Source organism: Chachezhania sediminis, from assembly GCF_009765275.1.
Classification (GTDB): Bacteria; Pseudomonadota; Alphaproteobacteria; order Rhodobacterales; family Rhodobacteraceae; genus Chachezhania; species Chachezhania sediminis.
In genome coordinates, this window is sequence record NZ_VOPH01000015.1 from 1 (window position 1) to 55074 (window position 55074).

Here is a 55074-nt window from a genome sequence, read left to right on the forward strand (position 1 = left end):
GACAACGTCGGCTTCACGGTCGAGCTGATCGCGCCGATCGCCATGGAAGACGGCCTGCGCTTCGCCATCCGCGAAGGCGGCCGCACCGTCGGCGCAGGCGTCGTCGCAAAGATCATCGAGTAAGTCGAAAGGCTCTGCCTTTCGACTGGCGGGCAGCAGTCGGTTTCCTGAAAGGAAATCGACGAGAGCCCGCACCCTGAAAGCCGGGCACTGACGAACGATACCGACGTGAGGCGGGGTTCACCCCGCCACGACCGATAGAAAAGGGCCGGACATCCGGCCCTTTTTTCACATTCGCGCATTGGAAGGAGGATCCCGTGCCCGCCGATTTCCCGTCCCCCGACACGGTCCATCCGATTCCCCTGCCGGACGGGACTGTCCATCAAGGCACCGTCTTCCTGAAGGCCGCGATCCGCCATTCCCGGATCGAGGTCGGCGACTATTCCTATGCCAGCGCCTTCGACGCGACGCCCGAGACCGACTGGGCGGCGAAGCTGGCGCCCTATCTCTACGACTTTTCGGCCGAACGGCTGGTGATCGGCAGGTTCTGCCAGATCGCGGACGGGGCCTTGTTCATCACCGCGTCGGCCAATCATCGCTACGACGGGTTTTCCAGTTTCCCCTTCGCCGTCTTCACCGGGGTCGATCCCGAAGGCCCCCGGCCGCCGTCGCTGCCGGGGCCCGGGGCGGATACCGTGATCGGCCACGATGTCTGGATCGGGCAGGGCGCGCGGATCCTGCCGGGGGTGGTGATCGGGTCGGGCTGTATCATCGGGGCCGGTGCGGTGGTGGCGGGACACGTCCCGCCCTACGCCATTGTCACCGGCAATCCCGGCAAGGTCCTGCGGCGGCGGTTCGACGAGGCAACCATCACAAGGCTGCTGGAGATCGCCTGGTGGGACTGGCCCATCGAGGCGATCCAAGGGGCCGAGGCCGCGATCTGCGGGGGGGATCTGGCGCGGCTGGAGGCCGTGGCGCGGGAGGTTTCTTCGCGCGGGTAACGGTGCGTTGGGACCACGCACCCAGCCGGTCGCGACCGTGTGGCCGGTGTGGGGACGGCGGGGTGAATCCCGCCCGGCCCTACGGCGTCGGCAATTCCTCGGGCACGCGGCCGACATAGCGGTCGGCCTCGGCTGTCAGGTCGTTCAGCGCATCCTGAAGCTTTTGCCGGTAGACCTCGATATCCTCTGCGCTGGCGCGGCGGGGGACGGTTTCGGTCCATTCCCGGCACATCATGACGCCGCGGCTGAAGGGCAGAGGCAGGAACATCTTGTCCCAGCTGCCGGCGACGAAAACCTTGCGGGCGGAAAAGGCCACCATGAAGACCCGCGATCCGGTGGTGCGGGCCCAGATGATCGGCACCGTCGACGATACCCGCGCCGGTCCGCGCGGCCCATCGCAGGCGATGCCGATGGAACAGCCTTCGCGCATTTTCTCGATCACCGTGCGGGTCAGCGCGACATGGCGCTTGTGAGAGCTCATCGAGATGTTTTCCATCCCCAGCTTCGCCTGCACGTTGCCGGCCAGTCGTCCGGCCCGGGCGTCGGCGGTCAGGGTGCACATCCGGTGGCGCGACAGGTCGCACAGCCACGGCGCGGCCATGATCCGCTGGTGCCACAGGACGCCGATGATCGGCTCTCCGTTCTCGCCCGCGCGGTCCATCTCTTCATAGCCCACGCGCTCCCATCGGGATGTCGCCTGGGCCAGGCGCAGATATCCCGCGACCAGCCATTCGACGGCATTGTTCAGGGCGGCACTGTTTGCGATCTTCTTGCGCAGGCTCATCGGACGGCTCCGGGATCTTGTCTGCCTGTCATAGACGATGGGGCAGGCAGTGCAATCGGTTCCGGCCTTCGGGCCGGGCCGTGCGAATCGCCGCCACCCCAATGGGACGGGTTGAGGAATGTATATACACTTGCTATCATGACGTCATGACGCATCGGGTGGAGCCATGGCAAAGAGCAAGGGTGCAGAAGCGAAGGCGGACAAGGCCAGGGACAAGGACTGCGGGGACGGTCGCAAGAACACGTCGCTGCGGCTGGAGGGGAAGACGCTGAAGGCCCTGAAGATCCGCGCCATCGAGGAAAACAGCTCGGTCCAGAAGATCGTCGAGGCGTTGATCGACGATTATCTCTCAAGAACGAAGAAACAGGACAAATGACCTCCGACAACAGTGACATCATGATCCTCGCAGGTGCGGTCACGGCCGAGGCGATGGGCGACAGGCTGGGCAAGCTGGTGCTGGACACGCCCGAAGCGGGCGAGACCGCGGGTTTCGTGCTGCTGGACACCTTCGACCAGGCGGTGCGCAAGGCGGGATCGGTCCTGATCGAAACCGGCGGCCAGTTGCAGCTGATGCAACCGGGCGGCGTGGTGCGGACGCAGGCGGCGAAACGGTCGGGCAATTTCGTGGCGGATTTCGCCGATGGCCCGGTCAAGGACGCGCTGTCGGGCCTGGAGCCGCTGCGCAGCCTGCTGGTCGTGGGGCGGGGAGAGCTTCGCCAATCCGCTGCCGTCGCCAAGGACGACGAAGACAAGACCCACGCCCGCGTGCGCTTTTCGACGCTGGTGCCGGACGGGGCAGGCAAGAAGGTGACGCTGGTCTCTCTCCAGCCCCTGCGCGGCTACGAGAAGTCTTTCGAGGCTTTGGGCAGCCGGGTTCAGGATGTCTCCAAGGGGCCGGAGATGGAGGTAAGGGACCTTTATGCGCGCCTCTTCCCGGATACCCTGGATTACGATCCCAAGCCCGATGTCGGCATGACGGGCGGGGAAACGGCCTTTCAGGCGGCGACCGACATCATGCGCGCCTACCTGGCAGTGGCACGGCGGAACGAGGACGGCACGATTGCCGACCACGATACCGAATTCCTGCACGACTATCGCGTGGCGCTGCGCAAGATCCGGTCGGTGATCAGCCTGTTCAGGGGCGTCTTTTCCGACGCGGAAACGGCCCGGTTGAAGACCGTCTTTTCCGACCTGATGGCGCCGACGGGGCGGCTGCGGGACCTGGATGTCTACCTGCTGGAAAAGGACACCTATTTCGACCTGCTGCCCGAAACTTTGCACGACGGGCTGACCGCCATGTTCGCCCAGTTCGCCAAAGAACGGAACGCGGTGCAGAAGCAGGTCGCCCGGCGCCTGCGCAGCGCGACCTATGCCCGCCAGATGGCGGCGCTTCAGGCGGAATTCGATGGCGCGACCGGGCTGGAGCCGGGCCCCGCGGCCGACCGTCTGGCGCATGACTATGCCTGCGAACTGATCTGGAAGCGCTATCGCAAGGTGTGCAAGATCGCCCGCGCCATCGACGACACGACCCCGGACGAGGACGTGCACGAGCTGCGGATCCACTGCAAGAAACTGCGCTACCTGATGGAGTTCTTCGCACCGCTCTTCCCGGCCGCCGACATCAAGGCGCTGATCAAGCCCCTGAAGGTGCTGCAGGACAACCTTGGCCTTTTCAACGACTATTCGGTTCAGCAGGCGTCGCTTCAGGACTTCCTGGACAGCCGCAGTGGCGTGCGGAAACAGGACGTGACCATCGCCAAGTCCATCGGCGCCCTGATCGCCATCCTGCACCGACGGCAGCTGGAAGAACGGGCCAGGGTTGTTTCAAGTTTCGCCCACTTCGACAGCGAAGACGTACAGCTCGCGTTCCGGGCCATGTTCAAGGAATCGGAGGTCTGACCATGCGGATCATAGCCTGTTACAGCAACAAGGGCGGCGTGGGCAAAACCGCGACCTCGGTCAATCTGGCCTATGCGGCGGCCGCGGCCGGTCTGAAGACGCTGATCTGCGACCTGGATCCGCAGGGCGCATCCAGCTTCTATTTCCGGGTGAAGCCGTCGAAGAAGCTGGTGGAAGACAAGTTCTTCAAAGACGAACAGAAGTTCATCAAGGCGATCCGCGGGTCGGATTTCGACAATCTGGACGTCCTGCCGGCCAACATGACCTTCCGCGATTTCGACATCTTCCTGAGCCGGATGAAGAACAGCCAGTCGCGGCTGAAGAAAGCGCTGAAGGCGGTCGACAACGATTACGACCTGATCGTGCTGGACTGTTCGCCCAATATCTCGGCCCTGTCGGAAAGCGTGTTCAAGGCGGCGGAACTGATCGTGGTGCCGGTGATCCCCACGACCCTGTCGGAACGGACGCTGGAACAGTTGCTGGACTTCTTCAAGGACCACGGACTGGACCGAAGGAAACTGGCGCCGTTCTTTTCCATGGTCCAGTCGTCGAAGAAGCTGCATACGGAAACGATGGAGCGGCTGCGCGCCGAATACGGCAAGCTGTTCCTGGACACTGCATTGCCCTTTTCGGCCGATGTCGAGAAGATGGGCGTACACCGGGCGCCGGTCGGAACCTTTGCCGCGACGCGCCCGGCGGGCAAGGCCTATGCCGGGCTGTGGCAGGATCTGCAGGACCGGCTGGGACTGAAGGCGGGCAAATGATGGCGGATGCGACGGAAATCGAACGCAAGTTCCTGGTTTCGAGGCGGCCGTCACTGGACGGTGTGCGCCGGGCCGAGGTTCGGCAGGGTTATCTGACTCATCCCGACGATTCGGTCGAATTGCGGGTGCGCCAGATCAACGATCGTTACTTCCTGACGCTGAAATCGGGCGAGGGGCTGACCCGCGGCGAACGCGAAATGCCGATCAGCCGGGCGCAGTTCGACACCTTGTGGCCCGCGACCGAAGGGCGGCGGGTGGAAAAGGAACGCTGGACGGGGGATCTGGAGGCAGGCCGGGTGTTCGAACTGGATATCTTCACCGGCACCCTGGCGCCCCTGATGCTGGTCGAGGTCGAATTCGATACGGAAGAGGCTGCGAACGGGTTCCAGCCGCCCGACTGGTTCGGCCCCGACGTGACCCGGGACAAGCGGTTCAAGAACAAGGCGCTGGCGCAGGCGGTGAACAGTTTCCTTCAAGATTGAGTTCCGATGCCGACGAAACAATATGGCGTGCTGCCTTACGTGAAACGCGGAAGCAGACCGCAGCTTGTCCTGATCACCAGCCGGACCTCAGGAGCGTGGATCTTCCCGAAGGGCAAACGCATCCCCGGCAAGGGCCGGCGCGGCTCGGCCCTGCAGGAAGCGTTCGAGGAGGCGGGTCTGGTCGGTCGGCTGGACAAACGTATTGCCTTCCGCAGGGTCATCCTGCGATCCGGCGGTAAGATCGATCTGACGCTTTATGTCCTGCGGGTGGACAAGGTATTGAAGCGCTGGCCGGAACAGAAGCAGCGGGACCGCATCCTTGTCTCGCCCGAGCGGGCTGAAAAGCTGGTCGATTGCCCGCAGTTGCGCCGCTGCGTGAAGGAATGGCGGCGGGTCGCCTGAGGACGCCGGACCCGCGCGCCGCCCTGCAAGTGAGAGGAGGTGAGGCGATGAGCCTCGATCTCGTGTTGATTGCCCCCGGGCCGGCCAAGCGCCGGTGGGAAGGGGCCGAAGAGGACCGGCCGCTGAAGACCCGGGGTAAACGCTGGATGCAGCGCCTGGGCGTGTGGATGGCCGAACAGGGCCTGCGGCCTGCGGTGACGGTGGCCGACCGGACCTTGCTGGCCTGCGTGTCGGCTGAAAAGGCGCTGAAGGCCGCGGGGCTTTCGGCCCAGGATATCCAGGACGGCGAAGACGTGGCGCAGACAGCCCTGTCCGCGCTGCGCCGCCTGCGGGAAACGGGCGCCGGTTGCGGCGGCCTTCTGGTCGTGGCCCCGGGCGAACGTCTGGCGCCGCTGTGCAGCCTGACCGACCTGAACTGGACGCCGGACCAGTTCCCGCCCGGATCGCTGTGTCACCTGTCCCTGCCGGTGGGTGCGCCCCTGCGGCCCGGCATCGCGAAGCGGGTTGCCAGCGTCCAGGCAGGCACCCTGCCGGAAGACTTTCCCTTTCCCGGTCCCGGTGGCCCCGAACGGCGCCCTCGCCCGGCCTATTACTATACCCAGTCTGCCGTCCTGCCCTATCGCCGCGGTCGGAACGGGGCAGAGGTGCTGCTGATTTCCTCCAGCAGCGGCGATCACTGGCTGGTGCCGAAGGGCATCCATGAACCGGGCATGACCGCCCAGGCCTCGGCCGCGGTCGAGGCCGAGGAAGAGGCCGGCGTTCGCGGCACCGTGGGCGAGGCATCGATCGGGCGTTACGAGGTCCAGAAATGGGGCGGGCGGTGCAGCGTGACCGTCTACCCGATGAAGGTTACCCGTGTGCTGAAAGCCCCGGACTGGGAAGAGCACAACCGGGACCGCCGCTGGGTTCCGGCAAAGAAGGCCGCGAAGATGCTGGACCAGCCGGAACTGCGCTCCATCGTGAACCGCTTCGTCGCCGGCCTGTGACGGGGCGCCCGGGCGAACGCCATCGACTTTCGCCGCGCGCTGCTGTTCAAGGTCATCGGCATGTTTCACCGACGCGAGGCCCCCGGATGTTCCTGACGCTTCACCCGTTCGTTCCCGGGGGCCGGGCATGACCGCGCCCTGCGGCCGGGCGCTGATGCTGCAGGGCACCGGGTCCAACGTGGGAAAGTCCATGCTGGTTGCAGGCCTGATCCGCGCGGCGCGCCTTCGCGGGCTGAATGTGGCACCGTTCAAGCCGCAGAACATGTCGAACAACGCGGCCGTAACCGACGATGGCGGAGAGATCGGCCGCGCCCAGGCGCTGCAGGCCCGGGCGGCCGGACTGGCGCCGCACACGGATATGAACCCGATCCTGCTGAAGCCCGAAACCGATACTGGCGCGCAACTGGTGGTGCAGGGCAAACGCCGGGCGCTGCTGGGGGCGCGGGACTATTTCAGCGCGAAACGCGACCTGATGGCGCCGGTGCTCGACAGTTTTGGCCGGCTGCGCGCCGCCCACGACCTGGTGATCGTCGAAGGCGCCGGCAGCCCGGCAGAGGTCAACCTGCGTGCCAACGACATCGCCAACATGGGCTTTGCCTGTGCTGCCGACGTGCCGGTGGTGCTGGTGGGCGATATCGACCGGGGGGGCGTGATCGCGCAGATCGTGGGCACGCAGGCGGTGCTGGACGACCGGGACCGGGCGCAGATCGCGGGCTTCCTGGTGAACAAGTTCCGGGGCGACCCACGGCTTTTTGACGACGGCTATGCCTATACGGTCGACCGCACCGGCTGGCCCGGGTTCGGCGTGCTGCCCTGGTTTCCCGACGCCTGGAAGCTGCCGGCCGAGGATGCGCTGGACCTGAAGGCCCGCGAATCCGAGGGGACCTTCCGCGTCGTCTGCCTTGGCCTGTCGCGGATCGCGAATTTCGACGACCTGGACCCGCTGGCGCAGGAACCCGGCGTGTCGCTGCGGATCCTGCGGGCGGGCGAAGTCCTGCCCGGCGATACCGACCTGGTGATCCTGCCGGGCAGCAAGTCCACGCGGGGCGACCTGGATTTCCTGCGGGCGCAGGGCTGGGATGTCGACCTTGCCGCGCATCGCCGGCGGGGCGGCCGGATCCTGGGGATCTGCGGCGGCTACCAGATGCTGGGCCACGCGGTCCATGATCCGGACGGGATCGAGGGCGCACCGGGGTCCACGCCAGGCCTGGGCCTCTTGGACGTGGCGACCGACATGGTCCCGGAAAAGCGCCTGGCCCTGACCGCGGCGCGGCATGTCGCGACCGACACGCCGGTGAACGGGTATGAGATCCATATCGGCCGGACCTCCGGCGCGGACACGGGCAGGCCCTTCGCGATGGTCGGCGACCGGCCCGAAGGGGCGATCAGCGCCGACGGGCGCGTGATGGGGTCCTACCTGCATGGCCTCTTTTCAGACAACGCGTTTCGGGGGGCCTTCCTGCAGATGGTGGGCGCGGAGCCCGAAGGCCGCGACTATGACGCCGGGGTCGAGGCGACGCTGGACGCGCTGGCCGCCCATGTCGAGGCGCATCTGGACGTGGACGGCCTGCTGGCCGCCGCGCGCTGAAAATGCGCCGTGGAACGAAAGTTCCCGCCCGGCGGTCTGCCGGGCAGTGACAGCCCAGCCCCCTTGGGCCGGCCGCCACCTTTCATGCTGCTTCTGCAACGGGCCGATTGAACCGTTTCGCTGTTCGGGCGACGACCTGTTGCGGACCGTCGCCTAAAGGGCCCGGACGTTCAGGCGCAGGATCCGCATCACCCGAAGGAAGGCCTCCAGGTCTTCGGGGTCCACGCCGCGGATCAGGTCGCGTTCCCGTTCCAGTGCCACGGCCAGGATGCGGTCGTGGATCGACAGACCGGTCGGGGTGATGGCCAGCATCCTTCGGCGGCCGTCATTCTCGGCCGGTTCGGTGGTGGCATATCCCAGCTGTTCCAGCTGGCGCAGCGCGCGGCTGACCGCGCCCTTGTCCATCGACAGATGTTCCGCGATGTTCACGGCCGACAGACCGGTATCCGCGGCCAGGGTGGACAGCACTCGCCATTCCGTCACACCGATCCCGAAATCCCGCAGGTACACGGCCGAAGCGCCGGCGGTCAGGGCGCTGTTCACGGCCGTCAGGTAATAGGGGATATAGCTTTCCGTATCGATCACCGGCCGGCCGTCCACCACTTTGGTGGAGGTCGACAGCCTGGCATCGGGACACAGATGGGGCGGGGCTTTGCGGCGGGGCGGCGACTGTTCGTTCATCGCCGACCCGGGTCATTTCGGGCCGCGCGGGGGGCCAAGTGGGGTCGGGCCAATGTCCTGTCTCCTGATGTCAGGACATCATCCATCACACGGGCCTAATATGGAAGCCCGACATAGTTGCGCGCCAGCGTCGCCTGCGCATCGTCGTTTTCCGCCAGGAAGGCCATTTCGGCCACCTGCATTTTCAGGTCGAACGGCCCCTGGTCCGGAAAACGGTGCAGAAGCGAGGTCATCCACCAGCTGAACCGCTGTGTCTTCCAGACCCGCGCCAGCGCCTTTTCGGAATAGGCTTCGAGCCCGGCGCCGTCCTTTTCCAGATAGTGCGACAGCAGCCCGTGATAGAGATAGTACACATCCGACGCGGCCGAGTTCAGCCCCTTGGCCCCGGTCGGCGGCACGATATGGGCGGCGTCGCCACACAGGAACAGGCTCCCCCAGCGCATCGGTTCCGACACGAAGGACCGAAGCGGCGCGATGGATTTCTCGATCGACGGGCCGGTGACCAGGTTCGCCGCGTGTTCCGACGGGATCCGCCGCTTCAGTTCCGCCCAGAAGGCATCGTCGGACCAGTCCTCGGCCTTGTCGGTCAGCGGGCACTGGACGTAATAGCGGCTAAGGGTGTGGCTGCGCATGGAGCACAGCGCAAAGCCCCGTTCGGAATTGGAATAGATCAGTTCGTCGTGCACCGGGGGGGTTTCCGACAGGATGCCCAGCCAGCCGAAGGGATAGACCTTCTCGAACTCGGTCCGGACGTTGTCGGGGATGGTTTTGCGGCTGACCCCGTGAAAGCCGTCGCAGCCGGCCACGAAATCGCAGTCGATCCGCTTCTCCTGCCCTTCGTGGCGGAAGAGGACATAAGGTTTGCCGGTCTCCAGATCGCAGAGCGTCACGTCCTCGACCTGGAACAGTGTCGTGGCTCCGGCAGCGGCGCGGGCATCGTAGAGATCGCGCGTGACCTCCGTCTGGCCATAGACCATCACGGGCCGCCCGGCATGGCGGGTGAAATCGATATGGACCTGGTGTTCGCCGAAGGCCATCACGGTGCCGTCGTGACGGATGCCTTCCTTTTCCATCCGGTCGGCCACCCCGGCCTCTGCCATCAGATCGACGAAGCCTTCTTCCAGCACGCCGGCCCGGATCCGGCCCAGGACATAGTCGCGGGTCTGGCGTTCCAGAACCACCGCGTCGATCCCCTGCCTGTGCAGCAATTGCCCCAGCAGAAGGCCCGACGGACCGCCTCCGATGATTGCGACCTGCGTCCGCATGTTAGGTTCTCCTCCCGTTATCCTTCGGCGTGGATGCGCCTTTGAAGGATCGTCATTTTGGTTGAGGTGTCAACTAATTTCACGCACGCAATCCGTCAAGACGATTCCCTACGGGATGAAAATTGTGGGCGGCACCCTGCCGGGCCCGGGGCCCGGCAGGGTGCCGTACGGGGTCAGCCCAGCCAGACGGGGTTGGTCCAGGCGCGCTTGCCGGCGCGGTCCATAACGGTGACGCGGACCCAGGGGGAAGCGGCAAAACGGTCCAGCGGCACGCGGGTGCGGGTCATGCTGTCGCCATGCACTGCGGTCGAGGCGCTGCCCTTGCCCTGTACGATCACGGTGGCGACAGCGCTGGTTTCCACCACGACATGACGGTCTTCCCAGACCACGTTGTGGATCAGCGGGCCGGTGCTGGAATAGTGGTGCCCGGCCTTCAGGGCCTCGACCAGCGCGTCGGGATCGTTCTCTTCCGCCTTCACCATTACCCAGCCGCCGAAATGGTCGGGCTCGGTAAAATGGGCGTCGTCGGTGGCGCAGAGGTCCAGCTTGCGGCCTTCGGTCAGAAGCTGGTCCAGCGTGTAGAACCCGTGCGGCCGGTCGCAGGCTATGGCGCAGCCGTGATTGTAGATCTCGACGGCATGGGCGGCTTCGATGGTGCGGGCGTCCTCGGTCGTCAGACCCGACCATTCCGGGTGGGCGATGGCGACGAAGGCCCCCGCGTCACGCGCGCGGCGGGCGATTTCCGCACCGGTTTCCTGGCCGTCGACGGGCCGGAAATGGGGGGAATTGCCGGGGGCGAAGTCCTCGGGCAGGCCCACGGCCAGGATGTGCCACAATTCGCCGTTCTCCATCGCGCCGGAATGCAGTTCCGCGCCGGGGATGGTGGTGAAGCGGTTGTTGCGAAAGGCCTTGGTGTCGGTGATCGGATAGTCGAACAGGCCCACGAAGTGATCGGTCAGGGACAGGAAGTCGTATCCTTCCGCCTCGTACCGGCGGCAGACCTCTGCCGGGTCCAGCGCCCCGTCGGAGCGGTTGGAATGGGTGTGCAGGTTCCCGCGCCAGAACCGCCCGGGGGCGGCAAACATCTTGTCGGTCATGGTTCGGTCTCCTTCAGGTCTGTCAGGCGGCGCTATGCCCACCGATGGTGACAGTTCGGTGACGCATGCGGCGCTAACCGCATGATTAAGGAAGTCCCGGCCATATTCGCCAGAAGAGACTGCATTTTCCCGGCGACGCACCCGGCGTGACGTCGCGACGTGCCGACGGGCGCGGTGTCGAACGGGCAGGGGATCTGCCGTGGCGGGGCGGGCGGCGCCAGCCTATCGTTCCATCGTTCCATCGTCGCGGGCCAGGGGGCGGGGCCTGCCGCCGGGTGCCGTGCCGGACGGGTCGCCAGCGAAGATCGGTCGCGCGGATCCGGGCTGGGACCGGTTTCTGTCGCTGCGTGTGATTCTGTTCCTGGACGCTTCGGACGTCCGGGCCTGCATCCGCCTTTTCCTGACATATGTCCGCACTGACGCCGGGATCACGGCTCTGGACACTTGCCGTTTCGCTAAACGTGTGGAATAGCCTTTCGCAGGGCGGAATGAAGGGGTGCCTGACAAAGGACAGGATTTTTCGTGCAGACCGGCTTTGCGGGTTTGCGCTTGTCCGTGGAACCCGGCTAGAAAACCGTCAGAGGACCAGGAGGCGGTGTCAAGTGCTAAGGCGCTGCCGGATGCAAGGAGAACTGTCGGCATGACCGAAGCCATCGGATACGAACGCGTGGGCGACATCGCCGTGCTTGCGGCGCAGAACCCGCCGGTCAACGCGCTGGGCCACGCCGTGCGGCAGGGGCTGGTCGACGGGATCGCCAAGGCCACGGCCGACGGCGCCAAGGCGGTGCTGATCTATGGCGAGGGCAGCACGTTTTTCGCCGGTGCCGATATCCGCGAATTCGGCCAGACCCCCAAGGAACCGCACCTGCCTGACGTCTGCAACGCGATTGAGGCCGCGCCGATGATCGTGGTCTCGGCGCTCCATGGGACCGCGCTGGGCGGCGGGATGGAGATCGCGCTGTCCACGCATTACCGCATCGCCGTACCGAAGGCGCGGATGGGCCTTCCGGAAGTGAACCTGGGCCTGATCCCCGGCGCCACCGGCACCCAGCGCTTGCCGCGCCTGATCGGCGTGGAAAAGGCCATCGACATCGTCACCTCGGGCCGGCAGCTGGGTGCCAGGGACCTGCTGGCCATGGGCGTGATCGACAAGATCGCCGACGGTTCCCCGCGCGAGATCGGTCTGGCCTATGCGCAGGAATTGCTGGACGCCGCCGCGCCGCGCCGCCCGGTCAGCGAGATGCCGGCGCCCGAGCCCATCGATTTCGACGCCGCCTATGAAGCGACCCTGAAGAAGGGACGGGGCCTGCTGGCCCCCGCCTACGGCGTCCGCGCCGTGCAGGCAGCCTGTGAAAAACCTTTTGCCGAAGGCGTGGCCTACGAACGGTCCCTGTTCCGCGAACTGATGGAAACCGACCAGCGGCAGGGCATGATCCATGCCTTCTTTTCGGAACGGCAGGTGTCCAAACTGCCGGAACTGAAGGGGGTCGATCCGCGTCCGCTGGCCGCCATCGGCGTGATCGGCGGCGGCACCATGGGGGCGGGCATCGCCACCGCGGCGCTGCTGTCGGGGCTGAACGTGGTGCTGGTGGAGATGTCGCCCGAGGCAGCAGCGGCCGCCAAGGACCGCGTGTCCGGCAACCTTTCCGGCGCACTGAAGCGCGGCCGGATCGACCAGGCGAAGTTCGAGCACCTGACCGAAACCGCCCTGACGCCGACCACCGATTTCGGCGATCTGAAGGACGTCGACCTGGTGGTCGAAGCCGTGTTCGAAAACATGGACGTCAAGAAAGAGGTCTTTGGCAAGCTGGACGCGGTCTGCAAGCCGGGTGCGGTTCTGGCGTCGAACACGTCGTACCTCGACATCGACGAGATCGCGGCCTCGACCAGCCGGCCGGCGGACGTGATCGGGCTGCACTTCTTCTCGCCCGCGCATGTGATGAAGCTCTTGGAGGTCGTGGTCGCGGACAAGACCGCGCCCGACGTCATGGCGACGGGGTTCGACCTGGGCAAGAAGCTGGGCAAGGTGTCGGTCCGTGCGGGCGTCTGCGACGGCTTCATCGGCAACCGGATCCTGTCGAAGTACCGCACTGCGGCGGATCACATGATCCTGGACGGGGCCTCGCCCTATGCCATCGATAAGGCGATCACCGATTTCGGCTTTGCCATGGGCCCCTTCGCGGTGGCCGACCTGGCCGGGCTCGACATCGGTTACATGACCCGCAAGCGGCTGGCGCCGACCCGCGATCCGCGCGAACGGGTGTCGACCTATGCCGACAAGCTGGTCGAGGCCGGGCACAAGGGCCAGAAGACCGGCAAGGGCTATTACGACTATGCCGCCGGGTCCCGCGCCGCGGCACCGAACCCCGAGGTGATGGAGCTGATCGAGGCCGAACGGGCCGAGCTTGGCATCACGCCCAGGGACTTCACCGAAGCAGAGATCGTGCGTCGCTACATGGCCGCGATGGTCAACGAAGGCGCCAAGGTGGTGGGTGAAGGCATCGCGCGCCGCCCGCTGGACGTCGATATGACGTTCCTTTTCGGCTACGGCTTCCCGCGTTATCGCGGCGGGCCGCTGAAATGGGCCGACATGGAAGGCCTGCCGGCGCTGCTGGCGGATATCAAGGAATACGCGAAGGAAGATCCGTACTTCTGGCAACCCGCGCCCCTGCTGGAGCAGCTGGTGGCCGAGGGCCGGACCTTCGACGACCTGAACAAGGAAGCGGCCTGAGCCGCAACATGAGGGGGGAGAACAACCCATGGACCTGAACTACACGCCCGAGGAGCAGGCCTTCCGCGAGGAGGTCCGGACCTTCCTGGCCGAAAAGCTGCCGAAGGACCTGGCCGACAAGATGAAGACCAAGTCGGAGCTGTCGAAGGAAGATTACCTTCGCTGGCACAAGATCCTGTACGAACAGGGCTGGATCGCGCCGAACTGGCCGAAGGAATACGGCGGGGCCGAATGGAACGCCGTCCAGCGCCACATCTTCGAGGAAGAATGCGCCTTCGCCAACACGCCGCGGGTCCTGCCCTTCGGCCTGGCGATGCTGGGCCCGGTGCTGCAGGCCTTCGGGAACCAGGAGCAGAAGGATTACTACCTGCCCCGCATCCTGTCGGGCGAGGACTGGTGGTGCCAGGGCTATTCGGAACCCGGCGCGGGGTCCGACCTGGCCAGCCTGAAGACCCGCGCGGTGCGTGAAGGCGACCACTATATCGTCAACGGTCAGAAGACCTGGACGACGCTGGGCCAGCACGCCGACTGGATCTTCTGCCTGGTCCGCACCGATCCGAACGTGAAGCAGCAGGAAGGCATCAGCTTTCTTCTGATCGACATGAAGACGCCCGGCATCACCGTGCGCCCGATCATCCTGCTGGAAGGCACCCACGAGGTGAACGAGGTCTTCTTCGACAACGTCAAGGTTCCGGTCGAAAACCTGGTGGGCGAGGAAAACAAGGGCTGGACCTACGCCAAGTACCTGCTGACCCATGAACGCACCAATATCGCGGGCGTTGGCGCATCGAAGGCGGCGCTGGATTCGGTCAAGCGCATGGCCCGGGCCGAGATGTCGGGCGGCCGCCCGCTGATCGAGAACCCGGCCTTCGCCGCCCGCCTGGCCGAGGTCGAGGCCGACCTGATGGCGATGGAAACCGCGAACCTGCGGATCGTGTCGCAGGCCGCCGTGGGCCATGCTCCGGGGATCGAAGCGTCGATGCTGAAGGTCAAGGGCACCATCATCCGGCAGGAAATCAACGACTTGGCCCGCCGCGCCGTGGGCCCCTACGCGATGCCGTTCCAGTCCGAAGCCGTCGAGGGCGACAACCAGCCCATCGGCCCGGACTACGCGGCCCCGCAGGCCAGCCGGTACTTCAACAACCGCAAGCTTTCGATCTTTGGCGGATCGAACGAAGTGCAGCGCGGCATCATCGCCAAGACCCAGATCGGAGTGTAAGCCATGAATTTCGAGCTGACCGAAGAGCGGCAGATGCTGCAGGACACCCTGCGTCGTTTCCTGGCGGACCGTTACGGGCTGGAAACGCGCAACAAGATCATCGACAGCGAAGAGGGCCTGTCGCCCGAGATCTGGGCCGAACTGGCCGAACTGGGCGTCATCGGCGCGCTGTTCACGGAAGAGGACGGCGGCTTTGGCGGCAAGGGCTTCGACATCACCACGGTGTTCGAGGAACTGGGCCGCGCAGGCGTCGTCGAACCCTTTCTGGACACGGCCATCCTGGGCGGCGGCCTGATTGCCGCGCTGGGGTCGGACACCCAGAAGGAACTGCTGGAAGAGGTCATCGGCGGAGCGCTGCACCTTGCCTTCGCCCATGGCGAGCCGCGCAGTCGCTATGAGCTGAACCAGGTGGAAACCACCGCGAAGGTTTCGGGGGACGAGATCGTTCTGTCCGGCCGCAAGGCCGTGGTCGTGAACGCCGAAGCGGCGGGCTACCTGGTCGTCTCGGCCCGTGAAAGCGGCGGTCTGATGGACGAGGACGGGATTTCCCTGTTCCTGGTGCCCGCGGACACTGCCGGCCTGACCATGGTCGGCTATCCGCTGATGCAGGGCGGCCGCGCGGCCGAAGTGACGCTGGACGACGTGAAGGTCCCGTCCTCGGCCCGTCTGGGCGAGGCCGGCAAGGCCTATCCCGCGATCGTCACGGCGGCGGCGCGCGCCAATACGGCGCTGTCGGCGGAAATCCTGGGCTCCATGGAAACCGCGACCGGGCTGACCAAGGAATACCTGGTCACCCGCCAGCAGTTCGGCCGTCCGATCGGCACCTTCCAGGCGCTGGCACACCGCATGTCCGACATGCTGATCGAGCTGGAGATGGCGCGGTCCGCCGTCATCAACATCGCCGGCCGGCTGGAGTCCGACACCGCCGAGCGCGACCGTTACGTCGCCGCGACACGGAACTACCTTGGCCGGGCCGGGCGCCTGATCGCGGAAGAAGCGATCCAGATGCACGGCGGCATCGCCATGACGAAGGAATACGAACTGGCGCATTTCGCCAAGCGTATCGTCATGTCCGACCACCGGCTGGGCGACACCGACTGGCATCTGGAGCGGTTCATTGCCCTCAGCGCCGCAGCCTGAGACGGGTCCTGACGCCGGCCTGATTATCGGAGAGACGGGCGCGCAAAGCCTTGTCGGGTACGTGGTTGATATCAGCCACCCCGACGGGCGCGCCCGGACCCATCTGGACATCGGCCCGCAGCACCTCAACCGCCACGGGGTGCTGCATGGCGGGATCATCGCGATGATCCTCGACAATGTGTGCGGCGTCGCCGGTTCGTTGTCGGTCGATGCGTCGGGCAAGGCGCCTTTCCTCAGCCTGTCGATGACCACCCAGTTCCTGGCCCCGGCCCTGCCGGGCCGGGTCACGGCCATGGGCACCATCGCCGGCGGCGGCCGCAGCACGCTGTTCATCGAGGGCGAGCTGAGGGATGCCGAGGGCAAGCTGCTGGCGACCTCGTCGGGCGTCTACAAGCGTGTCTCGCAGGAGAAACTGAAGAAATGACCGAAGCCACACCCGAACTGGCGCGCGTGGACGACCTGGGCGACCGGCTGGTTGTCGTCAACATGAACACCACCAAGCGCGGCGCCCTGTCGCCCGCGCTTTATGCGGCGATCAACGAGGCGATGGCAAAGGCCGCGGATCCCCGGATTCGCGCCGTGATCCTGACGGCCGAAGGCGGGTTCTTTTGTGCGGGCGGGGACTTGTCGGTCCTGATCGACCGCCGGAAGATGCCGGAGGACGCCCGCCGCGCCAAGGTGGACGAACTGCACGGCCTGGTCCGCGCGATCCGCGCCTGCCCGGTGCCGGTGATCGCCGCGGTCGAAGGCGGCGCCGCCGGGGCCGGGGCCTCGCTGGCACTGGCCTGCGACCTGATCGTAGCGGCCGAGGGCGTGAAGTTCACCGCCGCCTACGTGAAGGCGGGTCTCGTGCCCGATGGCGGTCTGACCAGTGCGCTTTCGCGGATGCTGCCGCGCCAGCTGGCAATGGAGATGTGCCTGCTGGCCCGCCCCGTCATCGCCGAACGGATGGAAAGCCTGGGCGTCGTCAATGCCGTGGTCCCGGCCGGAGAGGCCGACGCGGCCGCGCACCGGCTTGCGGATGCTCTGGCCAAAGGCCCCAGAGAGGCGCAGGGTGTGATCCGGCGTCTTGTGGCCCAGGCTTACGAAAACACCGAGGCCGAGCAGCTTGACGCCGAACGCGACGCCATGGCCAGGGCGGCTGGGGGCACGGAATCGGGAGAGGGCATCGCCGCCTTCCTGGAGAAACGCGCGCCGAAATTCGGCTAGGCCCGTCACGGGGCTTGCGGGGGGGGAATACATGATGGAACGTTGGGACAATCTCCTGACGCAGTCGGTCGGGCGCGTGCCGGACCGGACGGCGCTGATCGACGGCTCCGGGGGCCTTTTCAGCTACCTCGCGCTGGAACGCGCGACCGAGGAGATGCGCGCTGTCCTGCTGGAAGCGGGTGTGAACCCCGGCGACCGGGTGTTGATCCTGCTGGAAAACTGCGCCGCCGCCGTCGCCTCGATCTTCGCCTGTTCGCGGATCGGCGCCTGGGCGGTGCCGGTGAATGCCCGACAGACCGCGCCCGAGATCGACCGGGTCCTGACCCATGCGAGACCAAGGGCGGTGCTGGCGACCACGGCCGCGTCGCCCGATGCCGCGCGGCACGCCCGCCGGCTGGAGGCCGCCGAGATCTTCGGTGCCTTCGGGTCCATGCACCTGGCCATGCCCTTCCCCAGCGCACCCGAAGCCGACGACCGAGTCGCCGCGCTGCTCTACACCACCGGCACGACGGGCGAGCCCAAGGGCGTGATGATCTCGCACGCCAACCTTCTTTACGGTGCGCGCCAGGCCGAGGTGTTTCGCGGTCTGAAACCGGGCAAGATCCTCTATGGTGTGGCGCCGTTTACCCATGTCATGGGCCTGACCTCGATCATGTCGGCCACGATCTGCGCCGGGGCCACGGCCCGTCTGGAAACGCGGTTCTCGGTCGAAAAGCTCTATACCGAACTGCAGCGCGACATGACCCACCTGCCGGCGGTGCCGCAGATGCACGCGCTGCTGATGGGCCATGTCCGGGCACTGGGCCACGACCGGCTGGACAGCCCGACGCTGGAATACGTGTCGTCGGGCGGCGCGCCGCTGGACCCCGAATGGAAGCGCCGGGCCGAAGCGTTCTATGGCCTGCCGCTCCAGAACGGCTATGGTTTGACCGAGACCTGTTCGGCCGTGACCGTCACCTGGAACAAGCTGGGCAGCCCCGACGTATCCGTCGGGCTGGAATTGCCCGAGACCCGGATCCGCATCGACGAAGCCGCGCCCGGCGGCGGCGAAGGGACGGGCGAGGTGCTGGCGAAGGGTCCGCAGATCATGCTGGGCTATTACCGCAATCCGGAGGCCACGGCAGCCGTTCTGGACGCTGACGGCTGGCTGCGCACCGGCGATCTGGGCGCCTTCGACGAAGGCCGGAACCTTCACATCAAGGGCCGCCTGAAGGAGCTGATCATTCACGGCGGCTTCAACGTCTATCCGCCGGAAGTGGAAGCGGCGCTGAACGAACATCCGCAGGTGATCCAGTGCGCGGTCGTCGGCATGATGATCGACGGGGACGAGAAGGTGGTGGCCTTCGTCCAGGCCGCGGCCGGCAATCTTCCGACCGAGGACGACCTTCGGGCCTTCGCCGCCGGCCGGCTGGCCGGCTACAAGCGCCCGTCGCGGATCGTGATCACGCAGGACCTGCCCGCTGCACCGTCGGGCAAGATCCTGAAGGCGCGGTTGCTGGAAACCTTCGCGGACGCCCTGGCCTGACCCGGTGCGGCGGGGTGAACCCCGCCCTGCGCGATCCCGGCGTCTTGCCCGGATTTCGCCGCCGCGTGCGCCGCGGCGCCGGACGGCCTCCGGCGGGAGTATTTTTGAAAAGAAGAAGCAGGGAACCTGTGCCGGGCGAAGTCCCCTGACTTCTTTGATCTTCAAATACCTCAGGGGTCCGGGGACAGCGTCCCCGGTCTGTCTCGGATGCCGGGCGCCCGGCCGGGCGTGTTATCGGTCGCCCTGGGAGTTGCCGTTCTCCTCCTCCTCGACCATGGTGCGGACGGCGCCGGTCACGGCCTTTTTCTGCTCTTCCGTCAGCGTGTTGGGATCGACTCCGTCGGCCAGGCGCACCGTCACCTCGCGGTGGGCGAAGTGGATGCCTTCGCGGTTGAAGAGCTCGCGGATGTCTTCGTAGACCTTCTTCCTCACCAGCCACTGGTCGCCCGGCTTGGTCATGAACTTCACCCGGATGATCATCGCGCTGTCCTGCATCTCGATCACGCCCTGGGATTTCAGCGGCTCGATGAAGTTGTGGCCGATCACCGGGTCGTCCAGCAGTTCCTGCCCCAGTTTCTTGATCAGCTTGCGGACCTTTTCGACATCCGTGTCATAGGTTACCCGCAGGGGTAGCTTCATGATCACCCAGTCGCGGGAATAGTTGGTCAGGACCTTGATCTCGCCGAAGGGCACGGTGTTCAGTGCGCCGCGATGATGGCGAAGCTGCATCGACCGGACCGAGATCTTTTCGACCGTTCCCTTCACGTCGCCGAGGTCGATGTACTCGCCCTTGCGGAACGCGTCGTCGATCAGGAAGAACGCGCCTGAGAAGATGTCGCGGATCAGGGTCTGGGCTCCGAAGCCTACGGCGATGCCGACGACGCCTGCACCGGCGAAGAGCGGCGAGACGTTCACGCCAAGCTCCATCAGCACGATCAGGGTGATGGTGGCGAAGACGACCGACAGGATCACGCCCCGGAACAGCGGCAGCAGCGTGGCCAGGCGGCTGGCCCCCGTACCGCCGCCCTCGTTGCCGGTTTCCGCCTCTTCCGGCTGGTCGCCGACTTCCTCGGCGATGCGATGATCGATCCAGATACGGGCCGCATTGTAGCAGACGTAGCCGATGAAGACGACCACGGCGATGTCGCTGATCGTGTCGATGATGGATTCCGAGATCAGCGTGCTGTGGGCTTCCCAGATCTGCAGGCTGGCCAGTGCGCCGGCGGCAATGGCCAGGATCCCGGCCGACCGCTTGGCCAGGGCCTTGAAGGTGGTCAGCCCGTGGTGGGCCATGCGCATCGGGTCATCGGCGGTATCGGCGGGGTCGGGATCATCCCCGGGATCTTCGCCGGGATGGTCCCCGGGATCGGCTGACGGGTCGTGAAAGGGGGCCGCGGCCGGCCGGGGTGGGGCCGGCTGTTCGAAATAGCGTTCTATCAGGAAATTGGCGGCGCCGTAGACGACGATGATCGCCATGAAGATCAGGTAGGCCGCAACGACCATAGGCACCGGGACCGGACGGGCCATGACCAGGTCGATGATCAGATTGATCCAGCCGAAGATCACGAAGACGATCAGGAACGGTGCCCAGAGCGTCGACAGCAGGCGGATCGGCCAGGCAACCTGCGTGACCGGGTTGCCGTCGCGGATCGCGTTCGACACTGCAGGCGCGTTGACCGCGATCATCGCGATGTTGGCAACGGTGCCGAAGAAGGCCAGCGTCCCGTGCAGCACGGCATAGACGTTGTAGTTCAGGCCGAAATCCTTGATCCAGGTGCTGAAGACGATGGTTGCCACGTCAAAGGTCAAGAGGATCCAAAGCCAGCGGTAAAGCCGTCGCGCGTCCCGGTCGGAAAACGAGGGCAGCCGGTACTGGGACAGGTAGGGCGACAGTACCATGCGCCAGAAGTCCGACCCCGTGCGCATCGCCGCATAGGCCACCAGGATCGAGGTCACGGTGAACTGGATCGAGATGTCGCTGATCCGCCCGTAAAGCGCTATGGCCGAAACATAGGCCACCACGATGGTGATCGCCGTGACCGAAAGCCCGCCCAGGAAGCGCAGGAGCAGGAAGGGCATCTTTTCCAGATAGCCCATGGGTTCGGCGACGATCCTCGGGATCAGCACGCGGCCCAGCACGCGGCGCGCGTAGAAATGGCGGGTCAGCAACTGGGCCACCAGCAGGAACGCCAACGTCGTCAGAAGAACCCGGACATAGGTGAAGATCTCTCCGGTCGGGCTGGTCTTGCGCAGGATATAGGTGACCTCGTTCAGGGAATTCGGCAGTGAGGTCAGGCGCTCCTTCAGCGCGTCCTCGAAATGCTGCATCATGCCCTGCATCTTCATCAGCTCGGACGCGTCCTCCATCGCGTCGCCGTCGGCCGTGCCGTCCCGGCTCTGCGTCTGAGGGGCCACGGCCGAGATCAGGCGGCCGCTTTCGTCCACGACGATGACACTCACCCCCGATTGCGCCGCCTGCCTGATCGCATCGGCCAGGGCATCGGGTCCGGTCGCGGGGCCGTCCTGTTTCGACGTGCCGGTCAGGCCGGGAAGGCCCGGCAGGTGCTGGGCCTGTGCCGCGGGGGCCAGCCAGGAGGTCCCGGCCAGGGCCAGGGCCGTCAGGATGGCCATTTGTCCGATCAGAACGCGCAACCTTTGAAGCATCGCGACTGTGCCCTTCCTGTCCCTTTTCCCGGTTCCGTCCGGTGCTGGCACGGTAGGAACTGCGCCGGCTTGCTGCAACCGGTCGGTGGCACTGCCATGGGGGGACAAGCGGAAGCGATGCGCGGAGAGGGGCAGGATTGCCTCAGTTCCATGCGCTGATCCGGCGTGAACCCGGCCTCGCCTTGACAGGAACCGGTCCGGGGCAGAGGTTGCGAGACAGGGCTGGGCCGATTGCCAGGGGCCGATGGCAGATGAAGGGGCGACCCGGAGGAGAAGTGCGTTGAACCCGGTGCTACATCGTGCGCGTAGCTCTTGCGGGTGTCCGGTGGCAACCGGTGATACGGACGCTGGCCGATGCGTGCGGATCGCGATTTGGTTTCGAATGAAGGCAAGGCAATCATGAGTGTTCCGGTCCGAAAGCCGGCCGAACCCGGTCCCCGGGTTGCCATGACCGCCCCGGCGACCGTTTCGCGCCGGGGGCCTCGGGTCATGCTGTACAGTCACGACACTTTCGGCCTGGGGCACCTGCGCCGGTCGCGGGCGCTGGCGCAGGCGATCACTGCGGCGGACGACAAGGCTTCGGCCCTGATCCTGACCGGATCGCCGGTCGCCGGTCGCTTTGCCTTTTCCGAACGGGTGGACCATATCCGCCTGCCCGGCGTGACCAAGCGCAGCGACGGCAGCTACGAATCCCAGGCGCTGGGCATGGATATCGACGAGACGACGGGCCTGCGCGCGGCGCTGATCCGGGCGGCGGCCGACAAGTTCCGCCCCGACATCCTGGTCGTCGACAAGGAACCGACCGGGTTCCGGGGCGAGTTGATCGACACGCTGGACGACCTGCGTGCCCATGGCCAGACGCAGACGGTACTGGGCCTGCGCGACGTGCTGGACGAACCGGCCGTGCTGGTGCCCGAATGGGACCGGAAGGGCGCGCTGGAGGCGACCGAGACCTATTACGACGAGATCTGGGTCTATGGCGTGCGCTCGATCTACGACCCGACTGCGGCGCTGGACCTCAGCCCCAGGATGCGGGACCGTACGTGGTGGACCGGCTATCTTCGCCGCGACGTGGGGCCGGTGGGCACGCCTCCGGCGCAGCCCTATGTCCTGGTCACGGCAGGCGGTGGCGGCGATGGCGAGATGCTGGTGGACCTGGTGCTGTCCGCATACGAGGCCGATCCCGGCCTTGGCCCGCGGGCGCTGATCGTCTACGGCCCCTTCCTGGACGGGGCGATGCGGGCCGGGTTCGGCGAACGCGTGGAGGCGCTGGGCGAGCGGGTGCAGGCGCTGGGTTTCGAATCCCAGATCGAGACGCTGATCGCCGGGGCCGAAGGCATCGTCTGCATGGGCGGCTACAACACGTTTTGCGAGGTGCTGTCCTTCGACAAGCGCGCGGTGATCGTGCCGCGGACGGTGCCGCGTATGGAACAGTACATCCGCGCCAGCCGCGCCGAGACGCTGGGCCTGGTCCGCATGGTCGACGAAAAGCGCGACGGACTGACGGCGCAGGCGATGATCGACGCGATCCGCGGCCTGCCCGCCCAGCCGCGCCCGTCGCAGGCGCCGGCCGACCGGCTGCTGGACGGACTGGACCGGGTGACGGAACGGGTGGCGGACATGCTGGGCCGCCGCTCGGGCCGCATCGGGGGATAAGGACAGACCCATGACCCATCCACCGCTGGCCATCGTGGTCAAGGGCTGGCCGCGCCTGTCCGAAACCTTCATCGCCCAGGAACTGGTCGCGCTTGAACAGTTGGGAGTGAATTTCGAGGTCTGGTCGCTGCGCCACCCCACGGACACGCGCCTGCACGACCTGCACCGCCAGATGAAGGCGCCGGTCCACTACCTGCCCGAATACCTGTATGAGGAACCGGAGCGTGTGCGCCTGGGCTTCCAGGCCGCGCAGGCGATGCCGGGCTACCGGCGGGCGCAGGCGACCTTTCAGGCCGATTATGCCCGCGACACCACGCCGAACCGCCTGCGCCGCTGGGGGCAGGCCTGCGTGCTGGCCCGTGAATTGCCGGAGGAGGTGCTGGGCCTTTACGCCCATTTCCTGCACACCCCGTCCTCGGTCGCGCGCTATGCCGCCATCCTGCGGGGCCTGCCGTGGAGCTTTTCGGCCCATGCTAAGGACATCTGGACCTCGCCCGACTGGGAGATCGAGGAAAAGCTGGACCCGTCCCGGTTCGGCGCGGCCTTCGGGGTGACCTGCACGGCCTACGGGGCCGAACGGCTGCGGTCGTTGTCGGCGGCGCCGGAACGGATCCGGCTGGTCTATCATGGGCTGGACCTGACGCGTTTCCCGGCCCCGCCCGCGCGCGCGCCGCGGGCGGCCGACGGGCCGCTGAAGATCCTTTCCATCGGCCGGCTGGTGGAAAAGAAGGGCTTCGACCGCCTGATCGAGGCGCTGGCCCTGCTGCCCGCCGACCTGGACTGGCACTGGACCCATATCGGCGGCGGCGACCTGGGCGACAGGCTGAAGGCGCAGGCCAAGGCGGCGGGCGTCTCGGACCGGATCGACTGGCTGGGAGCCCTGGCGCAGGGCGACGTGGTGCAGGCGCTGGCGACCTCCGACCTTTTTGTCCTGCCCTCCCGTGTGGCGACTGATGGCGACCGGGACGGATTGCCTAACGTGCTGATGGAAGCGGCGTCGCAGAAGCTGCCCATCATCTCGACCCCCGTGTCGGCGATCCCGGAATTCGTCCAGAACGGCCGTCATGGCCTGCTGGTCGAAGACACCGGCCCGGCGCTGGCGCAGGCGATCCGGGACATGGCGGCCGACCCGGCCCGTGCCGCGGCGATGGCCGGGGCCGCATATGACAGGCTGGTCAGCGACTTTGCCGTGATGCCCGGCATCCGCACGCTTTCGGGCCTGCTGAACGGTATCACCCGCGCCGGGGTCGTGATGGCCCGCGACCCGGTCGGCGCGGCATGATCCGTGCCGCCTTCTTCGCGCCCCTGAAGGCGCCGGACCATCCGGTGCCCTCGGGCGACAGGGAAATGGGCCGCGCGCTGCTGGCCGCGCTGTCCCATGCGGGAATCGAGGCGAAGACGGTATCCCACATCCGACTTTACGACGGGCGCGGCGACGCGGTCCGGCAGGCGGACCTGCAGGAACAGGCCGCGGCCGAGATCGCCCGCCTTGTGCCCCTCCTGAAGGGCGCCTGCGATCTCTGGATCAGCTACCACAATTACTACAAGAGCCCCGACCTGATCGGCCCCCATGTCGCCCGGCAACTGGGTGTGCCTTACGTCCAGATCGAGACCTCGCGCGCCAGGTCCCGCCTGACCGGCCCGTGGGCGTCTTTCGCGGCAGCGGCAGAGGCGGCCAGCGATGCGGCCGATCTGATCTTCTACCTGACCGCACTGGATGCCGAGACGCTGGAGCGCGACCGGGTCGACGGTCAGAAACTGGTCCACCTGGCCCCGTTCCTGCCCCGGTCCGGGGTCGGTCCACAGGCGGCCCCCGGTTCGGGGACACGGCTTCTGGCCGTCGGCATGATGCGCGACGACGTCAAGCGACAGTCCTACGGGATCATCGCCGAAACGCTGGCCTGCCTGACGGCCCGAGGCTGGACGCTGGACGTGGTCGGCGACGGTCCCGCCCGCGCGGCGATCGAGGCCGACATGGCCCCCTTTGCCGACCGGGTGACGTTTCACGGCCGCCTGGACCGCGAGGATCTGCCGGCGGTCTATGCCGCGCACGACATCTTCTTCTGGCCCGGCGTGAACGAGGCCTATGGCATGGTCTACCTTGAAGCCCAGGCCGCGGGGCTGCCGGTCGTGGCCCAGGACGGCCCCGGCGTGCGCGAGGTCGTCCCGGCCGAAGGCATGGTCCCGGTGGGCGCAGGCCCCGACGGGCTGGCCCGCGCACTGGATGCCCTGATCGCCGACACGTCGCTGCGGACCGCACGCGGTACGTCCGCGCGCCGGAAGGTCACCGACTGTCACTTGCTGCCGGCTGCCGCGCGGACGCTGGCGGACGGTATCGCCACCGTGCTGGAACGCGCGGCATGATCCGTATCGCCCTTCTGCGCCACGGCCACACGTCGTGGAACCGCGAACACCGCATCCAGGGCCGAAGCGACATTCCCCTGGACGATGCCGCCCGCGCCGATCTGGCGGCGCTTTCGTTGCCGGCGCCCTGGGACAGGGCCGACCTCTGGTCCAGCCCGCTGCTCCGCGCAAAGGAAACGGCCGAAATCGTCGCGGGACGCGCCCCGCACCTGTCGGACCGGTTGACCGAGATGAACTGGGGCGACTGGGAGGGCCTGCACGGAGCAGACCTTCTGGCCGATCCCGCCGTCGACTACCGCCATATCGAGGACTGGGGCTGGGATTACAGCCCGCCGGGGGGTGAGCCTCCATCTGCGCTGCGCGACCGCCTTCTGGAGTGGTGCGCTGGGCTGGAACGCGACGCGGTCGCCGTGTGCCATATCGGCGTGATGCGGGTATTGCTGGCGCTGGCCCATGGCTGGGATTTCGCCGGGCCTGCACCCTTTGCCGTCAAGCGCGCCCGGCTTTATCCGTTGATCTGGGAAGACGGCCGCCTGCGCCCCGATCCCGAGGTCGAGACCGTCCGCCTTGTGCCACGGGGAAATGCGGCATGAAGGTGATGATCGTCGTGACCCACCTTCTGGGCACCGGCCACCTGTCCCGCGCCCTGACGTTGGGCCGGGCCTTTGCGGCGGCGGGGCATGACGTTGTCCTCGCCACCGGCGGGCGCCCGGCGCCGCAGTTGGACGCGACCGGAGTGACGGTGGTGCAATTGCCGCCGTTGGCTTCGGACGGAACCGCGTTCACGACGCTATTGGATGCGGACGGTGCGATAGCCGACGACGCCTATCTGGCTGCGCGTCGGCAGGCGCTGTTGGATGTGCTGGAAGATACCGGTCCCGACGCGCTGATCACCGAGCTTTTCCCCTTCGGCCGCCGCGTGCTGAGCGCCGAGTTCCTGGCCCTGCTGGACGCCGCCAAGGGGATGCAGCCGCGCCCGCGGATCTATTGCTCGATCCGCGATATCCTGGCCCCGCCGTCGAAGCCCGCCCGCGCCGAACGGGCAGAGGAGATCGTGGCCGATCACTTCGACGCCGTGCTTGTCCATTCCGACCCGGCCGCCACGCGGCTGGAGGCGAGCTGGCCGGTGACGGCGCGCCTGTCGGGGAAATTGCGCTATACCGGCTATGTTGCGCCGCCCCCGGCCGGCGCGCATCCACAGGGCGTCGGCGCCGGAGAGATTCTGGTCAGCGCCGGCGGCGGTGCCGTGGGCGACAGTCTTTATGCCGCGGCGCTGGGCGCGGCCGGGCTGGTGCCGGCGCCGATGCGGATGCTGGTGGGCGGGGGAACCCAGCGGCTGGCCGAATGGCAGGACCGCGCGGGATCGGCTGCAAAGGTCGAGGGGCCACGGCCCGACTTCCGCCAGATGCTGCAGGGTGCGGCGGCTTTGGTGTCGATGTGCGGCTACAACACGACGCTGGATGTTCTGCAGGCCGGTGCGCCGGCGGCCTTCGTCCCCTTCGACGACGGCGGCGAGGTCGAACAGACCCTGCGTGCCGAAAGCCTGGCCCGGCTGCCCGCGATTCGTGTCGTACCGGCCGCAGGCCTGACCCCGGCCCTGCTGGCCGAGGCGGTGGCCCGGGTCATGGCCGAAGGCCGCCGCACGGCTTCGGGCCTGCGCTTCGACGGCGCCGCCGAAACGGTACGTATCGTGACAGAGACCGCGGCATGAGCATGGCCATAGACTGGACCCCGCTGGACGCGGAACTGGACCTTTGGGCCGCCGAAGGGCGTGTACTGCCGTTCTGGTGGCGCGATGACGATGCCGTGTCGGATACGCCCGAACTGCAACGGATGGTGGCGCTGGCAGACGGTGCGGGCCTTCCGGTCCACCTGGCAGTGATCCCGGCCCATGCCGACCGGCGGCTGGTCGCGCGGGTGGTGGTCGAAGACGCTCTGGTGCCGCTGGTTCATGGCTGGCGCCACGAAAGCCACGCGCCCCTGACCCAGAAGAAGGCCGAATTCGGCGACCATCGCCCGCCCGGGATCTGGCTGGACGACGCGCGCGACGCGCTGTGGCGGATGGAAGAGCTGTTCAACCGGGACCTTCTGCCGGTCTTCGTACCGCCCTGGAACCGCGTGGCGCCGGAGGTAGTCGAAGGGCTTGCTGGGCTGGGCTATCGGGCGATCTCGACCTATCTGCCGCGGAAGCGACCCATGTCCGCGCCCGGGCTGGTGCAGGTGAACACACATCTGGACCCGGTGGCGTGGAAAACGACGCGGGCGTTGGCGGATCCGTCGGCGCTGGTGGCGGGCATGGCCCTGGACATGGCGGCGCGGCGGGCGGGCACGGTGGATGCGACAGAGCCCTTTGGCCTGCTGACCCATCACCTGATCCACGACGACGATGTCTGGGATTTCGTGGCCGCGCTGCTGGCGCGGCTGTCGGCGGGACCGGTGCGGTTCTGCCGCCTGGAACAGGAACTGAACTTGGAGGACGGGCAATGAGCCGGCTTGATTCGATGCTGCGGCGACTGGCAGCGCAACGCGACGGTCTGAACTGGGCGGCCGAACAGATCTCAGGGCTTCCGGGCGACGTGCTGGACCTGGGCCTGGGCAACGGGCGCACCTACGACCACCTGCGAGAGGTCCTGCCGGACCGTCGCATCTGGGTCGTGGACCGGGTGCTGGCCTGCCATCCGTCCTGCGTGCCGCCGAAGGAAGACTATCTGGAAGGCGAGGCGGAACCGATGCTGGACCGCCTGGCCGCGACCGGCACGAAGGTGGTGCTGGCGCATTACGACCTGGGCCGCGGCGTGAAGGAAGAGGACGTGGCCGAAGCGGCACGTCTCAGCCCGGCGCTGATGCGGGTCATGGCACCCGGCGGGCTGGTGGTGTCGGGCCAGCCGCTTGTGGGCTTTTCCGAGGTGAAGGCCCCCGACACGATTCCGCCCGATCGCTACCTGTTCTACGTCGCGGCGTAAGGGAACCGGCCGCAGGGCCGGTTCGGGATGCCCTTGAAGAAAGGGCCTTCGCGGCCGCTTTCTTCAGGCGGCCCGGCGCCCGCGCGACCAGACGCCGCCCAGGATCGGGGTGCGGCCGTGGAGCCGGAAGCGGATCAGGTCGGCGCGTTTGCCGATTTCGACCGTGCCACGATCCTGCAGCCCCACGGCTTTCGCCGGTGTGGCCGTGACTGTTGCCAGCCCCCGTGCCATGTCGCCCCACAGTTCGCCCAGCTGCACTGCGCCCAGCAACAGCGCGGCCGGCACGTAATCCGACGACAGGATGTCCAGCAGCCCCTCGTGCGCCAGTTCCGCGGCGGCGACGTTCCCGGAATGCGATCCGCCCCGGATCACGTTGGGCGCGCCCATCATCACGGGAATCCCGTTTTCGTGGCAGACCTGCGCTGCCTCGACCGTGGTCGGGAACTCGGCCACCTGCACGCCATGGGCCGCGGAATGTTCGACCTGGGCCCGGTTGCTGTCGTCGTGGCTGGCCAGAACAGCACCGAACCGCCTGGCACAAGCCACGGCATGCGCTTCGTGCGGGGGGCCAAGGCGGTCGCGCTGTTCCATCAACTGGTCGCAATAGGCGTCGAACGCCGCGCCGGTCAGGCCCTGGGTCCGCTTCATGTAGTCCGCCAGTTTCGAGACATCCGCATATTGCCGTTGCCCCGGCGTGTGATCCATCAGCGACACGATCCCCACGCGGTCCTCGGGCCCGAATTCGTTCAGGTCGTCCACCAGCGTCTCGGCGCAGATTTCGGCCCGAAGGTGCAGGAAATGGCTGATCCTCAGCGTCCCGGCTTCGCGCAGGTCCCACAGTTCCGTCGCCAGCCCGCGGGCATAGGCCTTGGTGTCGGACCGCGACGACGGGTTGAAGCCCACCCGCATTGCGTCGAAAACCGTGGTGATGCCCGTTGCAGCCAGTTCCGCGTCATGGGCCAGGATTGCGGCGGCATGGGGCCAGTCGACCCCGGGCCGCGGATGCAGATGCTGCTCCAGGTTGTCGGTATGCAGCTCCACCAGGCCGGGGGCGATGAAGTCGCCCTCGCAGTCCACCGCGCCGGCCGGGACGGATGTCCCCTCGTCGATCGCCACGATTTCCTCGCCGGCGATCTTCACGGCGCCGGTACGGACTTCGTCCGCCAGGATCAGCCGCGCATTGGCCAGGATCATCTCTTGCGTCATTTTGCTATGCCCTTGGTGCATGAGAAATCTGATTTGAAGGAAACGGCGGCCCCTTCGGGCCGGCCCGGGTTTCCAGCCCCGAATATCCAGCAAGGAGGTCCCGTTCGTGACCGACCCCGTCTTTCGCCGCCACGCGCTTTATTTCCTGCCGCGCACGACCGAACCCTGGGTCCGCTTCGCCACCGACTGGTTGGGCTGGGACGCCGAAGCGGGGGCCGAGGTCGCGCATCCGGACGTCCCGGGCCTGCCCCTGCCGGTGGCACAGATCACCGAGCGTCCGCGCAAGTACGGGCTGCACGCAACGATCAAGGCGCCCTTCCGCCTGGCGCCCGGTGTCTCGGAGGAGGATCTGAAGACCGCCGCCGCAGCACTTTGTTCGACCCTGAAGCCGGTGATGCTGGACGCGCTTGCGGTCACCCGCCTGGGCCGCTTTCTCGCCTTGCGGCCCGTGGGCGACGAAACCGCCCTGAATGCTCTGGCCGGCGCCTGTGTCGAAGGGCTCGACCCCTGCCGCGATGCCCTGACCGAGGCGGAACTGGCCAAGCGCCGCGCCAGCCGGCTGACGCCTGCACAGGACGCTCTGCTGCTGCAATGGGGTTACCCTTACGTGATGGACGAATTCCACTTCCACATCACCCTCTCGGGGCCGTACCCGCAGGATATCCAGGCCCCGGTCGCCGATGCGCTGGAAGCGCGCCTTCACCCGATGCTGCCGCGCCCCTTCGTCATCGACGAACTGGCCCTGGCGGGCGAGGCGGACGACGGACGCTTCCACCTGGTCCATCGCTACGCGCTTTCGGGGTGAAGCGCGGCCAGCGCCGCCTCCACCGCAGTGTCCAGCGCGCCGGAGTTGTCGATCCGGTGAACCCGCGCCAGCCCCTCGGGCAACTCCAGCGCCGCCCGGCCCAGCCGCTTCGCCTGGCCTGCCGCATCCTCGCGGCCGCGGGCCGCCAGCCGCTCAGCAAGGATGGCCTCGTCGGCCTCCAGTGCCAGAACGATCAGGGTGCCGAACCGGTCCTGCGCCTGCCGCAACACCGCGCGGGACAGATTGACCAGAACGCCGGTCCCGGCCTCGGCCCGCTGGCCGTCGATGGTGGCAGGAATGCCATAGGACAGCCCGTGCGCCTGCCAGTGCAGCGCAAAGGCGCCGGCCGCCACCATCCCGGCAAAGACGTCTTCGGTCACCGGCTGATAGTCCTCGCCACCCGCTTCGGGGGCCCGGGTGATGACACGGCGCACGGGACGGATGCCCGGATCGCGGGCCAGAAGCGCCGCCATCACGGAATCCTTGCCGACGCCGGACGGCCCGACGACGGCGATCACCGGCGCCGGGGCTGGGGTCGGGGCGCGGCGGTCGCTCATACCTGGGCCATGGGCGCGAATTCCCGCACGTCGACCTCGCGGGTGCAGACCCGCGCCCGCGCTTCGGCGTCGTGAAAGATGCCGACGATCGCCGCGCCGCGCTCCCGTGCTTCCCCGATCAGCGACACGACCACCTCGCGGTTCGCGGCATCCAGACTCGCGGTCGGTTCGTCCAGCAGCAGAACCGGATAGGGATGGACGAAGCCGCGGGCGATGTTCACGCGCTGTTGTTCTCCCCCGGAAAAAGTCGTCGGGCTCAGGTCCCACAAGGGGGCCGGCACGTTCAGCCGCGCCAGCAAGGTCTCGGCCTGCGCGCGCGCCACGTCCCGGGGCACACCCAGCGCCACCAGGGGTTCTGCCACGACATCCCGCGTCGGCACCCGCGGCACGACCCGCAGGAACTGCGAGACATAGCCCAGCGTCTGGCGCCGAAGCGCCAGGATGTCCCGGGGAGCGGCCGTGACGATATCCGTCCCCGCCACCGACAACACACCGGCCGATGCGCGATAGTTTCCGTAGATCAGCCGCATCAGCGTCGACTTGCCGGCGCCCGACGCGCCCGTCAGCGCCACGCATTCCCCGGGGCCTACGTGCAGCGAGGCGCCGGTCAGCACCTCGATCACTGCGCCGCCCTGGTTGTGAAGCGTGAAGGTCTTCGACAGGTTCTCGATACGGATCATTGTCCCGCTCCAATCAGATCAACACCGGCTGCAAAAGGCCCGGTCCGGAAACGCGGGGCCGCGCCCCCTGCTTCTTTGGTCTTCAAATACCTCAGGGGTCCGGGGACAGCGTCCCCGCGCCGCCGCAGGCGGCCCACGCCCCCCGAAACATGCCCGACGCTGCTCACAGCCATCTCTGCCAGCGCATCAGGAAATAGGTCAGCACCGACGACACCAGCATTCCCAGCAGCGTCAGTTCATAGCCCCAGGCATCCTGCAGTTCCGGCATGTCGCTGAAGTTCATGCCGTAGATCGACGCGATCAGCGTTGGCGGGATGAACAGCGACGTCACCGCCGACATGACCGAAATGGACCGGTTCTGCCCCAGTCCGATCATCCCCATCGTGGCATCGGTGGCAAAGCTCACCCGTCCCGTCAGATAGTCGCAATGCACTGCCAGGGCCGCGATGTCGCGTTCCAGCCCCGGCAGCACCGGGCGCAGCGCATGGGCATCGGCGTGTTTCAGCAGCGCAGGTTCCAGGTGGCCAAGCAGCCGGTCCAGGTTCATCAGGGCCATCCGGATCTTGCCGATCAGTTCCGCCATCCGGCCGGTGCGCTTCAGCGTCTCTTCCAGCTCGGTATCCGACTTCCGGTCGTCGTCGAAGATCCACAGCGCCAGTTCGTCCAGACGGTCGCCGATCCGCTCCAGCATGTCCGCCAGCCCGCCGATGTTCTCGCCCAGCAGGCCCAGCAGCAGGCACCGCGGGTCGGTACAGCCGATGGCGGTCTGATGCGCCGAATCCGGGTACATCTTGAACGCCCGCACCGCGTGGTGGCGCACCGTGACCAGCTGGTGTTCGGCCAGCATGAAGGTCACCGGCCCGTTCGCGGGCAGGCCCTGAACGTCGCGCCCCGGCATCACCACGGTCATGTAGTCGACGCCATCGTCACGGTATAGCCGGTTCGATGGTTCCAGTTCGCGCATCTCCGCCTTGGTCGGGATCTCGAAGCCAAGGGCCGTCACCACCGCAACCTGATCTTCCGTGGGGCGGTATAGGTCGATCCACAGCGCCTCGGACACATCGGCGTCCGGGGCCTGGAGGATCAGCCGACCGTTCAGGAGCGAATACGCGAAAATCATGGACTAGACCTGCAGGACTGAACTCACCAGAAGCTGAGTATAGGCGTCCTGGGGGTCGTCAAGAACCTGGTCTGTCAGACCCTGTTCCACCACCCGGCCCTGACGCATCACCATCAGCCGGTCTGCCAGAAGGCGCACGACGGCCAGGTCATGGGTCACCACGATGGCCGACAGCCCCATGTCGTGGACCAGCCCGCGGATCAGGTCCAGCAGACGCGCCTGCACCGAAACGTCCAGCCCGCCGGTCGGTTCGTCCATGAAGGCGAGCCTGGGCCCCGTCACCAGGTTCCGCGCAATCTGAAGCCGCTGCTGCATCCCGCCCGAAAAGTCGCGGGGCCGGTCGTCGATCCGGTCGTCTGCGATTTCCACCCGGCCCAGCCAGTCCTGCGCCTCGGCCCGGATCGCGCCATAGTTCCGCGCACCGACCGACATCAGCCGTTCGCCGACATTGCCGCCGGCCGAAACGCCCATCCGCAATCCGTCCCGCGGATTCTGGTGGACGAAGGCCCAATCGGTCCGGGCCAGCATCCGACGGCGCGGTTCCGACAGCTTCAGCACGTCCCGGGGACCGCCTTCACGCATGTCGAAGACAACTTCGCCGCTGTCGGGCACCAGCCCGCCGGCCATGCAGTTCAGCAGTGTCGTCTTGCCGGACCCGCTTTCGCCGACGATCCCCATGACCTCGCCCGGATACAGGTCGAAGCTGACACCGGTGCACCCGATCCGCGCGCCATAGCGCTTTTCCAGGTTCCTGACGGACAGAATCGGGTTCATGCGGCGTCCTCCGCCGCGGCGACGCGCGACCGGCAATAGTCGGTGTCGGAACAGACGAACATCCGCCCGCCCGCGTCGTCCAGGATGACTTCGTCCAGGTAACTGTCTTCCGCCCCGCAGATCCCGCAGCAACCCGGCGCCTTGCGGGCCTCGAACGGATGATCCTCGAAATCCAGACTGACGGCCGGGGTCCAGGGCGGCAGCGCATAGATCCGCTGTTCCCGTCCCGCGCCGAACAGCTGGATCGCGGCGGATTCCAGCTTCGGATTGTCGAATTTCGGAATGGGCGAGGGGTCCATGACATAGCGGTCGGCCACCTTCACCGGATAGGCGTAGGAGGTCGCGATCTCGCCGTGGCGGGCGATGTCCTCGTAGAGCTTCACATGCATCAGCCCATATTCCGCCAGCGCGTGCATCTTGCGCGTCTCGGTCTCGCGCGGTTCCAGGAATCGCAGGGGTTCCGGGATCGGCACCTGGTAGACCAGGATCTGATCCTCGGTCAGCGGCCGTTCGGGGATGCGGTGGCGGGTCTGGATCAGGGTCGCCTCGCCCGTGGCCTCGGTCACCGCAACCTGGGCCGTCTTCTGGAAGAAGGCCCGGATGGACACCGCATTGGTCGTGTCGTCGGCACCCTGGTCGATGACCTTCATCACGTCCTCGGGCACCAGCACCGCGGCCGATACCTGCACGCCGCCCGTACCCCAGCCATAGGGCATCGGCATCTCGCGGCTGGCAAAGGGCACCTGGTAGCCCGGGACGGCCAGCCCCTTCAGGATCGCCCGGCGGATCATCCGCTTGGTGTCCTCGTCCAGATAGGCGAAGTTGTAACCGCTCATTCCGCGGGCTCCTCTACCATGGGTTGCGTCGCGTCCGGCGCGGCGGCCTGCTGCGCCGCCTCGGCCTCGCGCCGCAGGCGCCGCACCAGTTCCAGTTCCGCCTGGAAGTCGACATAGTGGGGCAGCTTGATGTGCTCGACGAAACCGGTGGCCTGGATGTTGTCGGAATGGCTGAGAACGAATTCCACGTTCTGCGCGGCCGCCCCGGCATTCTCCTCGCCCAGTTCCTCCCAGCGCAGGGCCCGGTCGACCAGCGCCATGGAAATCGCCTTGCGCTCGGTCTGGCCGAAGACCAGGCCATAGCCGCGCGTGAACTGTGGCGGTTCGACCTTGGATCCCTTGAACTGGTTCACGGTCTCGCATTCGGTCACGTCGATCTCGCCGATCTCGATGGCGAAGCCCAGTTCGGGGATCTCCATCTCGACCGGCACCTTGCCGATCCGCAACTCGCCGACGAAGGCGTGGTTGCGGGCATAGCCGCGCTGCGTGGAATAGCCCAGGCCCAGCAGGAACCCTTCGTCCCCCCGTGTCAGCGCCTGCAAGCGCACGGCCCGGTCGGCCGGGAAGGACAGCGGTTCGCGGGTCAGGTCCCGTGGCGTGGCATCGGATTTCGCTTCCTCCTGCAACAGGCCTTCGGCCCCCAGGAAGCTGGCGATATGAGGGATATCCATGGGGTCTGCCGGCTCGCTGACCGCTTCCGGCGCACCGCCTTCGGCCGCCAGCTTGAAATCCAGCAGGCGGTGCGTGTAGTCGAAGGTCGGCCCCAGGATTTGTCCGCCGGGCGCATCCTTGAACGTGGCCGAAATGCGCCGGTCGCAGTCCATCGCACCGGTGTCCAGCGGTTCGGACGCGCCGAAGCGGGGCAGGGTGGTACGGTAGGCGCGGATCAGGAAGATCGCCTCGATCAGGTCGCCGCGCGACTGCTTGATCGCCAATGCGGCCAGGTCGGGATCGTAGAGGGACCCTTCGGCCATCACCCGGTTCACGGCCAGCGCCAGTTGCTCGCGGATCTGTTCGATGCTCAGCTCGGCTATGCCGGTGTCGCCCCGCCGTTCCTCGGCCAGCCAGGCATGGGCGTTGTTGATGGCGCGTTCGCCGCCTTTCACTGCCACATACATCGTCAGCCCTCCGCTTCGATCCGGGTGCTGCGGGGCAGGCCGGCCAGGGCCGTACCGCAGGTGAAGAAGATGTCGATCCCCAGCGGGAACAGCATCGCATTGTCCTGCAACAGCGCGATGTCGGGCAGGGACAGCCGGGCGCTGTCCCTGATACCCGGACCTGTCAGCACGGCGTCCGTGGCGTCGAGCCCCGGAAGCTCGGCGAACAGCGTGACCGACCGGTCGGGATAGTCCGGCGTCCCGATCCGGTAGCGATCCAGCGGCTTCAGATCTGCCCATGTTCCAACGGCGAATTCCGCATCCCCGGCCGCTGCCAGCGGGGCGCCGGTGTGAAACCGGACCCAGTCGCGCACGGGCGCGCAATCGGCCGGGCCCGCCAGGTGCAACGGCGTTCCGGTATCGCACAGCGTCAGGATCAGCCCGGCCTGTGCCGGCGACAGCGGCGCAGGGGCGCTGACCATGCCCAGTTCCCCGATCTCGCCCGGACGGGCCAGCACGGTCATGATCACGCGAAAGGCGCGGGCGGCATCGCGGCCGGGATCCCCGAAGCCACCGGAGAAATGCGAACCATCTGCGGCAGGGTTCATGCGTCCTCCCCCCGGACCAGAGTGAAGAAGTCGACCTTGGTGGCAGCGGCCTTGCCGGCGCGCCGGGCGCGGGCCTCTTCCATCCCGGCCTCCAGCTTCGACAGGATCTCCGCCTCGATCCGCGGGGCCTCGTCCCCCTGCATCAGGGCGTCGACCAGGGCCGCGGCCTCGGCCTTGTCCCGGCCGCGGCCCTGGACATAGGCATGGCCCACCCGGCCGTCGGCGGTCCGGACCGAACAGCGGGTCACGGTCATTTCGCCCAGGTTGAAGGGCGCACCGTTGCCGCCCATCCGGCCACGGACCATGACCGCCCCGGCCTCCGGTCGGCGGAGCCAGTCGAAGTCGGGCTTGGGCGCGTAGCCGGCCCACAGCGACAGCACCTGCGCCTCCGGTGCCCGGGACAGAAGACTCATCCACCGGCGGCGCTTTGCCTCGGCTGAAGGTACGGCAGGTGTCATGCGAGATTTCCCCATCTGCGGCGAAAAAGACTATACTTCATGTCGAACATGTCGAATCCGGCTTGGACAAGTGCGCAAAGCAATCTATACAACTGGACAAATTTTAGACTGCCAGCACCGCCTTCGCAACGGGTTCGCTGTGAACTTTTGATGACAGGACGACCCACGACATGAGCCGGATGCCGCTCTGGAAATTCATCGCCAATTCGCTGAAGGCGGACATTGCCGAAGGCCGGAACGCCCCCGGCACGCGCCTGCCGACCGAGGCGCAGCTGGCTGCCCGCTTCGGCGTGAACCGACATACGGTGCGGCGGGCGATGGCGTCCCTGTCGGATGAAGGCCTTGTGCATTCCCGGCGTGGCGCCGGCGTCTTCGTGGCGGCACGTCCGACGGACTATCCGATCGGCACACGCGTGCGTTTCAACCGGAACCTCTATGCGGCGGGCCGCCTGCCGTCGCGCCGGATCCTGGCTGTGACCACGCGCGCCGCCGACCAGCGCGAGGCCGAGGCGCTGGACCTCGACCCCGGTGCACCGGTCCATGTCTACGAAGGCATCTCGCTGGCGGACGAACAGCCGCTGGCGCTGTTCCGGACCTGCTTTCCGGCAGACCTGCTGCCGGACCTGCCCAGCTTCCTGCGGGCCGATCCCTCGATCACCTCGGCCCTGCGGCAGGCGGGCGTCAGGGATTATGTCCGTGTCTCGACCCGGATCACGGCGATCCAGGCCACGGCAACGGATGCGCGCCACCTTCAGATCCGGCAGGGCGCGCCTCTCCTTGGGACGGAGAGCATCAGTGCCGACCCGAACGGCGTGCCGGTCGAATTCGGCCGCACCTGGTTCGCGGGCGAACGTGTAGCGCTGACTGTCGGCAGCAGCGACCTGCCCGCCGTCGAGCCTGACTGACGGGCTATTCGTATTTCTCCAGGAACGCCTCCACGGACATGTTCCGAAAATCTTCCAGCGCATCGTGCAGGGCGTCGTGCGGCCAGTCCCACCAGGCCAGCGCGATCAGCCGCTCGGCAATGTCCGCGTGCTGGCGCCGCCGAATCGGCTTGGCAGGCAGGCCGGCCACGATCGTGTAGGGATCCACGTTCTTTGTCACTACGGCGCCCGCGGCCACGACGGCCCCATGGCCCACGGTCACGTCCGGCTTGATCTGGGCATTGTGTCCGATCCAGGTGTCGTGTCCGATCGCGGTCCGCCGGGCCCGCCGCTTCTCGAACCATGCCGCATCGTCGGGCGTGTCTTCCCAGTACGAGGCCGAGCGATACAGGAAATGGTGCAGCGATGCCCGGTCCAGCGGATGATCCGTGGCACCGATCCGGACGCAGCTGGCGATATTGGCGAACTTCCCGATCTCTGCATTGGCGATGTCGCAGAAACGGTCGCAATAGGAATAGTCGCCGACGCTCGAATGAGCGATGCGTGTCATGCGCCCGATTTCGACAAATCCGCCGAGGCGGCTCTCGGTTATCGCGCAGTCCTCGTGGATGCGCGGCGTCCCGGCGGACAGGCGATCGGTCTTGCTCATTCGGTATCCTCGCTGTGCGGATGCTGTCCGGCCACGGTCCCGGTGGCGCCGTGTGGCGCCTCCGGCGGGAGTATTTTTGAAGAGAAGAAGCGGGGGACTGCAAGTCGGGACCGTGCCCCTTCTTCTCTTAACAAATACCTCCGGGGGTGCGGGGGCAGAGCCCCCGCGCGGTCCCTAGGGACCGCTATCGCCCCCGGCGATCAGGCGGCGGCGCAGCCAGCCGGACAGAGAATCCATGGCCATCACAAGAAGCACGATCAGGACGATGAAATAGGTCACCTTCTCCCAGTCCTGCTGGGTGATGATAGCTTGCGTGATCAGCAGGCCAATGCCACCGCCCGTGATCGCGCCGATCACCGTGGCCGAGCGCGTGTTGGATTCCAGGAAATACAGGAGCTGCGAGATCAGAACCGGCACCACCTGCGGGATCACCCCGAAACGATAGCGCTGGACCGCATTGGCGCCGGTCGAGGTCACGCCTTCGATGGGGGCCTTGTCGACGTTTTCCAGCGCTTCGGAAAAGATTTTGCCGAAGGTGCCCGTGTCCGTGACCAGGATCGCCAGCGCGCCGGTCAGGGGGCCGGGGCCGAAGGCGCGGGCCAGGACGATGGTCCAGATCAGCGCGTCCACCCCGCGGACGAAGTCGAAGGCCCGGCGCATGGTGAAACGGACCGCCAGGAAGGGAGAGAAGTTGCGGGCGGCCAGGAAGGCCAGAGGCAGGGCCACGATCCCCGCGCCGAAGGTCCCCAGGAAGGCCATCAGGATCGTTTCGAACAGGGCCCAGGCCACGTCCTGGTGACGCCACATCGTGTTGGTCCAGAAGGCGGTCCAGATATCGCCGGCCTCGCCCCGAACCGCGTGGCTGGCCACGTCGATCACGTTCATGCCGTAATAGGGGCTGTCGATGGTGAACCAGAACGCCTCCCATCCCAGGAAATAGCGAAAGACCTCGGTCCGGTTGCGGGTCACGGTCAGGCGGCCGGCTTCGGTGGTGATGGCCACGCGGTTCCTGGACGCGTTGATCCAGCCCGGCAGCTCGCCCGGGGGATAGGTCGCGTTTACGCCGTTGCGGCCGGGATCGGCCGTGAACGTGCCATAGCCCGGGATCGCGTAGGTCACCCGGCTGCCGGGTCCGAAGGTCACGATGTTGTCGCGGCCCAGGTCGATCACCGTCTCCGTGCCGCGGGCCACCCAGTCGGGGGCCTTGTCGGCGTCGTAGGTGCCGTTCCGGCGCCCTTCGATCGACACGTCGACCTGTCCCGTCCGGTTATCGCGGGTAACGTGCATCTTGTAGCTGTAGCTGTCGGAGATCAGCGTATGCGCCTTTTCGACATCCGCGCGGGACCACAGCCCCGCTACGTCGAAGGCGAAGAAGATGTAGGCCAGGTAAAGGATTGCCACGGCGGGAACCGCGAAGCCCATGAGCCGCTTGGTCCGGAACAGATGGTCGGCGCCCGCCTTCAGCAGGTCGATATCGCTGGTGGTGACGGTCATGCGCGGGCTCCTTCCCTGGGTTGGCGGCCATGGGTCAGCTGTGTGCGGAGATAGCCCGAGAACTGGTCGACGGCGACGATGGTCAGGAAGAGAAGGATGAAGATGGCGGCGGCCTGGTCGTATCGGCCCTGGCCCCAGGACATCGCGTTGCGCAGGTCGTAACCGATGCCGCCGGCGCCCACGAAGCCCAGGATGGCCGAGGCGCGGATGTTGATTTCCAGCCGCAGCAGCGCATAGCTGACATAGTTGGGCCCGACTTGCGGGATCACGCCCAGGTACATCTTCTGTGCCCAGGTGGCGCCGACGGATTGCAGGCCTTCGACCGGCTTCAGGGACACGTTTTCGTTCACTTCGGAAAAAAGTTTGCCCAGCGCGCCGGTGGTGTGGATGGCGATGGCGATCATCGCCGGGACGGGGCCGCCGCCGAGGACGAAGATCAGGACCAGCGCGATGACGATTTCGGGGATGGCGCGGGCCACGTCCATGGTCCGGCGGAAGACCGGGATCAGCCCCGGCCAGCGGGCCAGGCCGCGGGTGGACAAGAGCGCCAGCAGCGTGCCGAAGGCCGTCCCGATCAGGGTCGAGGCCGCGGCGATGTTCAGCGTTTCCACCAGTGCGGGCAGGTGGTCGACCAGGTGGCCGGGCAGCCGGGCGGCATTGGCCCAGGCTTCGCCCAGAACTTCGGCCGGGAAGTCGAAGACATGGGTGATCCCGTCCCAGAAGCCGCCGGCATTGCGGCTGTCGGCGGTGCGGAAGCCGGCCGCCATGAGGGCCACGAAGACCGCCAGCAGGACGACACTGTAGACGCGCTTGCGGCGGGTCAGCGCCATGTAGTCGGCCTGGACGGCATCTGTGCCCATGCGGGCGGTGGTATCTGCCATGTACGGATCCCCGGACGGAAAGAAGCCCGGCCGCAGGGACCGGGCTTCGGGAAGCGATGATCGCTTAGTTGGATGCGGCCTGACGGGCTGCGATGATCGACAGGTAGGCGTCGTGACCGATGGGCGAGAAGCTTTGCGCTTCGCCCGCTGCGACGTTGTAGAAGCAGTCCGGGTCGGTCTCGTTCAGGCCGGCCAGCAGGGCAGTCATCTTTTCCTTGACGTCGGCCGGCAGGGCGGTGCGCAGGACCAGCGGGCCTTCCGGGATCGGCTTCGATTTCCAGATCTCGACCATGTCGTTCATGTCGACGAGACCGGCGTCAACGGCCTTGCGCAGCGCGCCCGAATTGTAGCCGTCTTCCCATTCGCCCAGGCCGTCCGCCCAGGTCACGCCGGCGTCGATGTCGCCGTTGAACACGGCAACGATGGTCTGTTCATGACCGCCGGTGAACTTCACGTCGCCGAAATAATCGCCCGACTGCATCGATGCGCCGGTGATTTCCGGGATCTCGATCGACGGGATCAGGTAGCCCGAGGTCGAGTTGGGGTCGCCGAAGCCGAAGACCTTGCCCTTCATGTCTTCCAGCGAGGCGATGCCGCTGTCCTTGCGGGCGAAGCCCACCGAGTAATACCCGTAGGAGCCGTCGGTGTTGACCTTGACCAGCACCGGGGTCACGGCGTCCGGATCGGTCAGGTAGGTCTTGGCATAGCCCGAGGCGCCCAGGATCGCCATGTCGATGGTGCCGCCCAGAAGGCCCTGGATAACGCCGTTATAGTCGGCGGGGGCGAACAGCTTGGCCGGGACGCCCAGCGTCTCTTCGGTGTAGACGCGCAGGCATTCGTTGTTGTTCATGCGGTCTTGGGCATTTTCGCCGCCAAGGATGCCGATGCGGAATTCTTCGATCTGGTCCTGGGCGAAGGCCGGGGCAGCCAGCGCGGTGGTTGCCAGGGCGGCAGCGATCAGTTTCTTCATGGGTGTTCTCTCCCGGGGTTGAGGTGCCCGGCCGCAGTGCGGGTCGGGCGGTCGTGGAAAAAGGGTCAGGCCGTGGCTTCGGCTTCGCGCAGGGCCTGCAGGCGGGCCTGTTCGGCCGCGCTGCGGTCCAGCGTCTCGATCTCGGTCGAGGTGGCGGCTTCGGAAAAGTCGGCGCCGGCACCATAGATCTCGCGCGCCATGCCGGTGGTCAGCTGGTCGGGCGTGCCGTCGAAGACGATGCGCCCGTCGCGCATGCCGATGACGCGGTCGCAATAGCGGCGTGCGGTGTCCAGCGTGTGCAGGTTGCAGATTACGGTCCGTCCGTCCTCGTCATGGATGCGGCGCAGCGCCTCCATCACGGTCTGGGCGTTCATCGGGTCGAGCGAGGCGATGGGTTCGTCCGCAAGGATCATCCTGGGGTCCTGCATCAGGGCGCGAGCGATGGCCACGCGCTGTTGCTGCCCGCCTGAAAGCGCCTCGGCCCGTTTCGGGGCATGGGCGGCGATGCCCAGGCGATCCAGAATCTCGATCGCGTGGTGGATGTCGGCGCGTGGGTAGAGGTTGAAGATCGTGGTGAAGGTGGACCGGCGGTTCAGCGTGCCATGCAGAACGTTCGACACCACGTCCATGCGGGGGACCAGGTTGAACTGCTGGAAGATCATCGCGCACTGCGACTGCCACTGGCGCTTGGCCGCGCCGGTCAGGTGGGTCACGTCGCGGCCTTCGAACAGGATCCGCCCTTCGGAGGCATCCGTCAGGCGGTTCATCATCCGCAGGAGCGTGGATTTGCCGGCACCCGAACGGCCGATGATGCCGATCATCGATGGGCCATCGACGGAAAGGGTGGCGGCGTCGACTGCAACATTGCCACCGAACGTCTTCGTCAATTTTTCGATTTTGAGCAAAATCGTCTCCTGTCAATGCCGCGGTGGGGGGTACAGCCGGCGTCCAAACGATTTGCGTCAGTCCTGTGAAACTTTGGTGACGGGCCGGATTTGCGACACGAAATGCGACAAGGGCCGGTGCGCTTTGCGGCGAGGAGGCGCGGCGGGACGGCGACATTGCGGGGTGGGGGCGTTGCAGGGCGGGGTTGTTGCAGGGATTGGGGTCGCCGACCGAAGGCAATGCTTCACCTTGGCCCCCGGGGGCGTTAGAGAGGCCGCAACCCCAGCCGCAGCAGCAGGAGCCTGCCATGAGCTTCGACCGTTCCCTGAAGATCGCCCCGTCGATCCTGTCCGCCGACTTCGCCAATTTCGGTGCCGAGTGCGAGGCGATCGAGGCACAGGGCGCGGACTGGGTTCATGTCGACGTGATGGACGGGCATTTCGTGCCGAACCTGACCTTCGGGCCGGCGATGTGTGCCGCGATCCGGCCGCACGTGAAGACGGTAATGGACGTCCACCTGATGATCGCCCCCGTCGATCCCTATATCGAGGCCTTCGCCAAGGCCGGCGCCGACCGGCTGACGGCCCATGTCGAGGCCGGCCCCCACTTGCACCGGACGCTTCAGGCGATTGGCGGCGCGGGCTGCAGCGCGGGCGTCGCCCTGAACCCCGGCACCCCGGCCGAGGCGGTGGCGGACGTTCTGGATCTGGTCGACCTGGTCTGCGTGATGACGGTGAACCCGGGCTTCGGCGGGCAGAAGTTCATCGCCAGCCAGATCGACAAGGTGAAGAAGCTGCGCGCCATGATCGGCGACCGCCCCGTCCATATCGAGATCGACGGCGGCGTCGATCCCGCCACCGCGCCGCTGGTTGCGGCCGCAGGCGCTGACGTCCTGGTCGCCGGATCGGCCGTGTTCCGGGGCGGGTCGGTTTCCAACCCAGCACCCTATGGCGAAAACATCCGCGCGATCCGCGAAGCGGCGCAAGGCGTCTACGCCTGATCCGCCGTCACAGCCGCGTCAGCACGATGGAACAGGGCTGACCCGATGCCGTCTCGTACCGGAGTGCGGCCGATACGGTGACGGTCACGACCTCTCCGTCCGCGCGGATGACGTCCAGTTCGATATCGTCCACGCGCCCGTCCTCGAACAGACGGGACTGGCGGACCAGCGCCCGTTCGCGGCTTTCGGGGGTGAACAGGTCCTGGATCCTGGTGCCGATCACCTGGTCGCGGGTATAGCCCATCACGTCAAGCCAGTAGGAACTGACTTCCAGCAGGGTGCCCCTGTCATCGAAGGAATGCACCATCACCGGTGCGAATTCGAGCATCAGCCGTTCGACATTCGGCAGGCCGGACTGGAACAGGGCAAAGAACTCTTCCTTGGCGGCGGCAGCCCGGTTGTTCACGTTGCGCAGGATATCGGTCGCGCCGCAGCCCTGCGGGACCGCGCCGAAGGACTGAAGCTCTGCCAGGTTCAGGCGCAGAAGCGGGGAAAGGCGTTGCCGCAGGGCCGAAAGTTCGCTGCTGATCGGCTGAAGCCCGCGGAGAGTGGCAAAGGTTTCGATATCGTCGAAGACGTCCAGGATCCACTCCAGCTCGCGGGCCCGGCCGGTCCTCTGCCCCTGCCAGTCCGCCGCGGTGCCGGAGCCGGCGTGTTCACCTTGCCGGGGGCTGATCGGCGGCTGTGTGTTGTTTCTGTTCATCTGTTGTGGGTCCCTGCGCCGGTGCTCGGCGTGGAAGGGCTACGACGCAGCTGTTTTCCGGCTTCGACTAAGCCTGAAAACCGGTTTCCTCGTCAATTCATGGACTTGTATCTTAAGGCGAGCCTGGTTGCTCTTTTGGGTATGAAAGGCGAGTTCAGGGCGGCAGGCAGCTGTCTGATCCCGGCAAAGCAAATGGCCGCGGCCCTTTCGGGCGCGGCCATCGGGATCTTGTCAACTCGGCCCCGTCGGACCGGAAGGGTCAGGAGGCCGCTTCCAGCTTGTCCTGGGTCTTCGTCTCGAAGTCGGAGGCATCGTGGCGCTCGCGCAACTGCCCGCTCAGCTCGCCCATGGCCTTGTTGACCATGCGGCCGCGTTTCACGGCGGGGCGTTCGTCCAGCATTTCCGCCCAGCGGACGACGTTCTTGTAGGACTGGACGTCCAGGAACTCGCCCGCGTCATAGGCCCGGCCCAGACACAGGTTGCCGTACCAGGGCCAGATCGCCATGTCGGCGATGGTGTATTCGTCGCCCAGCATGAATTCCTTGTCGGCCAGGTGCTTGTCCAGCACGTCCAGCTGACGCTTGGTCTCCATGGCATAGCGGTTGATCGGGTATTCGTACTTTTCCGGGGCGTAGGCATAGAAGTGGCCGAAGCCACCGCCCAGGAACGGGGCCGAACCCATCTGCCACATCAGCCATGACAGCATCTCGGCCCGGTCGGCGGGATCCTTGGTCTGGAAGGCGTTGAACTTCTCGGCCAAGTACATGAGGATCGCGCCGCTTTCGAAGACGCGGGTCGGTTTCGGCGTCGAATAGTCCATCAGCGCCGGGATCTTGGAATTCGGGTTCACGCCGACAAAGCCCGATCCGAACTGTTCGCCTTCGCCGATATTGATCAGCCAGGCATCGTATTCGGCGTCCTCGTGGCCCGCGGCCAGCAATTCCTCGAACAGGATGTTGACCTTCACGCCGTTGGGGGTGGCCAGGGAATAAAGCTGGTGCGGATGTTTCCCGACCGGCAGTTCCTTGTCATGGGTCGGGCCCGAGACGGGGCGGTTGATGCTGGCGAAGTTCCCGCCGCTCGGTTTTTCCCAGGTCCAGACCTTGGGGGGCACATAGGTGTCGGTCATGGTTTGCGGCTTCCTCTTGGATGTCCATCAGGTTCCATATGGACCGCGTCGAAAGTCACTTCAACTTTCGTAGGGATCCAGCGAGTCACGTAGGCCGTCTCCGAAGAAATTGAAGGCCAACACGATCACGATGATCGGAATCATGGGGATCGCAAGCCATGGGTATATCTCGATCGACGCAAGGTTCTGTGCGTCGTTCAACATGACACCCCAGCTGACGGCGGGTGCGCGCAGGCCCAGACCCAGAAAGGAGAGGGCGGTTTCGCCCAGGATCATGGACGGGATCGACAGCGTCGCGGACGCGATCAGGTGGCTGGAGAAGTTCGGCAGCAGGTGTTTGCGGATCACCCGGTTGGGGGCGGCGCCCATCATTTCGGCCGCGCGGACGAATTCCTCTTCCCTCAGCGACAGGAATTTGGCGCGGACGGCCCGGGCCATGCCGGGCCAGTCGAGGATGCCAAGGATGATCGAGATGATGAAGAAGACCGCCACCGGGCCCCAGTTCGAGGGTACCGCGGCCGACAGGGCCAGCCATAACGGCAGTTCGGGCAGGCTTCGCAGGATCTCGATCACGCGCTGGATGATCCAGTCCAGCCGACCGCCGAAATAGCCGGCCATGGCGCCCAGCGAAATGCCCAGCGTGAAGGACACGGCGATGCCGATCAGGCCCACGGTCAGCGACAGCTGCGCGCCGTAGAGGATGCGAGAGAACACGTCGCGGCCCAGCTGATCGGACCCCCACAGGAAGATCGGATCCGCGGTCGGAGAACAGAACAGGTGCCGGTTCGACGGGACCAGACCGAAGAAGTGCCATTGATCGCCCAGGCACAGGAATTTCAGCGGCAGAGGGTTCGACGTGTCGGGGACGTACTTGTAGGTGAAGGTCTCGGTATCCAGGACCTCCTCCACCGGATAGATGAAGGGCCCCACGAAGCTGCCGTCGTGGAACAGGCGGATGTTTTCGGGCGGCTTGAACTGGTGATCCGGGTGGCGGTCGTTCGGTGTGTAGGGCGCGAAGAAGCCCGCCACCGGCAACAGCAGGTAGCACAGGACCAGGAAGGCGCCGGAAATCAGGCCAAGCTTGTGCTTGCGGAACTTGCGCCAGATCAGGACGGCGCTGGGCGCGTCAAGGTCGGCACGTTCCGGCGCGGTCAAGCCGGCATCGGCGTCGAACGGGGCGTCGTCGACGTAGCGGCCGTCGGGAAGCTGGGTCATATGTCACGGCCCTCGTAGCGGATGCGGGGGTCGAGAAGAACCAGCAGCACATCGGAAATCATGGTGCCGATCAGGGTCAGAAGCGCCACGAACATCAGGATGAAGCCGGTCAGGAACAGGTCCTGCGACTTCAGCGCGATCAGAAGTGCCGGACCGATGGTCTGAAGCCCCATGACCACGGACACCAGGACCGATCCGGACACCATCGCCGGCAGAAGGTTCCCGATATCGGCGACAAAGGGGTTGAAGGCCATGCGCAGCGGATATTTCACCAGCATGCGGCGTTCGCTCATCCCCTTGGCGATGGCGGTTTCGACGTAAGGCTTGCTGAGTTCGTCCAGAAGGTTCGCCCGCAGGCGCTGCATCATCGCCGCGGCGCCGGAGGTGCCGATGACGAAGGTCGGAACGATCATGTGGCCGATGATCGACTGGACCTTGCCCCAGGTCATGGGCTGCCCTTCATAGGATGGGTCCATCAGGCCGCCGATGGGCAGGCCCAGATACTTGTTGCCATAGTGGAACAGGATCAGCGCCAGCAGGAAGTTCGGCGTGGCCAGCCCCAGATAGCCCACGAAGGCCGAGGTATAGTCGACCCAGGTCTTCGACCGGGCGGCGGCCAGGATCCCCAGCGGCAGCGCCACGATATAGACGAAGAGGACGGCCGCCACGTTGACCAGCACGGTCAGCCACAGCGTGTCGCCGACGATCTCTGCCACGGGGCGGTCGAATTCGAAGGACCAGCCGAAATTGCCCTGAATCAGCCCGGAAAAGCCGTGGGGCCCGGGCATGAAGCCCATCCAGATCATGTACTGTTCCCAAAGCGGCCGATCGAGCGCGAATTCCTTGCGCAGGAATTCGGCCTTGGCGATGCCGCTTTGCTGGCCCGTGGCCCTCAGCTCCGCGATCTGGTTCGACAGGTAGTCGCCGGGCGGCAGGTTGATAATCGCGAATACCAGTACCGAGACGACCAGCAGCGTAAGCACCATGGTCGCGAACCGGTATACCGCATACTTTAACAAACCCATTGCCCGGCGAACTCCTTTTCGTCGGTCTTATTCGCCGTCGGCGAAATAGAACTCATCCATGCGGTGCACGCCGAAATGCGCACCCGGATCCCAGGCCCACATGCCCCGTTCCGGGACGTTGCGCAGCCTGTTCGAAACCACGATGGGCTGCGGCGCTTCGTTCACCGTACCAATGCCGTAAAGCTGGTCGGCATGGATGGCCAGCATCTCGGTCCAGATCTGAAAACGTTCTTCGTCCGATGTGGCCTTTTCCCACGCATCCGCCAGTTCCATCAGGCGGATTGCCTCGGGCATGTCGGGGGCTTCGCCGGCGGTGCCGCCGGTCTGGTAGTACTGGCCCCATTTCGGCCAAGCCTGGAAGTCCTGCTGCATCGGCGCAAGGTACGAGGGCGAGGTGAAGGGCTGGGGCAGGCCGTTGTCCCAGCCGTACCAGGTCGACGCCATCGAGGTGCCGGCATAGACGCGGTTGCGCAGGATGTCCCGGTCCAGCGGGCGCATCACCAGCTTCACCCCGATGTCCTTCCAGTTGTCGGTGATGATCTGAAGGGCGTTTTCCTCTTCCTGGCGTTCGCCGGCTGTTTCGATCACGATTTCCATCGGGCGGCCGTCGGGCAGAAGGCGGATGCCGTCCGCGCCCTTCTTGTCCAGACCGGCCGCATCCAGAAGGGCATTGGCCTTTTCGACGTCACGCACGGCATAGGATTCGCGGAACTTCTCCTGGAACATCGGGCTTTCGGGTAGAACGGTCATTGCGCCCGGCACCGCGAGGTTGAAGAACAGCGCCTTGTTCAGGCCCGGCCGGTCGATGCCCAGCGAAAGCGCGCGGCGCACGTCGGCCTTGCGGAGCACCTCGCGCCAGACCGGGTCGTCGACGTTCAGGTTGGGATAGATCGCCAACTGCGAGGCGACACCGGTCGGCCACAGCAAGACCTTGAAGGTCCCGTTTTCCTTCTCGCCCTTCTTCAGGACGGGGATGTCGGCAAAGTCCAGCCCGCGGCCCTGCAGGTCGACTTCGCCGGCATAGGACTTGGCCGCGACCAGGCCGCCGGCCACGATCTCCATCTCGACGGCGTCGATATAGGGAAGCTGCTGCCCGGTGCTGTCGATGCGGTGGTAGTAGGGGTTCCGCACGAAACGGTGGCGGATCTTGTTGCCGGTGTCCGCGTTCACCCAGGGTTGCAGCGTCGGCAGCTCGGGATTGTCGAACTTGTACATGTTGTCCAGCTTGTTGTGCAGCGCCGCCCAGCTGGAAGCCTTGGCGTTGACAATGGCCGACTGAAGCGAGCCGTCTTCGGCGTACTTGGCATGGTACTGCTTCAGGAACTTTGCCGGACGATAGATGAAGGGCGGGCTGGCCAGGGCCAGAGTTTGCAGGAAGTCCGGGTTCGGCGCGTCCCATTCGAAGACCACGGTGGTTTCGTCTGGGAAGGTCACGGCCGGCAGCTTGTCGTTCACGATCAGGAAGTCGGGCGGACCCGAGGGGCTGAGCTCCTCGTTATTGGCCACGTCTTCCCACCAGTAGCGGAAGTCTTCCGAGGTGAACGGATCGCCGTTCGACCATTTGTGCCCCGGGCGCAGGTGCAGGGTGATCACGGTGTCGTCGATGTTCTCGACGCTTTCCAGGATGTCGGGCACCAGGTTGTACTGTTCGTCATAGCCGACCAGACGGGCATAGCCGTAGACGACCATCTGCCGGATGTCCTTGTCGCGCGTGACCATGGTGTGCAGCGTGCCGCCCTGTGCGCCGGTGGTGCGGCCCTTCTGGGCCATGTCGACGACCAGCGGATGTTCGGGAATGCGCTGGTCGACCGGCGGCAGCTTGCCCGCGGCGACGTCGTCGGCCCAGTACGGGACGGGTTTCATGGCGATCTGCGCCATGGCGGTGCCGGCGGACAGGGCGAAAAGCAGGGCGGCGGTGGCGACCCTTCTGGTTTGGCGGAACGGGTTAGACATGGCAGCGCACCTTGTGACCAGGGCTGAGTGAGGTAAGTGCAGGTATGACGGTATCGGTCAGCCGGAACTGTTCCGGCCAGCTTTCCGGTGACCCGGCGCCCTGAGAGACAAGCGCAAGGTCGATCGGCCGCGAGATGTCGGGCTCGGGTCGTGCCGCGATCAGGGCCTTGGTGTAGGGATGGACCGGGTTGTTGAACAGCTGGTCCGGGGTCGCCTGTTCCACGATCAGCCCGCGACGCATCACGGCGACCTCGTCGGCGATGCGCGACACGACCGCAAGGTCGTGGCTGATGAAGAGGTAGGACAGTCCCATCCGGTCGCGGATGTCTTCCAAAAGGGTCAGGATCTGTTCCTGCACCGACACGTCCAGCGCCGAGGTCGGCTCGTCACAGACCAGAAGCGCGGGATCCAGCGTCAGGGCGCGGGCAATCGACAGGCGCTGCCGCTGACCGCCGGAAAAGGCGTGAGGATAGCGCATCAGCATCTCGGGGCCCAGGCCCACCTGCTGCAGCATCTGCACGGCGCGGTCCTTGCGTTCGGACCGGGTGCCGATGTTGTGGATCTCCAGCGGCTCGGTCAGGGCGTCGATGATCCGCATCCGGGGCGACAGCGACGAATAGGGGTCCTGGAACACCATCTGCGCGCGCTTCTGCAGTAGCGTCCGCTGGGTCCGGTCCATGGCGTGGACGGCAATCGTTTCGCCCCCCGGATCGGGCGTGAACAGGACCTCTCCGCCTTCGTCCGGCGGTTCGGCCCCCAGCGCGATCCGCGCCGCGGTGGATTTGCCCGATCCGCTTTCGCCGACGATGGCCAGCGTCTTGCCGCGGGGCAAGGTGATCGAAACGTGCTGACACGCGGGCACGATGACCTCGGCGCCGATGCCGCCCCGGATCAGATAGGTCTTGGACACGTCCTTCAGCATCAGGATCGGATCCACGACGGGGGGCGGTTCGGCCACGGCCCCGCCTTCGGGTTCCGGAATGGCCGGAGCCGCGGCAATCAGCTTCTTCGTATAGGGGTGGGCCGGCGACATCAGCACGGGTTCCGCCGGGCCCGCCTCCATCACGCGGCCCTTGTGCATCACGACGACGTCCTTGGCCATGTTGGCCACGACGCCCAGATCATGGGTCACAAGGATCAGCGCCATGCCGGTATCGGCCTGAAGCTCGCGGATGAGGCCCAGCACCTGCGCCTGCGTGGTCACGTCCAGCGCTGTCGTCGGTTCGTCGGCGATCAGCAATTCCGGTTCCGACACCATCGCCATGGCAATCATCGCCCGCTGGCGCATACCCCCCGACAGTTCGAACGGATAGGCGCGGTAGGCGCGTTCCGGGTCGGGAAAGCCCACGCGTTCGAAGGTCGCCAGCACCTTCTTCTTGGCCTGGCTTTCCGACGCACCCCGGTGCAGCCACAGCACCTCGGAAATCTGGTTGCCGATCCGGTGCAGGGGCGACAGCGACCGCATCGGCTCTTGGAAGATCATTGAAACGGAATCGCCCCGGACGCCGCGCATCTGCTTTTCGGTCATCGTCGACAGGACGCGTTCGCCGTCGCGCCCGTTCAGCACCACGCGGCCGGACCGCAGCTGTGCCGCCTTGGGCAGGATCCGCAGGATCGCCCGGCAGGTGATGGTCTTGCCCGATCCGCTTTCGCCCACAAGGGCCAGCGTGCCGCCGGGTTTCAGGGAGAAGCTGACGTTCTGAACCACGCTCGTCCCGAGGCCAAAGCCGATGGACAGGTCTTCGACTGTCAGAAGATCCTTCATCCGGCTGTACCCGAATCCGGCAATAGGTTGCTGTTCAGCATTGCATTTTTCGCGGTGCGCCCCCCTGGTCGACGACACCTTCGCTTGGCCAAGCCCTGATAGTCAAACCCGAATTGCAAGGGCGACATAACGCCGGCCCCTTGCGTTGTGCGGTCTACACATCCTTCCCGGACTTTGGCACAAAGCCGCCCAGACCCCTGAACCGGAGCGACGACATGAGCCGACTGGACATCTTCATCGACCGCATGGTTTCCCAGCGCGCCTGCCTTGATTACGCCATCGGCGAGACGGCGGCCCTGTCCGGTCCCGTCTACGAACTGGGCCTTGGCAACGGCCGGACCTATCATCATCTGGTGGAACGCATCGTGGGCCGCGAGATCTTCGTGTTCGAACGCGCGGTCGCCTCGCACCCCGATTCGACGCCGGACGAGGCGCACACGATCCTTGGGGACATGACCCAGACGCTGCCGGCCGTGCTGGCGGAAAAAGGTCCTGTTGCCAGTCTGATCCATGCCGACATGGGCGGCCACAACGCGTCCAAGAACGACGCCTTCGCGCGTTTCATGTCGCCGCTGATCGCCCCGCACCTGGCGCCCGGCGGGCTGGTCGTGTCGTCGGACCGGATGTATTTCGACGACCTCGAAGAACTGCCGATCCCTGCCGATGCCGTGCCGGGGCGGTGCTTCATCTACCGCCGCTGAACCGTCCGGAACCCGCAGCCGGAATAGGGCGAGCGGGGCATCGGACCCTATGCGGAAAGGACCGCGGACACCGGCCGATCATGTGGTCGCCGTGGGTCCGTCGTCGCCCGGCCTGTGGCCGGGCGGGACATTCAGGTCATCGTAATGCCGGATGCGGCGCGTCAGCAAAGCTGGATCGCATTGCAGTACTGTTTCATGCCGTCGGCGATGGTGGACTTCAACGCGCTGATCCGGGCCTTGTAGGCATTGGACAGGCAGCTTGTGTCGGCACCGCAGCCGTTGCGGGTGGTCAGGAAGGCCTGGGCGGCGTCCTGCTGTGCGCCCCGGGCGCCCATCATCATCGGCATCTGCTTCACCACGCCGAAAAGCGTCGCCATTTCGACATCCAGGTTCGACAGGTGTCGGTTCTTGCAGATCGCGTGTTCGGTCGGGGTGCCGGCATTGGCGCAGCTGTAGCTTTGCGCGAAACCGGTGCTGGCCGGGGCCAGGGCGAGGATCAGGGGAAGGGCAAGACGAAGGCGCATGACGTTCGGGTCCTTGGAACAGGCCGGCCGAACCGGCGGAAAGGCGACGCGCGGGCGATTGCCCATCGCGTCCCGGTTATCGCCCCGGCGGATCGCAAAGGCAATTGATCTGCCTTCGGGTCACCCCTTGGGCGCATCGCCGGGATATGTTGCGGTGACTGCGGCAATTCCGCCGCTGGCGGCGGTGGTCCCGGGGGCCGGAGAATTGCTGCTGCAATCCTCGGCTAGCGTTCGGGCCGTGGTACGGTTGCGGCAGGACGTGCCAATGCGGAATGACGGCACGGTAAGGCGGTAAGAAGGCAAGGTGCGATGAAACAGGAAATGACCAGTCTGTCCTATGCGGACCTTCAGGTGGGTATGACGGCCGAGGAACGGCGGGTCTGCCGAGCCGACGACCTTTACGTCTTTGCCAATGCGTCCGGCAACTACAACCCGATGAACCTGCCTGCGGATGAAGGCGCGCCCGAAACCGTTGCGCCGTCGATGTGGGTGGCGGCGCTGATCTCGGCCGTGCTGGGCTGTCGACTGCCGGGGCCGGGAACACTTTATCTCAGCCAGTCGCTGGAATTCGTCGGCCGGGCCCATGCGGGCGAGGAACTGACGGCCGGCGTGAAGCTGGTGGAAAAGCTCGACGGTAACCGGGTGAAGTTCGACACATGGGTCGACGGGTCCCAGGGCCGCATCGTCGAAGGCCAGGCCGTGGTGCTGGCACCGGCAACCAGCGGCACGGTGGAACGCGGCGACATCCCGGGCCTGACGGTCCAGCGTCATGTCCATTTCGATCGCCTGTTGCGAATGGCGGAAAAGCTGCCGCCGATCCCGACGGCGGTGGTCTGCCCGGAAAGCCACGACGCGCTGTCCGGCCCGCTGCTGGCGGCGGATCATACCCTGATCGATCCGATCCTGATTGGCGATCCAGCCCGCATCCGCGCGGCGGCCGAGGCGGCCGAACTGGATATCTCTGCCTTCCGCATCGTCGAGGCCGCGGATCACAGGGATGCCGCCGCCCGGGCCGTGGCGATGGTTCACGAAGGCACGGCCGCGGCCGTGATGAAGGGCGACCTGCACACCGACATCCTTCTGGGGCAGGTGGTGAAGTCGACCGGCGGCCTGCGGGTCGGCCGGCGCCTGTCCCATGTCTTCGTCATGGACGTGCCTGGCCTGCCGCACCTGCTGATGGTGACCGATGCCGCGATCAACATCGCACCGGATCTGCTGACCAAGGCCGACATCATCCAGAACGCCATCGACCTGGCCCATGCGCTGGGCGTGGACGAACCCCGCGTCGGCGTTCTGTCGGCGGTCGAGGTCGTGAACCCCGCCATCCCTTCGACACTGGACGCCGCGATCCTGTCCAAGATGGCCGAACGCGGCCAGATCACGGGCGGGCTGGTCGACGGGCCGCTGGCCATGGACAACGCCATCGACCTCGACGCCGCGCGGATCAAGGGCATCCAGTCCTCGGTCGCGGGCCGGGCTGACATCCTGGTGGCCCCGAATCTGGAGGCCGGGAACATGGTGGCCAAGGAACTGACCTTCCTGGCCCATGCCGAGGCCGGCGGCATCGTCATCGGCGCCAAGTGCCCGATCATCCTGACCAGCCGGGCCGACAATGAAAAGGCGCGCCTCGCCTCTGCCGCCATTGCGGCGCTCTATGCGGCCCACAAGGCGGGGGGCAGAAAATGAGCGGTATCCTGACGCTGAACGCCGGCAGTTCCTCGATCAAGTTCGGGGTCTACACCAGCGCAGCCGAACCCGAGATGCTGATGACCGGCCAGGTCGACAACCTGGGCCCGGTGGCGAAGCTGGTCGTGAAGGGCGGCGAGACGCGGGAACTGGGCCATGCCGACCACGCGGCGGGCGTGCGGGCGATCCTGGACGTCGTGCAGCCGGTGCTGGACGGCGCGCCCGCGGGCGTCGGCCACCGGATCGTCCACGGCGGCAAGACCTATGGCGCGCCGGTCGTGCTGGACGCGGACGCTATGGCGCAGCTGGAGGCTTTCGTGCCGCTGGCGCCCCTGCACCAGCCCCACAACCTGGCGGCGGTGAAGGCGGCACAGCTGGCCTTCCCGGATGCGGTTCAGGTCGGCTGCTTCGACACGGCGTTTCACAAGGGCCATCCCTTCGTGAACGACACCTTCGCCCTGCCGCGCCGCTTTTACGACGAAGGCGTGCGCCGCTATGGCTTTCACGGGCTCAGCTACGACTACATCCATTCGGTGCTGGAACGGGACTACCCCGACCTGCACGCGGGCAAGGTGATCGTGGCACATCTGGGCAATGGTGCTTCGATGTGCGCGATGTCGGGCGGGCACAGCGTGGGATCGACCATGGGCTTCTCGGCCCTCGACGGGCTGCCGATGGGCACCCGCTGCGGCCAGCTGGACCCGGGCGTGCTGCTGTATTTCCTGGAACAGAAGAAGATGAGCGCGGCGGAGATCTCGCGCATGCTCTATTCCGAGAGCGGGCTGAAGGGCCTGTCGGAACTGACCAACGACATGCGCGTCCTGCTGGAGAGCCCGGACCCCAAGGCGAAGGAGGCGATCGATTACTACGTCTTCCGCATCCGCCGTGAGGTTGGCGCGCTGGCGGCGGTGCTGGAAGGGATCGACGGGCTGGTCTTCTGCGGCGGCATCGGCGAACACGCCGCCCCGATCCGCGAGAAGGTGACCGACGGCCTGCATTTCCTGGGGCTTGAGATCAATCTGTCGGCCAATGCGGCGAATGCAGTCGAT

54 protein-coding genes (1 of these 54 only partly in view) are annotated in these 55074 nt (G+C 66.4%); 28 read left to right on the top strand and 26 right to left on the bottom strand.

What is annotated here, in order from left to right:
- Window positions 1–123, top strand: a 123-nt coding sequence (locus tag FQK05_RS23730) for an EF-Tu C-terminal domain-related protein (RefSeq protein WP_456064406.1), incomplete at its 5' end; no start/stop codon positions are given.
- 194 nt (window positions 124–317) lie between these two features.
- The gene (locus tag FQK05_RS23735; protein ID WP_158971673.1) at window positions 318–1001 is read left to right on the top strand and encodes a CatB-related O-acetyltransferase; all 684 of its coding nucleotides are present in this window, start codon (window positions 318–320) and stop codon (window positions 999–1001) included.
- A 79-nt stretch (window positions 1002–1080) separates the two neighbouring features.
- Here the strand turns inward: FQK05_RS23735 and FQK05_RS23740 are convergent, their stop codons facing one another.
- Window positions 1081–1785: a lysophospholipid acyltransferase family protein gene (locus FQK05_RS23740; RefSeq protein ID WP_158971675.1), complete on the bottom strand. Its 705-nt coding sequence runs from the start codon at window positions 1783–1785 to the stop codon at window positions 1081–1083.
- A gap of 166 nt (window positions 1786–1951) precedes the next feature.
- Here FQK05_RS23740 and FQK05_RS23745 point away from each other — a divergent pair, with 166 nt between their 5' ends.
- The 7 genes from FQK05_RS23745 (at window position 1952) to FQK05_RS23775 (ending at window position 7906) form a co-directional block, all read left to right on the top strand.
- Window positions 1952–2161 (top strand): hypothetical protein, encoded by a 210-nt coding sequence (locus FQK05_RS23745; RefSeq protein WP_158971677.1) that lies wholly within the window; start codon window positions 1952–1954, stop codon window positions 2159–2161.
- The gene (locus FQK05_RS23750) at window positions 2158–3684 is read left to right on the top strand and encodes a CHAD domain-containing protein (protein ID WP_158971679.1); all 1527 of its coding nucleotides are present in this window, start codon (window positions 2158–2160) and stop codon (window positions 3682–3684) included. The genes FQK05_RS23745 and FQK05_RS23750 overlap by 4 nt, the downstream gene beginning before the upstream one ends.
- Before the next feature lie 2 nt (window positions 3685–3686).
- Window positions 3687–4448 carry a ParA family protein gene (locus FQK05_RS23755; protein ID WP_158971681.1) on the top strand — a complete coding sequence of 254 codons (762 nt, stop codon included), beginning with the start codon at window positions 3687–3689 and terminating at the stop codon, window positions 4446–4448.
- Window positions 4448–4930, top strand: a complete 483-nt coding sequence (locus FQK05_RS23760; RefSeq protein ID WP_158971683.1) for a CYTH domain-containing protein — start codon at window positions 4448–4450, stop codon at window positions 4928–4930. Before FQK05_RS23755 ends, FQK05_RS23760 begins: the two co-directional genes overlap by 1 nt.
- A 6-nt stretch (window positions 4931–4936) precedes the next feature.
- The gene (locus tag FQK05_RS23765) at window positions 4937–5332 is read left to right on the top strand and encodes an NUDIX hydrolase (RefSeq protein WP_158971685.1); all 396 of its coding nucleotides are present in this window, start codon (window positions 4937–4939) and stop codon (window positions 5330–5332) included.
- Window positions 5333–5379: 47 nt separating this feature from the next.
- The gene (locus FQK05_RS23770) at window positions 5380–6318 is read left to right on the top strand and encodes an NUDIX hydrolase (RefSeq protein ID WP_199252759.1); all 939 of its coding nucleotides are present in this window, start codon (window positions 5380–5382) and stop codon (window positions 6316–6318) included.
- 127 nt (window positions 6319–6445) lie between these two features.
- A complete protein-coding gene (locus FQK05_RS23775; protein WP_158971687.1) occupies window positions 6446–7906 on the top strand; it encodes a cobyric acid synthase in 1461 nt (486 codons plus the stop codon).
- A gap of 153 nt (window positions 7907–8059) precedes the next feature.
- On the opposite strand, the gene FQK05_RS23780 is transcribed toward FQK05_RS23775, so the two are convergent.
- The 3 genes from FQK05_RS23780 to FQK05_RS23790 form a co-directional block, all read right to left on the bottom strand.
- Window positions 8060–8587 (bottom strand): MarR family winged helix-turn-helix transcriptional regulator, encoded by a 528-nt coding sequence (locus FQK05_RS23780; protein ID WP_158971689.1) that lies wholly within the window; start codon window positions 8585–8587, stop codon window positions 8060–8062.
- Between the two features lie 95 nt (window positions 8588–8682).
- Window positions 8683–9852, bottom strand: a complete 1170-nt coding sequence (gene pobA, locus FQK05_RS23785; protein WP_158971691.1) for a 4-hydroxybenzoate 3-monooxygenase — start codon at window positions 9850–9852, stop codon at window positions 8683–8685.
- 173 nt (window positions 9853–10025) lie between these two features.
- Window positions 10026–10949, bottom strand: a complete 924-nt coding sequence (locus FQK05_RS23790) for a PHP domain-containing protein (protein WP_158971693.1) — start codon at window positions 10947–10949, stop codon at window positions 10026–10028.
- A 640-nt stretch (window positions 10950–11589) separates the two neighbouring features.
- Here FQK05_RS23790 and FQK05_RS23795 point away from each other — a divergent pair.
- The 6 genes from FQK05_RS23795 (at window position 11590) to FQK05_RS23820 (ending at window position 18773) form a co-directional block, all read left to right on the top strand.
- Window positions 11590–13680: a 3-hydroxyacyl-CoA dehydrogenase NAD-binding domain-containing protein gene (locus tag FQK05_RS23795; protein ID WP_158971695.1), complete on the top strand. Its 2091-nt coding sequence runs from the start codon at window positions 11590–11592 to the stop codon at window positions 13678–13680.
- A 28-nt stretch (window positions 13681–13708) separates the two neighbouring features.
- On the top strand, window positions 13709–14899 hold the full coding sequence (locus FQK05_RS23800; protein ID WP_158971697.1) for an acyl-CoA dehydrogenase family protein: 1191 nt from the start codon (window positions 13709–13711) through the stop codon (window positions 14897–14899).
- 3 nt (window positions 14900–14902) lie between these two features.
- On the top strand, window positions 14903–16039 hold the full coding sequence (locus tag FQK05_RS23805; protein WP_158971699.1) for an acyl-CoA dehydrogenase family protein: 1137 nt from the start codon (window positions 14903–14905) through the stop codon (window positions 16037–16039).
- Between the two features lie 61 nt (window positions 16040–16100).
- Window positions 16101–16463 carry a PaaI family thioesterase gene (locus FQK05_RS23810; RefSeq protein WP_233270656.1) on the top strand — a complete coding sequence of 121 codons (363 nt, stop codon included), beginning with the start codon at window positions 16101–16103 and terminating at the stop codon, window positions 16461–16463.
- On the top strand, window positions 16460–17248 hold the full coding sequence (locus tag FQK05_RS23815) for an oxepin-CoA hydrolase, alternative type (RefSeq protein WP_158971703.1): 789 nt from the start codon (window positions 16460–16462) through the stop codon (window positions 17246–17248). Before FQK05_RS23810 ends, FQK05_RS23815 begins: the two co-directional genes overlap by 4 nt.
- A 31-nt stretch (window positions 17249–17279) precedes the next feature.
- The gene (locus tag FQK05_RS23820) at window positions 17280–18773 is read left to right on the top strand and encodes a class I adenylate-forming enzyme family protein (protein ID WP_233270657.1); all 1494 of its coding nucleotides are present in this window, start codon (window positions 17280–17282) and stop codon (window positions 18771–18773) included.
- Between the two features lie 231 nt (window positions 18774–19004).
- Here FQK05_RS23820 and FQK05_RS23825 read toward each other — a convergent pair whose 3' ends face one another.
- Window positions 19005–21404 carry a mechanosensitive ion channel family protein gene (locus FQK05_RS23825; RefSeq protein ID WP_158971705.1) on the bottom strand — a complete coding sequence of 800 codons (2400 nt, stop codon included), beginning with the start codon at window positions 21402–21404 and terminating at the stop codon, window positions 19005–19007.
- A gap of 480 nt (window positions 21405–21884) precedes the next feature.
- On the opposite strand from FQK05_RS23825, the gene FQK05_RS23830 reads away from it, so the two are divergent.
- Genes FQK05_RS23830 through FQK05_RS23860 form a run of 7 tightly spaced genes read left to right on the top strand, consistent with a single transcriptional unit; the run spans window position 21885 to window position 28420 of the window.
- Window positions 21885–23093, top strand: coding sequence for a glycosyltransferase family protein (locus tag FQK05_RS23830; RefSeq protein ID WP_158971816.1), 1209 nt, complete (start codon window positions 21885–21887; stop codon window positions 23091–23093).
- Window positions 23094–23103: 10 nt separating this feature from the next.
- Window positions 23104–24375: a glycosyltransferase family 4 protein gene (locus tag FQK05_RS23835; protein WP_158971707.1), complete on the top strand. Its 1272-nt coding sequence runs from the start codon at window positions 23104–23106 to the stop codon at window positions 24373–24375.
- Window positions 24372–25457 carry a glycosyltransferase family 4 protein gene (locus tag FQK05_RS23840; RefSeq protein WP_158971709.1) on the top strand — a complete coding sequence of 362 codons (1086 nt, stop codon included), beginning with the start codon at window positions 24372–24374 and terminating at the stop codon, window positions 25455–25457. Before FQK05_RS23835 ends, FQK05_RS23840 begins: the two co-directional genes overlap by 4 nt.
- Window positions 25454–26050, top strand: a complete 597-nt coding sequence (locus FQK05_RS23845; protein WP_158971712.1) for a histidine phosphatase family protein — start codon at window positions 25454–25456, stop codon at window positions 26048–26050. Before FQK05_RS23840 ends, FQK05_RS23845 begins: the two co-directional genes overlap by 4 nt.
- Window positions 26047–27168: a glycosyltransferase family protein gene (locus tag FQK05_RS23850; RefSeq protein ID WP_158971714.1), complete on the top strand. Its 1122-nt coding sequence runs from the start codon at window positions 26047–26049 to the stop codon at window positions 27166–27168. The genes FQK05_RS23845 and FQK05_RS23850 overlap by 4 nt, the downstream gene beginning before the upstream one ends.
- Window positions 27165–27944 (top strand): polysaccharide deacetylase family protein, encoded by a 780-nt coding sequence (locus FQK05_RS23855; RefSeq protein ID WP_325063967.1) that lies wholly within the window; start codon window positions 27165–27167, stop codon window positions 27942–27944. Before FQK05_RS23850 ends, FQK05_RS23855 begins: the two co-directional genes overlap by 4 nt.
- Window positions 27941–28420: a class I SAM-dependent methyltransferase gene (locus FQK05_RS23860; protein WP_158971716.1), complete on the top strand. Its 480-nt coding sequence runs from the start codon at window positions 27941–27943 to the stop codon at window positions 28418–28420. The genes FQK05_RS23855 and FQK05_RS23860 overlap by 4 nt, the downstream gene beginning before the upstream one ends.
- A 63-nt stretch (window positions 28421–28483) precedes the next feature.
- Here the strand turns inward: FQK05_RS23860 and FQK05_RS23865 are convergent, their stop codons facing one another.
- Entirely contained in the window at window positions 28484–29626 is a 1143-nt protein-coding gene (locus FQK05_RS23865) for an alpha-D-ribose 1-methylphosphonate 5-triphosphate diphosphatase (RefSeq protein ID WP_158971718.1), read from the bottom strand.
- 106 nt (window positions 29627–29732) lie between these two features.
- On the opposite strand from FQK05_RS23865, the gene FQK05_RS23870 reads away from it, so the two are divergent.
- Window positions 29733–30431, top strand: a complete 699-nt coding sequence (locus tag FQK05_RS23870; protein ID WP_158971720.1) for a DUF1045 domain-containing protein — start codon at window positions 29733–29735, stop codon at window positions 30429–30431.
- On the opposite strand, the gene phnN is transcribed toward FQK05_RS23870, so the two are convergent.
- The 8 genes from phnN to phnG form a co-directional block, all read right to left on the bottom strand.
- Window positions 30413–30988, bottom strand: coding sequence for a phosphonate metabolism protein/1,5-bisphosphokinase (PRPP-forming) PhnN (gene phnN / locus FQK05_RS23875; RefSeq protein ID WP_158971722.1), 576 nt, complete (start codon window positions 30986–30988; stop codon window positions 30413–30415). The genes FQK05_RS23870 and phnN overlap by 19 nt on opposite strands.
- On the bottom strand, window positions 30985–31668 hold the full coding sequence (gene phnL, locus FQK05_RS23880) for a phosphonate C-P lyase system protein PhnL (RefSeq protein WP_158971724.1): 684 nt from the start codon (window positions 31666–31668) through the stop codon (window positions 30985–30987). Before phnL ends, phnN begins: the two co-directional genes overlap by 4 nt.
- 163 nt (window positions 31669–31831) lie before the next feature.
- The gene (locus FQK05_RS23885) at window positions 31832–32788 is read right to left on the bottom strand and encodes a CorA family divalent cation transporter (protein ID WP_158971726.1); all 957 of its coding nucleotides are present in this window, start codon (window positions 32786–32788) and stop codon (window positions 31832–31834) included.
- Window positions 32789–32791: 3 nt separating this feature from the next.
- Window positions 32792–33562 carry a phosphonate C-P lyase system protein PhnK gene (gene phnK, locus FQK05_RS23890; RefSeq protein ID WP_158971728.1) on the bottom strand — a complete coding sequence of 257 codons (771 nt, stop codon included), beginning with the start codon at window positions 33560–33562 and terminating at the stop codon, window positions 32792–32794.
- Window positions 33559–34398, bottom strand: coding sequence for an alpha-D-ribose 1-methylphosphonate 5-phosphate C-P-lyase PhnJ (locus FQK05_RS23895; protein WP_158971730.1), 840 nt, complete (start codon window positions 34396–34398; stop codon window positions 33559–33561). The genes phnK and FQK05_RS23895 overlap by 4 nt, the downstream gene beginning before the upstream one ends.
- Window positions 34395–35516: a carbon-phosphorus lyase complex subunit PhnI gene (locus tag FQK05_RS23900; RefSeq protein WP_158971732.1), complete on the bottom strand. Its 1122-nt coding sequence runs from the start codon at window positions 35514–35516 to the stop codon at window positions 34395–34397. Before FQK05_RS23900 ends, FQK05_RS23895 begins: the two co-directional genes overlap by 4 nt.
- A gap of 2 nt (window positions 35517–35518) precedes the next feature.
- Window positions 35519–36103, bottom strand: coding sequence for a phosphonate C-P lyase system protein PhnH (gene phnH, locus FQK05_RS23905; RefSeq protein WP_158971734.1), 585 nt, complete (start codon window positions 36101–36103; stop codon window positions 35519–35521).
- Entirely contained in the window at window positions 36100–36561 is a 462-nt protein-coding gene (gene phnG, locus FQK05_RS23910; protein WP_158971736.1) for a phosphonate C-P lyase system protein PhnG, read from the bottom strand. The genes phnH and phnG overlap by 4 nt, the downstream gene beginning before the upstream one ends.
- Before the next feature lie 170 nt (window positions 36562–36731).
- On the opposite strand from phnG, the gene phnF reads away from it, so the two are divergent.
- The gene (phnF, locus tag FQK05_RS23915; protein ID WP_158971738.1) at window positions 36732–37466 is read left to right on the top strand and encodes a phosphonate metabolism transcriptional regulator PhnF; all 735 of its coding nucleotides are present in this window, start codon (window positions 36732–36734) and stop codon (window positions 37464–37466) included.
- A 4-nt stretch (window positions 37467–37470) separates the two neighbouring features.
- On the opposite strand, the gene FQK05_RS23920 is transcribed toward phnF, so the two are convergent.
- From FQK05_RS23920 to phnC, 5 genes are all read right to left on the bottom strand, one after another.
- A complete protein-coding gene (locus FQK05_RS23920; RefSeq protein WP_158971740.1) occupies window positions 37471–38094 on the bottom strand; it encodes an LbetaH domain-containing protein in 624 nt (207 codons plus the stop codon).
- 174 nt (window positions 38095–38268) lie between these two features.
- Window positions 38269–39588 (bottom strand): phosphonate ABC transporter, permease protein PhnE, encoded by a 1320-nt coding sequence (gene phnE / locus FQK05_RS23925; protein ID WP_158971741.1) that lies wholly within the window; start codon window positions 39586–39588, stop codon window positions 38269–38271.
- Window positions 39585–40469: a phosphonate ABC transporter, permease protein PhnE gene (gene phnE, locus FQK05_RS23930; protein WP_158971743.1), complete on the bottom strand. Its 885-nt coding sequence runs from the start codon at window positions 40467–40469 to the stop codon at window positions 39585–39587. The genes phnE (FQK05_RS23925) and phnE (FQK05_RS23930) overlap by 4 nt, the downstream gene beginning before the upstream one ends.
- Before the next feature lie 64 nt (window positions 40470–40533).
- On the bottom strand, window positions 40534–41439 hold the full coding sequence (gene phnD, locus FQK05_RS23935) for a phosphonate ABC transporter substrate-binding protein (protein ID WP_158971745.1): 906 nt from the start codon (window positions 41437–41439) through the stop codon (window positions 40534–40536).
- 65 nt (window positions 41440–41504) lie between these two features.
- Window positions 41505–42344: a phosphonate ABC transporter ATP-binding protein gene (phnC, locus tag FQK05_RS23940; protein ID WP_158971747.1), complete on the bottom strand. Its 840-nt coding sequence runs from the start codon at window positions 42342–42344 to the stop codon at window positions 41505–41507.
- A gap of 287 nt (window positions 42345–42631) precedes the next feature.
- Between phnC and rpe the strand changes: the two genes are divergently transcribed.
- Window positions 42632–43324 carry a ribulose-phosphate 3-epimerase gene (gene rpe / locus FQK05_RS23945; protein WP_158971749.1) on the top strand — a complete coding sequence of 231 codons (693 nt, stop codon included), beginning with the start codon at window positions 42632–42634 and terminating at the stop codon, window positions 43322–43324.
- Between the two features lie 7 nt (window positions 43325–43331).
- On the opposite strand, the gene FQK05_RS23950 is transcribed toward rpe, so the two are convergent.
- The 6 genes from FQK05_RS23950 to FQK05_RS23975 all read right to left on the bottom strand — a co-directional run bounded on the left by FQK05_RS23950 (window position 43332) and on the right by FQK05_RS23975 (window position 51114).
- Window positions 43332–44027 (bottom strand): PAS domain S-box protein, encoded by a 696-nt coding sequence (locus tag FQK05_RS23950; RefSeq protein WP_158971751.1) that lies wholly within the window; start codon window positions 44025–44027, stop codon window positions 43332–43334.
- A 259-nt stretch (window positions 44028–44286) separates the two neighbouring features.
- Window positions 44287–45156 (bottom strand): glutathione-dependent disulfide-bond oxidoreductase, encoded by an 870-nt coding sequence (gene yghU, locus FQK05_RS23955; RefSeq protein WP_158971753.1) that lies wholly within the window; start codon window positions 45154–45156, stop codon window positions 44287–44289.
- A gap of 60 nt (window positions 45157–45216) precedes the next feature.
- Window positions 45217–46371 (bottom strand): ABC transporter permease, encoded by a 1155-nt coding sequence (locus FQK05_RS23960; protein ID WP_158971755.1) that lies wholly within the window; start codon window positions 46369–46371, stop codon window positions 45217–45219.
- Window positions 46368–47396, bottom strand: coding sequence for an ABC transporter permease (locus tag FQK05_RS23965; protein WP_158971757.1), 1029 nt, complete (start codon window positions 47394–47396; stop codon window positions 46368–46370). The genes FQK05_RS23960 and FQK05_RS23965 overlap by 4 nt, the downstream gene beginning before the upstream one ends.
- 27 nt (window positions 47397–47423) lie before the next feature.
- Entirely contained in the window at window positions 47424–49349 is a 1926-nt protein-coding gene (locus FQK05_RS23970) for an ABC transporter substrate-binding protein (protein ID WP_158971759.1), read from the bottom strand.
- A complete protein-coding gene (locus FQK05_RS23975) occupies window positions 49342–51114 on the bottom strand; it encodes an ABC transporter ATP-binding protein (RefSeq protein WP_158971761.1) in 1773 nt (590 codons plus the stop codon). Before FQK05_RS23975 ends, FQK05_RS23970 begins: the two co-directional genes overlap by 8 nt.
- Before the next feature lie 215 nt (window positions 51115–51329).
- Here FQK05_RS23975 and FQK05_RS23980 point away from each other — a divergent pair, with 215 nt between their 5' ends.
- Window positions 51330–51815, top strand: coding sequence for a class I SAM-dependent methyltransferase (locus tag FQK05_RS23980; protein ID WP_158971763.1), 486 nt, complete (start codon window positions 51330–51332; stop codon window positions 51813–51815).
- Window positions 51816–51976: 161 nt separating this feature from the next.
- On the opposite strand, the gene FQK05_RS23985 is transcribed toward FQK05_RS23980, so the two are convergent.
- Entirely contained in the window at window positions 51977–52339 is a 363-nt protein-coding gene (locus FQK05_RS23985; RefSeq protein WP_158971765.1) for a lysozyme inhibitor LprI family protein, read from the bottom strand.
- A 321-nt stretch (window positions 52340–52660) separates the two neighbouring features.
- Between FQK05_RS23985 and FQK05_RS23990 the strand changes: the two genes are divergently transcribed.
- Complete coding sequence (locus FQK05_RS23990; protein WP_233270658.1) at window positions 52661–54025, top strand: bifunctional enoyl-CoA hydratase/phosphate acetyltransferase; 1365 nt, start codon at window positions 52661–52663, stop codon at window positions 54023–54025.
- On the top strand, window positions 54022–55074 hold the 5' portion of the coding sequence (locus tag FQK05_RS23995; RefSeq protein WP_158971769.1) for an acetate/propionate family kinase. 90 nt of this gene lie beyond the right edge of the window; only the first 1053 of its 1143 coding nucleotides appear in the window; it begins with the start codon at window positions 54022–54024; its stop codon lies off the right edge, out of view. The genes FQK05_RS23990 and FQK05_RS23995 overlap by 4 nt, the downstream gene beginning before the upstream one ends.

What these genes read in the sequence shown, in the direction of transcription:
- FQK05_RS23845 (WP_158971712.1), top strand. Translation starts at nt 25,454, where the DNA reads ATGATCCGTATCGCCCTTCTGCGCCACGGCCACACGTCGTGGAACCGC.
- FQK05_RS23740 (WP_158971675.1), bottom strand. Translation starts at nt 1,785, where the DNA reads ATGAGCCTGCGCAAGAAGATCGCAAACAGTGCCGCCCTGAACAATGCC.
- FQK05_RS23990 (WP_233270658.1), top strand. Translation starts at nt 52,661, where the DNA reads ATGACCAGTCTGTCCTATGCGGACCTTCAGGTGGGTATGACGGCCGAG.
- phnN (WP_158971722.1), bottom strand. Translation starts at nt 30,988, where the DNA reads ATGAGCGACCGCCGCGCCCCGACCCCAGCCCCGGCGCCGGTGATCGCC.
- FQK05_RS23975 (WP_158971761.1), bottom strand. Translation starts at nt 51,114, where the DNA reads ATGAAGGATCTTCTGACAGTCGAAGACCTGTCCATCGGCTTTGGCCTC.
- FQK05_RS23745 (WP_158971677.1), top strand. Translation starts at nt 1,952, where the DNA reads ATGGCAAAGAGCAAGGGTGCAGAAGCGAAGGCGGACAAGGCCAGGGAC.
- FQK05_RS23855 (WP_325063967.1), top strand. Translation starts at nt 27,165, where the DNA reads ATGAGCATGGCCATAGACTGGACCCCGCTGGACGCGGAACTGGACCTT.
- FQK05_RS23900 (WP_158971732.1), bottom strand. Translation starts at nt 35,516, where the DNA reads ATGTATGTGGCAGTGAAAGGCGGCGAACGCGCCATCAACAACGCCCAT.
- FQK05_RS23815 (WP_158971703.1), top strand. Translation starts at nt 16,460, where the DNA reads ATGACCGAAGCCACACCCGAACTGGCGCGCGTGGACGACCTGGGCGAC.
- FQK05_RS23865 (WP_158971718.1), bottom strand. Translation starts at nt 29,626, where the DNA reads ATGACGCAAGAGATGATCCTGGCCAATGCGCGGCTGATCCTGGCGGAC.
- FQK05_RS23760 (WP_158971683.1), top strand. Translation starts at nt 4,448, where the DNA reads ATGGCGGATGCGACGGAAATCGAACGCAAGTTCCTGGTTTCGAGGCGG.
- FQK05_RS23820 (WP_233270657.1), top strand. Translation starts at nt 17,280, where the DNA reads ATGATGGAACGTTGGGACAATCTCCTGACGCAGTCGGTCGGGCGCGTG.
- phnE (WP_158971741.1), bottom strand. Translation starts at nt 39,588, where the DNA reads ATGACCGTCACCACCAGCGATATCGACCTGCTGAAGGCGGGCGCCGAC.
- FQK05_RS23770 (WP_199252759.1), top strand. Translation starts at nt 5,380, where the DNA reads ATGAGCCTCGATCTCGTGTTGATTGCCCCCGGGCCGGCCAAGCGCCGG.
- FQK05_RS23830 (WP_158971816.1), top strand. Translation starts at nt 21,885, where the DNA reads ATGACCGCCCCGGCGACCGTTTCGCGCCGGGGGCCTCGGGTCATGCTG.
- FQK05_RS23750 (WP_158971679.1), top strand. Translation starts at nt 2,158, where the DNA reads ATGACCTCCGACAACAGTGACATCATGATCCTCGCAGGTGCGGTCACG.
- phnG (WP_158971736.1), bottom strand. Translation starts at nt 36,561, where the DNA reads ATGACACCTGCCGTACCTTCAGCCGAGGCAAAGCGCCGCCGGTGGATG.
- FQK05_RS23895 (WP_158971730.1), bottom strand. Translation starts at nt 34,398, where the DNA reads ATGAGCGGTTACAACTTCGCCTATCTGGACGAGGACACCAAGCGGATG.
- FQK05_RS23825 (WP_158971705.1), bottom strand. Translation starts at nt 21,404, where the DNA reads ATGGCCATCCTGACGGCCCTGGCCCTGGCCGGGACCTCCTGGCTGGCC.
- FQK05_RS23850 (WP_158971714.1), top strand. Translation starts at nt 26,047, where the DNA reads ATGAAGGTGATGATCGTCGTGACCCACCTTCTGGGCACCGGCCACCTG.
- phnD (WP_158971745.1), bottom strand. Translation starts at nt 41,439, where the DNA reads ATGAAGAAACTGATCGCTGCCGCCCTGGCAACCACCGCGCTGGCTGCC.
- FQK05_RS23775 (WP_158971687.1), top strand. Translation starts at nt 6,446, where the DNA reads ATGACCGCGCCCTGCGGCCGGGCGCTGATGCTGCAGGGCACCGGGTCC.
- FQK05_RS23780 (WP_158971689.1), bottom strand. Translation starts at nt 8,587, where the DNA reads ATGAACGAACAGTCGCCGCCCCGCCGCAAAGCCCCGCCCCATCTGTGT.
- FQK05_RS23970 (WP_158971759.1), bottom strand. Translation starts at nt 49,349, where the DNA reads ATGTCTAACCCGTTCCGCCAAACCAGAAGGGTCGCCACCGCCGCCCTG.
- phnK (WP_158971728.1), bottom strand. Translation starts at nt 33,562, where the DNA reads ATGAACCCGATTCTGTCCGTCAGGAACCTGGAAAAGCGCTATGGCGCG.
- FQK05_RS23795 (WP_158971695.1), top strand. Translation starts at nt 11,590, where the DNA reads ATGACCGAAGCCATCGGATACGAACGCGTGGGCGACATCGCCGTGCTT.
- phnL (WP_158971724.1), bottom strand. Translation starts at nt 31,668, where the DNA reads ATGATCCGTATCGAGAACCTGTCGAAGACCTTCACGCTTCACAACCAG.
- yghU (WP_158971753.1), bottom strand. Translation starts at nt 45,156, where the DNA reads ATGACCGACACCTATGTGCCCCCCAAGGTCTGGACCTGGGAAAAACCG.
- FQK05_RS23985 (WP_158971765.1), bottom strand. Translation starts at nt 52,339, where the DNA reads ATGCGCCTTCGTCTTGCCCTTCCCCTGATCCTCGCCCTGGCCCCGGCC.
- FQK05_RS23800 (WP_158971697.1), top strand. Translation starts at nt 13,709, where the DNA reads ATGGACCTGAACTACACGCCCGAGGAGCAGGCCTTCCGCGAGGAGGTC.
- phnF (WP_158971738.1), top strand. Translation starts at nt 36,732, where the DNA reads ATGAGCCGGATGCCGCTCTGGAAATTCATCGCCAATTCGCTGAAGGCG.
- FQK05_RS23885 (WP_158971726.1), bottom strand. Translation starts at nt 32,788, where the DNA reads ATGATTTTCGCGTATTCGCTCCTGAACGGTCGGCTGATCCTCCAGGCC.
- FQK05_RS23835 (WP_158971707.1), top strand. Translation starts at nt 23,104, where the DNA reads ATGACCCATCCACCGCTGGCCATCGTGGTCAAGGGCTGGCCGCGCCTG.
- FQK05_RS23840 (WP_158971709.1), top strand. Translation starts at nt 24,372, where the DNA reads ATGATCCGTGCCGCCTTCTTCGCGCCCCTGAAGGCGCCGGACCATCCG.
- rpe (WP_158971749.1), top strand. Translation starts at nt 42,632, where the DNA reads ATGAGCTTCGACCGTTCCCTGAAGATCGCCCCGTCGATCCTGTCCGCC.
- FQK05_RS23765 (WP_158971685.1), top strand. Translation starts at nt 4,937, where the DNA reads ATGCCGACGAAACAATATGGCGTGCTGCCTTACGTGAAACGCGGAAGC.
- FQK05_RS23960 (WP_158971755.1), bottom strand. Translation starts at nt 46,371, where the DNA reads ATGACCCAGCTTCCCGACGGCCGCTACGTCGACGACGCCCCGTTCGAC.
- FQK05_RS23805 (WP_158971699.1), top strand. Translation starts at nt 14,903, where the DNA reads ATGAATTTCGAGCTGACCGAAGAGCGGCAGATGCTGCAGGACACCCTG.
- phnH (WP_158971734.1), bottom strand. Translation starts at nt 36,103, where the DNA reads ATGAACCCTGCCGCAGATGGTTCGCATTTCTCCGGTGGCTTCGGGGAT.
- FQK05_RS23755 (WP_158971681.1), top strand. Translation starts at nt 3,687, where the DNA reads ATGCGGATCATAGCCTGTTACAGCAACAAGGGCGGCGTGGGCAAAACC.
- FQK05_RS23980 (WP_158971763.1), top strand. Translation starts at nt 51,330, where the DNA reads ATGAGCCGACTGGACATCTTCATCGACCGCATGGTTTCCCAGCGCGCC.
- FQK05_RS23790 (WP_158971693.1), bottom strand. Translation starts at nt 10,949, where the DNA reads ATGACCGACAAGATGTTTGCCGCCCCCGGGCGGTTCTGGCGCGGGAAC.
- FQK05_RS23950 (WP_158971751.1), bottom strand. Translation starts at nt 44,027, where the DNA reads ATGAACAGAAACAACACACAGCCGCCGATCAGCCCCCGGCAAGGTGAA.
- pobA (WP_158971691.1), bottom strand. Translation starts at nt 9,852, where the DNA reads ATGCGGACGCAGGTCGCAATCATCGGAGGCGGTCCGTCGGGCCTTCTG.
- FQK05_RS23860 (WP_158971716.1), top strand. Translation starts at nt 27,941, where the DNA reads ATGAGCCGGCTTGATTCGATGCTGCGGCGACTGGCAGCGCAACGCGAC.
- FQK05_RS23920 (WP_158971740.1), bottom strand. Translation starts at nt 38,094, where the DNA reads ATGAGCAAGACCGATCGCCTGTCCGCCGGGACGCCGCGCATCCACGAG.
- FQK05_RS23965 (WP_158971757.1), bottom strand. Translation starts at nt 47,396, where the DNA reads ATGGGTTTGTTAAAGTATGCGGTATACCGGTTCGCGACCATGGTGCTT.
- phnE (WP_158971743.1), bottom strand. Translation starts at nt 40,469, where the DNA reads ATGGCAGATACCACCGCCCGCATGGGCACAGATGCCGTCCAGGCCGAC.